Annotated in this window: 44 protein-coding genes (2 of these 44 only partly in view); 14 read left to right on the plus strand and 30 right to left on the minus strand. The window is 70.2% G+C overall.

Going from position 1 to position 57,671, the window contains the following annotated elements:
- A protein-coding gene (locus tag ACFY3D_RS07260) for an AAA family ATPase (RefSeq protein ID WP_389976039.1) crosses the window boundary here: on the minus strand, nt 1-74 show its start. It extends 1,090 nt beyond the left edge of the window; the window shows 74 of its 1,164 coding nt (coding positions 1-74); its start codon is at nt 72-74; its stop codon lies off the left edge, out of view.
- Nucleotides 74-286 carry a hypothetical protein gene (locus ACFY3D_RS07265; RefSeq protein ID WP_389976042.1) on the minus strand — a complete coding sequence of 71 codons (213 nt, stop codon included), beginning with the start codon at nt 284-286 and terminating at the stop codon, nt 74-76. The genes ACFY3D_RS07260 and ACFY3D_RS07265 overlap by 1 nt, the downstream gene beginning before the upstream one ends.
- A 325-nt stretch (nt 287-611) precedes the next feature.
- Here ACFY3D_RS07265 and ACFY3D_RS07270 point away from each other — a divergent pair, with 325 nt between their 5' ends.
- A complete protein-coding gene (locus ACFY3D_RS07270) occupies nt 612-3,407 on the plus strand; it encodes a CDP-glycerol glycerophosphotransferase family protein (protein WP_389976045.1) in 2,796 nt (931 codons plus the stop codon).
- Nucleotides 3,404-4,579 (plus strand): glycosyltransferase, encoded by a 1,176-nt coding sequence (locus ACFY3D_RS07275; RefSeq protein WP_389976048.1) that lies wholly within the window; start codon nt 3,404-3,406, stop codon nt 4,577-4,579. The genes ACFY3D_RS07270 and ACFY3D_RS07275 overlap by 4 nt, the downstream gene beginning before the upstream one ends.
- 113 nt (nt 4,580-4,692) lie before the next feature.
- Here the strand turns inward: ACFY3D_RS07275 and ACFY3D_RS07280 are convergent, their stop codons facing one another.
- From ACFY3D_RS07280 to ACFY3D_RS07295, 4 genes are all read right to left on the minus strand, one after another.
- Nucleotides 4,693-5,736: a sulfotransferase family protein gene (locus ACFY3D_RS07280; RefSeq protein ID WP_389976051.1), complete on the minus strand. Its 1,044-nt coding sequence runs from the start codon at nt 5,734-5,736 to the stop codon at nt 4,693-4,695.
- Between the two features lies 1 nt (nt 5,737).
- Nucleotides 5,738-6,748, minus strand: coding sequence for a sulfotransferase family protein (locus ACFY3D_RS07285; RefSeq protein ID WP_389976054.1), 1,011 nt, complete (start codon nt 6,746-6,748; stop codon nt 5,738-5,740).
- Nucleotides 6,749-6,773: 25 nt separating this feature from the next.
- The gene (locus ACFY3D_RS07290; protein WP_389976058.1) at nt 6,774-7,760 is read right to left on the minus strand and encodes a CDP-alcohol phosphatidyltransferase family protein; all 987 of its coding nucleotides are present in this window, start codon (nt 7,758-7,760) and stop codon (nt 6,774-6,776) included.
- A 164-nt stretch (nt 7,761-7,924) separates the two neighbouring features.
- Nucleotides 7,925-11,404, minus strand: a complete 3,480-nt coding sequence (locus ACFY3D_RS07295; protein WP_389976061.1) for a CDP-glycerol glycerophosphotransferase family protein — start codon at nt 11,402-11,404, stop codon at nt 7,925-7,927.
- A 490-nt stretch (nt 11,405-11,894) separates the two neighbouring features.
- Between ACFY3D_RS07295 and ACFY3D_RS07300 the strand changes: the two genes are divergently transcribed.
- The 3 genes from ACFY3D_RS07300 (at nt 11,895) to ACFY3D_RS07310 (ending at nt 17,544) form a co-directional block, all read left to right on the plus strand.
- Nucleotides 11,895-13,412 carry an NAD(P)/FAD-dependent oxidoreductase gene (locus tag ACFY3D_RS07300; protein ID WP_389976064.1) on the plus strand — a complete coding sequence of 506 codons (1,518 nt, stop codon included), beginning with the start codon at nt 11,895-11,897 and terminating at the stop codon, nt 13,410-13,412.
- A 116-nt stretch (nt 13,413-13,528) separates the two neighbouring features.
- Nucleotides 13,529-16,411, plus strand: coding sequence for a CDP-glycerol:glycerophosphate glycerophosphotransferase (locus tag ACFY3D_RS07305; RefSeq protein WP_389976067.1), 2,883 nt, complete (start codon nt 13,529-13,531; stop codon nt 16,409-16,411).
- Complete coding sequence (locus tag ACFY3D_RS07310) at nt 16,408-17,544, plus strand: glycosyltransferase (RefSeq protein ID WP_389976070.1); 1,137 nt, start codon at nt 16,408-16,410, stop codon at nt 17,542-17,544. The genes ACFY3D_RS07305 and ACFY3D_RS07310 overlap by 4 nt, the downstream gene beginning before the upstream one ends.
- 201 nt (nt 17,545-17,745) lie before the next feature.
- Here ACFY3D_RS07310 and ACFY3D_RS07315 read toward each other — a convergent pair whose 3' ends face one another.
- Nucleotides 17,746-19,305: a hypothetical protein gene (locus tag ACFY3D_RS07315; RefSeq protein WP_389976073.1), complete on the minus strand. Its 1,560-nt coding sequence runs from the start codon at nt 19,303-19,305 to the stop codon at nt 17,746-17,748.
- Between the two features lie 274 nt (nt 19,306-19,579).
- On the opposite strand from ACFY3D_RS07315, the gene ACFY3D_RS07320 reads away from it, so the two are divergent.
- Nucleotides 19,580-20,410 (plus strand): polysaccharide deacetylase family protein, encoded by an 831-nt coding sequence (locus ACFY3D_RS07320; RefSeq protein WP_389976076.1) that lies wholly within the window; start codon nt 19,580-19,582, stop codon nt 20,408-20,410.
- A 9-nt stretch (nt 20,411-20,419) separates the two neighbouring features.
- Here ACFY3D_RS07320 and ACFY3D_RS07325 read toward each other — a convergent pair whose 3' ends face one another.
- From ACFY3D_RS07325 to ACFY3D_RS07360, 8 genes are all read right to left on the minus strand, one after another.
- Entirely contained in the window at nt 20,420-21,625 is a 1,206-nt protein-coding gene (locus ACFY3D_RS07325) for an acyltransferase family protein (RefSeq protein ID WP_389976079.1), read from the minus strand.
- An 80-nt stretch (nt 21,626-21,705) separates the two neighbouring features.
- Nucleotides 21,706-23,277 (minus strand): glutamine-hydrolyzing GMP synthase, encoded by a 1,572-nt coding sequence (gene guaA / locus ACFY3D_RS07330; RefSeq protein ID WP_389976599.1) that lies wholly within the window; start codon nt 23,275-23,277, stop codon nt 21,706-21,708.
- 41 nt (nt 23,278-23,318) lie between these two features.
- Nucleotides 23,319-24,212, minus strand: a complete 894-nt coding sequence (locus tag ACFY3D_RS07335) for an SDR family NAD(P)-dependent oxidoreductase (RefSeq protein WP_389976082.1) — start codon at nt 24,210-24,212, stop codon at nt 23,319-23,321.
- Between the two features lie 54 nt (nt 24,213-24,266).
- Nucleotides 24,267-25,808, minus strand: coding sequence for a DUF885 family protein (locus tag ACFY3D_RS07340; RefSeq protein WP_389976085.1), 1,542 nt, complete (start codon nt 25,806-25,808; stop codon nt 24,267-24,269).
- 319 nt (nt 25,809-26,127) lie between these two features.
- Nucleotides 26,128-26,688: an RloB family protein gene (locus tag ACFY3D_RS07345; RefSeq protein WP_389976088.1), complete on the minus strand. Its 561-nt coding sequence runs from the start codon at nt 26,686-26,688 to the stop codon at nt 26,128-26,130.
- Entirely contained in the window at nt 26,685-27,941 is a 1,257-nt protein-coding gene (locus tag ACFY3D_RS07350) for an ATP/GTP-binding protein (RefSeq protein WP_389976091.1), read from the minus strand. Before ACFY3D_RS07350 ends, ACFY3D_RS07345 begins: the two co-directional genes overlap by 4 nt.
- A gap of 209 nt (nt 27,942-28,150) precedes the next feature.
- Nucleotides 28,151-29,842 (minus strand): GMC family oxidoreductase N-terminal domain-containing protein, encoded by a 1,692-nt coding sequence (locus tag ACFY3D_RS07355; protein WP_389976094.1) that lies wholly within the window; start codon nt 29,840-29,842, stop codon nt 28,151-28,153.
- A gap of 160 nt (nt 29,843-30,002) precedes the next feature.
- Nucleotides 30,003-31,550, minus strand: coding sequence for a succinic semialdehyde dehydrogenase (locus ACFY3D_RS07360; protein ID WP_389976097.1), 1,548 nt, complete (start codon nt 31,548-31,550; stop codon nt 30,003-30,005).
- 122 nt (nt 31,551-31,672) lie between these two features.
- Here ACFY3D_RS07360 and ACFY3D_RS07365 point away from each other — a divergent pair, with 122 nt between their 5' ends.
- Nucleotides 31,673-33,883, plus strand: a complete 2,211-nt coding sequence (locus ACFY3D_RS07365; protein WP_389976100.1) for a beta-propeller domain-containing protein — start codon at nt 31,673-31,675, stop codon at nt 33,881-33,883.
- A 204-nt stretch (nt 33,884-34,087) separates the two neighbouring features.
- Nucleotides 34,088-37,000, plus strand: coding sequence for a M36 family metallopeptidase (locus ACFY3D_RS07370; protein ID WP_389976104.1), 2,913 nt, complete (start codon nt 34,088-34,090; stop codon nt 36,998-37,000).
- A 174-nt stretch (nt 37,001-37,174) separates the two neighbouring features.
- Here ACFY3D_RS07370 and ACFY3D_RS07375 read toward each other — a convergent pair whose 3' ends face one another.
- Entirely contained in the window at nt 37,175-38,905 is a 1,731-nt protein-coding gene (locus ACFY3D_RS07375) for a glycerol-3-phosphate dehydrogenase/oxidase (protein ID WP_389976107.1), read from the minus strand.
- A gap of 342 nt (nt 38,906-39,247) precedes the next feature.
- Here ACFY3D_RS07375 and nagA point away from each other — a divergent pair, with 342 nt between their 5' ends.
- Nucleotides 39,248-40,384, plus strand: a complete 1,137-nt coding sequence (gene nagA / locus ACFY3D_RS07380; RefSeq protein ID WP_389976110.1) for an N-acetylglucosamine-6-phosphate deacetylase — start codon at nt 39,248-39,250, stop codon at nt 40,382-40,384.
- On the opposite strand, the gene ACFY3D_RS07385 is transcribed toward nagA, so the two are convergent.
- The 3 genes from ACFY3D_RS07385 to guaB all read right to left on the minus strand — a co-directional run bounded on the left by ACFY3D_RS07385 (nt 40,368) and on the right by guaB (nt 43,451).
- A complete protein-coding gene (locus ACFY3D_RS07385) occupies nt 40,368-40,559 on the minus strand; it encodes a hypothetical protein (protein ID WP_389976113.1) in 192 nt (63 codons plus the stop codon). The two genes, nagA and ACFY3D_RS07385, sit on opposite strands and share 17 nt — an antisense overlap.
- 89 nt (nt 40,560-40,648) lie before the next feature.
- Entirely contained in the window at nt 40,649-41,764 is a 1,116-nt protein-coding gene (locus ACFY3D_RS07390; protein ID WP_389976115.1) for a GuaB3 family IMP dehydrogenase-related protein, read from the minus strand.
- A gap of 205 nt (nt 41,765-41,969) precedes the next feature.
- A complete protein-coding gene (guaB, locus tag ACFY3D_RS07395) occupies nt 41,970-43,451 on the minus strand; it encodes an IMP dehydrogenase (protein ID WP_350943344.1) in 1,482 nt (493 codons plus the stop codon).
- Between the two features lie 482 nt (nt 43,452-43,933).
- Between guaB and ACFY3D_RS07400 the strand changes: the two genes are divergently transcribed.
- Both ACFY3D_RS07400 and ACFY3D_RS07405 read left to right on the plus strand, forming a co-directional pair.
- Nucleotides 43,934-44,944, plus strand: coding sequence for a LuxR C-terminal-related transcriptional regulator (locus ACFY3D_RS07400; protein WP_389976119.1), 1,011 nt, complete (start codon nt 43,934-43,936; stop codon nt 44,942-44,944).
- 226 nt (nt 44,945-45,170) lie between these two features.
- A complete protein-coding gene (locus ACFY3D_RS07405) occupies nt 45,171-45,548 on the plus strand; it encodes a DUF5319 family protein (protein ID WP_350943341.1) in 378 nt (125 codons plus the stop codon).
- Here the strand turns inward: ACFY3D_RS07405 and ACFY3D_RS07410 are convergent.
- From ACFY3D_RS07410 to groES, 4 genes are all read right to left on the minus strand, one after another.
- Nucleotides 45,509-45,712, minus strand: coding sequence for a hypothetical protein (locus ACFY3D_RS07410; RefSeq protein WP_350943339.1), 204 nt, complete (start codon nt 45,710-45,712; stop codon nt 45,509-45,511). The genes ACFY3D_RS07405 and ACFY3D_RS07410 overlap by 40 nt on opposite strands.
- Nucleotides 45,713-45,794: 82 nt before the next feature.
- Entirely contained in the window at nt 45,795-46,433 is a 639-nt protein-coding gene (locus ACFY3D_RS07415; RefSeq protein WP_329090055.1) for a sigma-70 family RNA polymerase sigma factor, read from the minus strand.
- A 279-nt stretch (nt 46,434-46,712) separates the two neighbouring features.
- Nucleotides 46,713-48,332, minus strand: a complete 1,620-nt coding sequence (groL, locus tag ACFY3D_RS07420; RefSeq protein WP_350943337.1) for a chaperonin GroEL — start codon at nt 48,330-48,332, stop codon at nt 46,713-46,715.
- Nucleotides 48,333-48,422: 90 nt separating this feature from the next.
- Nucleotides 48,423-48,734 carry a co-chaperone GroES gene (gene groES / locus ACFY3D_RS07425; protein WP_030912806.1) on the minus strand — a complete coding sequence of 104 codons (312 nt, stop codon included), beginning with the start codon at nt 48,732-48,734 and terminating at the stop codon, nt 48,423-48,425.
- A gap of 244 nt (nt 48,735-48,978) precedes the next feature.
- Between groES and ACFY3D_RS07430 the strand changes: the two genes are divergently transcribed.
- The gene (locus ACFY3D_RS07430; protein WP_389976123.1) at nt 48,979-50,145 is read left to right on the plus strand and encodes a methyltransferase domain-containing protein; all 1,167 of its coding nucleotides are present in this window, start codon (nt 48,979-48,981) and stop codon (nt 50,143-50,145) included.
- 214 nt (nt 50,146-50,359) lie between these two features.
- Nucleotides 50,360-51,637, plus strand: a complete 1,278-nt coding sequence (locus ACFY3D_RS07435) for a hypothetical protein (protein WP_389976126.1) — start codon at nt 50,360-50,362, stop codon at nt 51,635-51,637.
- A gap of 182 nt (nt 51,638-51,819) precedes the next feature.
- On the opposite strand, the gene ACFY3D_RS07440 is transcribed toward ACFY3D_RS07435, so the two are convergent.
- Nucleotides 51,820-52,422 (minus strand): MarR family winged helix-turn-helix transcriptional regulator, encoded by a 603-nt coding sequence (locus ACFY3D_RS07440; protein WP_389976129.1) that lies wholly within the window; start codon nt 52,420-52,422, stop codon nt 51,820-51,822.
- A gap of 110 nt (nt 52,423-52,532) precedes the next feature.
- Here ACFY3D_RS07440 and ACFY3D_RS07445 point away from each other — a divergent pair, with 110 nt between their 5' ends.
- A complete protein-coding gene (locus ACFY3D_RS07445) occupies nt 52,533-53,591 on the plus strand; it encodes an alkene reductase (RefSeq protein ID WP_389976132.1) in 1,059 nt (352 codons plus the stop codon).
- A gap of 284 nt (nt 53,592-53,875) precedes the next feature.
- Here ACFY3D_RS07445 and tsaD read toward each other — a convergent pair whose 3' ends face one another.
- The 6 genes from tsaD to tsaE all read right to left on the minus strand — a co-directional run.
- Complete coding sequence (gene tsaD, locus ACFY3D_RS07450; RefSeq protein ID WP_350943328.1) at nt 53,876-54,907, minus strand: tRNA (adenosine(37)-N6)-threonylcarbamoyltransferase complex transferase subunit TsaD; 1,032 nt, start codon at nt 54,905-54,907, stop codon at nt 53,876-53,878.
- Nucleotides 54,900-55,352, minus strand: a complete 453-nt coding sequence (gene rimI, locus ACFY3D_RS07455; protein WP_389773874.1) for a ribosomal protein S18-alanine N-acetyltransferase — start codon at nt 55,350-55,352, stop codon at nt 54,900-54,902. The genes tsaD and rimI overlap by 8 nt, the downstream gene beginning before the upstream one ends.
- A complete protein-coding gene (tsaB, locus tag ACFY3D_RS07460) occupies nt 55,349-56,032 on the minus strand; it encodes a tRNA (adenosine(37)-N6)-threonylcarbamoyltransferase complex dimerization subunit type 1 TsaB (RefSeq protein ID WP_389976602.1) in 684 nt (227 codons plus the stop codon). The genes rimI and tsaB overlap by 4 nt, the downstream gene beginning before the upstream one ends.
- A gap of 31 nt (nt 56,033-56,063) precedes the next feature.
- Entirely contained in the window at nt 56,064-56,624 is a 561-nt protein-coding gene (locus tag ACFY3D_RS07465; protein ID WP_389976135.1) for a class F sortase, read from the minus strand.
- A gap of 6 nt (nt 56,625-56,630) precedes the next feature.
- The gene (locus ACFY3D_RS07470) at nt 56,631-57,287 is read right to left on the minus strand and encodes a hypothetical protein (protein WP_350943324.1); all 657 of its coding nucleotides are present in this window, start codon (nt 57,285-57,287) and stop codon (nt 56,631-56,633) included.
- Between the two features lie 169 nt (nt 57,288-57,456).
- Nucleotides 57,457-57,671, minus strand: partial view of a tRNA (adenosine(37)-N6)-threonylcarbamoyltransferase complex ATPase subunit type 1 TsaE gene (tsaE, locus tag ACFY3D_RS07475; protein WP_389976138.1) — the end only. Its footprint extends 238 nt past the window's final position; 215 of the gene's 453 nt are visible here — the last part of the coding sequence; the start codon falls outside the window, past its right edge; its stop codon occupies nt 57,457-57,459.

Consider the following 57,671-nt stretch of genomic DNA (forward strand, 5'->3'; position numbering starts at 1 on the left):
ACGACCTCGCAGGAAGCAATGCTCTTATAGCCGGTCACCCGTACCCGCCTCAGGAACGGCACCGCCTGCTCCATCACACCCTCCGCGCCGTCGCCACACAGATCTGCTCGAATACCTTGGGTGCCCTGGTGCGCTCCTCGGTCACGCCGAGTATGCCATCGGCGCCGCAGGCGGAGTCCAGAACATCGATGGCGGCACCTGGATTGTGCCTGCCCAGTTCGGGAGCGAGCAGCAGACCGATCGCCTTCCGGTTGAGGCCCGTCGACTGTCCACGGATGGTTCTCATGTCACTCGCCTTCCGAAAAAAGGGTCGAATGCCCAGGTTGTCAGACCCTCGTGTGCAAGCCTTACAACATCGTCGAGCTGGGCCGTGCTCGGGGTGCCCGGCGTCGAATCGGGGGACATCAGGAGACATCAGGAGACAAGGTCAGGTCGGGTGGCGAGCACGGTGTCCTCGTCGCCTTGCGACCCGTCACAACCCTGACGCCGTGGCTCCGCCCCGGCGACCAGAGAGCCAGAACGGAGTTGCCCGTTCCACACAACGCCAAAAACAGTGTCATCAGTGGACAAGTAGGACAACTGCCTACTTTTTCCCGGGAATATCTCGGGGCGTGATCAATATCCCGGAATGCAGCGTTGTGGTCATCACCTACAACGATGCCCCACGGCTGGCCAGGGCCGTGCGGTCCGTACTCCGGCAGTCCCTGCGCGACATCGAGGTGATCATCGCGGACGACGCGAGCACCGACGACACCGAGAGGGTGGCCCGGCAGTTGCAGCGTAAGGACCCGAGGGTCCGTTACCTGCGCGGGGAGGTCAACAGCGGGGGGTGCGGGGTCCCGCGCAACAGGGGCGTGGCGGCGGCGCGGGCGCCGTACGTGATGTTCCTGGACAGCGACGACGAGCTGACGAGACACGCCTGCAAGAGCATGCTGCTGGAGATCGAGAGGACCGGCGCGGACTTCGTCACCGGGCAGATCACCCGGCTGTACGAGCGGAGCGGGAAGAGCGCGCGCTACTACCCCGCGCTGTTCGCCAGGCGCAGGACGGTCGAGGGGATCGCCCAGGAGCCGGAGATGTTCCTCGACTCCTTCAGCACCAACAAGCTGTACCGGGCCGAGCTGCTGCGGCAGGTGCCGTTCCGCGAGGACATGCACTACGAGGACCACGTCTTCACCACCGCCCTGTACTGCGCGGCGCGGCGGTTCGCCGTGGTTCCCTGGGTGGTCTACATCTGGCACCGGGCCTCGGCGGAGAGCGAGGCGCGGTTGTCGATCTCGCTGTGCCTGACGGAGATGACGAACGTCCGCTCCAGGATCAGGGCGGCCCGCCTCAGCGACGACATCCTGCGGGCCAACGGCCTCGGCCACCTGGTGCACGAGCGGCAGCGCCGCTTCATCCGCCAGGACCTGCGGGTCTATCTCAACCCGCTGCCCTCGCGCGACCCGGCGTGGATCGAGGAGTTCGTCTCGGTGGTCCGGCCCTACCTGGCGGAGCTCGACCCGGTGGTGTTCGAGACGATCGACCCGCTGATGCGGGTCTGCTGCAGTTTCATCCTCGACGGCAGGCCCGACGAGCTGCTGGTGGCCGCCCGGTCGCTGAACGGCCCGAAGGCCCCGCCGCGCGTGGCCGTACGGGAGGGGGGCCGCACCTACTGGGGCGCGGTCCCCGACGAGAGGCGGGAGATCACCTCGCTCCGGATGGCCGAGCTTCCCTACAGCGCCTCCCGGCTGCGTCACGAGGCGGTCCTCACCGGCAAGGGCTCGCTGATCAGGCTCGCGATCACGACGTACGACCCGTTCGGCGTGCTCGCCGCCACGCCCGGCTGGACCGCGTACCTGCGGTTCAGGAACCATCGGCTGCGGCTGGAACCGCGCGAGCAGCCGGACGGCGGTTACCTGAGCGAGGCGACGATCGACCTCACCACGATCCACCACGGCCGGCTGGGCTTCGAGGGCCGCTACGACCCGGTGATCGAGATCCTCAACCCCGACGGACGGGTCACCGCCGACCGGTTGCTCGTCGCCCCGTCCACCGCGCCGTTCGGCACGACCGTCCTGTGCCACGAGGTCGTCGTCAAGGCGGAGGGGAACGCCGCGTTCCTGCGGGTGCTCTGGCGCCGCCAGGGGCTGCTGCGGCAGCTGCCCCGGCTCAAGCGGGCCGCCGCCCGCCTGCTGCGGAAGGTGAGCGGGCCGGAGGTGAAGCTCCGCGTCTACAGAAGCCTGATCTCCGTGCTGCCCGCGCGCAGGGACCTCGCCCTGTTCGAGTCCGATGTCGGCACCGGATACACCGGGAACCCGCGCTACATCTACGAGGAGCTCAGGCGACGCGGCGCGCCGCTGAAGATGGTGTGGTCGGCCGCCACTGCGCGGGGGCACTTTCCCTCCGGCGTCCGGCTGGTACGGCGGATGAGCTGGCGCCACATCTGGACCATGGCGAGGGCGGGCTACTGGGTCGACAGCCACGGCATGCCGCTCGCCTATCCGAAACCGCCGGGCACCCGCTACCTGCAGACCTGGCACGGCCAGGGCATCAAGTCGGTCGGCTTCGACGCGCCCGACCTGCGCGCCGACTTCGACGGACCGAGGGCGACCTGGCGGGCCGCGGTGGATCGCTGGGACGCGCTGGTCTCGCCCAGCGCCGAGTTCGAGCGGGTCTTCGTGCCCTCCAACGGCTACCGGGGGCGGTTGCTGCGGCACGGTTCTCCCCGCTGTGACGTGCTCGTGCGCGGCGACCGGGAGGCGGCGGGGCGGGCGAGGAGGCGGCTGGAGATCCCGCACTGGTCCAGGGTGCTGCTGTACGCCCCCACCTACCGCGACCGGGCCAAGGGGTCCGGGCAGTCGGTCAGGGCCGACCTGGACGCGATGGCCGAGGCCCTCTCCGGCGACTGGACGGTGATCCTGCGGACCCACCCGGTCGAGCGGTTCGAGGTGCCCGAGCATTTGCGCCACTTCGTCCGGCACGCGGGCTCCTATCCGGAGGTGAACGACCTGATCCTGCTCTCGGACGCGCTGCTCACCGACTACTCGTCGCTGATGTGCGACTACGCGGTCACCGGGCGGCCGATGCTGTTCCTGATCGACGACTGGGACGAATACCGCAGGGTGGAACGCGGCGTCTACCACGACCTGCCCGCGATCGCCCCCGGCCCCTGCCTCACCACGACCGAGGAGCTGATCGAGGTGCTACGCGATCTCGACGGAACGACGGCGGCGTTCGCCTCCAGGTACATCGCGTTCCGCAGGACGTGGTGCGCCGACGAGAAGGGGAACGCCTCGGCGAACGTGGTGGACGCCTTTTTCGACCCCCGGCACGCCCAGGCCCCTCTCCCCTCCGACGTGCGGGAACGTCCCCCGATCGTGCCACGGCACCTGGCACGCCTGCCGCTGCTCGGACGGTCGCGGTGACCGGCGGGCGCGGTGGGGCGGTGGTGTTCGCGTGCCTGGACGCCGACACCCTGGGCGGCGTCCAGCGCGTCACCCACACCGTGGCGCAGGGCCTGGCGGAACGGGGCCGCGAGGTGCACGTGATCGGGCTGCATCGGTCGGAGAAGCCGTTCCGCTATGTGGAACGGCCTCGCTACACCAGTCACGTGATCCACCGGGCTCCGGTGGGAAGGCTCTCGCGACTCGGCAGGCGCCGCGAGCGGCAGGCGCTCGACAGGCTGCTGCGGGAGGTGGGGCCGGGGTTCGCGGTGCTCTCCTCTCCCAGCGTGGTCACCCGGATCGGGGACCTGCTGCCCGAGCGCCTGCTGCCGATCGGGCAGTACCACGGGTCGTACGAGCACGCGCGGGGATCGTGGCACCTCGGCTCGGTCCGCGGCCACTACGGCGCCCTGGAGAAGGCGGTGTTCCTCAGCGAGGAGGACGCGTGGCTGTTCTCCGAGCACGCGTTGCTGCCCAACACCTGGTCCATCCCGAACCCGCTGCCCGTCTGGCCCTCACGGACCGCGGACCTCACCGCCCGCCGGGTGCTCGGGGTCGGCAGGCTGGAGGGCGTGAAACGGTTCGACCGGCTGATCTCGGCCTTCGCACGGGCGTGCGGCCGTCCGGGTCCCGGAGGCACAGAGGGCGCAGAGGGCGACGGCGATCACCCGGATCTCGTGAGGGCCCGCCGCGAGGCGAGCGAGGGCTGGGAGCTGCACCTGATCGGCGAGGGGGCCGAGCGGGAACGGCTCCTGTCGCACGCCGCGGAGTGCGAGGTGAGCGACCGGGTGGTGTTCCGCGGCGCGGTGCCCGCCGCCCGGATGGCGGACGAGTACACGGGCGGGTCGCTGCTCGCGCTGTCCAGCGAGCACGAGGGGCTGCCGCTGGTGGTCGGCGAGGCGGCCTCCTACGGGGTGCCGTCGGTGGCGTTCGACGTGTCGAGCGGGCTCAGGTCACTCGTACTGGACGGGCAGACAGGGGTGCTGGTGCCCCCGGCCGACGTGACCGGGCTCGCCGCCGCGCTGACCGGGCTGATCGCCTCGGCCGCGGAGCGGCGGCGGCTGGGAGCCGCCGCCCGCGCGCACGTCGAGGCGTTCCGCCCCGACCACGTCCTGGACCGCTGGGAGGCCCTGTTCGACCAGATCACCCGCTGACCGTCCCCGGACCGGCGGGAAGCCCTGCCCGGATCACCCTCTGACCGCGTACCACCGGCGGGAAGTCCCGTTCGGCCGGATGCCCATCACGTACCGGATCGGCGGGAAGCCCCTCACCTGCCGGCCGCGACGGGCTCGGTGCGCGGCATGGGCACCCCGGCCAGCACGATCTGGGCGGAGGTGAGCCGGGCCCCCAGCGGGTTCGGCTCGCGGAGCCGGATCAGCCGATCGAACGTCACCCTTTTCACCCGGGTCAGCTTCCGCCTGGCCGCCGTCCGCTCGTAGGACATCAATCGCGAGGTCTCGGCCTTCGGCGCCCCGGTGAGCTCGTACCCGTACGTCTGCAGCCGGTCCCCGAGCACGCTCTCGCACAGCGAGACCTCGCCGGGGTCGAGCCGGTCACGCCACGAACCGGCCCGCGCGGTGGTCACCTCGCCGAAGGTGCGCGCGTGCCAGGTCTTGCGTGCGGGTACGGCGATGCCGGCCAGCGCGCCCGGGTCGCACATGGCGGGGTCGAAGTCCTCACCGAGGAACTCGCACAACCTGCGCAGGTGGGCCTCCGGCTCCGCGGTCAGGTCCTCGTAGCGCAGCTCGTGGTAGCTGCCGCCCGGCAGTTTCGGCGCGCCGTGCCTGGCGAAGTCGATCGCCTCGGCCCAGGCGGAGACCGCGCTGTAGACGGTCCCGTTGTACCAGGGCATCTCCTTCAGCGACGCCACGCAGTCGCGGCCGTCCCTGATCAGGTGCACGAACTGGGCGTCGGGGAACAGCCGCAGCAGCACGTCGGTGTACTGGAAGTACGAGGGCCGCTTGTCACCCCAGCGCGGCTTGCCGTGCCTGGCCGCGTAGGCGCGCAGCACGATGCCCAGCGCGGAGCCGAGCGTCGGCGGCCCGCCGACGATCTGGTCGAGCACCTCGTCGCGGTCCAGTTCCAGCTCGTGGAAGCGTGACTGGCGCCGGTCGACCACCCATTCGCCCAGCTCACGCCGGTGTGCGGCGTCGTTGAGGTCGCCGAACTGGAGCCGCCGCTGGTAGGCGGAGACCATGAACCGGGTCTCCGGCGGGATGGCGACGCGCGGGTGGGCGTGCAGCATCAGCTGCAGCATCGTGGTCCCCGAGCGGGGACAGCCCAGGATGAAGATCGGGCGATCGGGCTTCATCTCAGACCTTCGCAAGCTCGCCGAGTTGCCGGCTGGTGAGCCTCGCGGCCACCGGGCTCGGCTCGCGGAACCGGTTGACGCGGTCGCGCATCTCCTTGCGCCTGCGTGCCCAGCGCCGCTTGGACGCTGCCTTCTCGCACGCCTCGACGTGGGTCTTGCTCGCCTTGGGGGCGCCGCTCAGCTCGTAGCCGTTCGCGATGAGCCGGTCGCCGAGCACCGTCTCGCACACCGAGATCTCCCAGGGCTCCAGCCTGGCCTTCCACGACCCCGCCCTCGCCGTCGTGACGTCGCCGTGGGTGTGGCTGTGCCAGACCTTGTGCTGCGGGATCGCCACCCTGGCGACGTGGTACGGCTCGGTCATCGCCGGGTCGTAGTCCTCGCCGAGGAAGTCGCAGAGCTTGCTCAGCTCGGTCTCCGGGTAGGCCGTCAGGTCCTCGTAGCGCAGCTCGTAGTAGCTGTCGGCGGGGAGCCTCTTGGCGTGGCGGCGGCCGTAGTCGATCGCCTCGCTCCAGTTGACCGCCGCGTGGAAGACGTCCTTGGTGTACCAGGGCATCTCCTTCAGCGACGCCACGCAGTCGCGGCCGTCCCTGATCAGGTGCACGAACTGGGCGTCGGGGAACAGCCGCAGCAGAAGGTCCACGTGGTGGTAGTAGCTGGGCCGCTTGTCACCCCAGCGGCTCTTGCCGTACTGCTCGGCGTAGGAGCGGAAGGTGATTCCCATCGCCGACCCCAGCGTGGGCGGACCGGCGACGATGTCGTCGATCAGCTTGTCCCCGTCGAGCTTGAGCTCCTTGAACTTGGTGTCCTTGTCGCTCACGATCCACCGGCCGACCCTGCGCCGGTTGCGTTCCTCGCGCAGGTCCCCGAAGGAGAACCTGCGGTAGTAGCCGGGCACCACGAACCGTGTCTCCGGAGGCACCGCGATGCGCGGGTGCGAGTGCAGCATGAGCTGCAGCATCGTGGTGCCGGAACGCGGACAACCGATCACGAAGATCGGGCGGTCGGACTGCATGACAACGAACCCCCGTAAAGCTTGGTCAAACAGATATGCGTGGCGCCTTCCCGACGAGCGGTACGACGGGCACCACCCGGGCGAAGAGCCACATTCGGTAGATCAGAACGACCTCGTTCAGCAGAAGCAGGACCCCCGCCGCGACCGCGAGGGGCACCAGGGCGACCGTCCCGACCAGCGGGGCGACCACGAACACGGCGGCGTGGAACTCGATACCGCTGATCAGGTGGGTCCGCACCCGGTGGCGGGCCAGGAGGCGGGTGAACCTGCGGGGCAGCCTCGGGCGCCTGCCTTTCCTGGGCCCCCGCCGTCCGGCCCTGTCCTCTGCCCGGTTCTCGCCGTGAACCTCTTCACGGTCTTCTTCCCGGTCCTCGAATCCGGCGACTCGCAGCGGCTCGCGGGGCGTGATGACCTCGACGGGCCTGAGGCGTCCCGCGTGGGCGGTGTGCCCGGCGGCCATCGGCGCCTCCCCCGCCCTGGGGGATCCCACGGTCACCACGGACTCGACGGGTACCGGCCGTCCGAGCCGGTTCTCCCTGACCACCTCGCGCACGCGCTTCATCTGCGGCGCGTTCACATAGCGGAACAGGTCGAGGACGGCCACCCCGGTGCCCAGCAGGATGTAGGAGACGTCGCCCGTCGCCACGTACTGCCCGGACGCCAGCCCCGCGGCGCAGCAGAGCACCCTGATCCGGTCGCCAACGTAGTCGAGCCAGAGCCCGAACGCCGTCCCCGTCCCCTTGAGCCGGGCGATCTTCCCGTCCATGCAGTCGACCATGAAGCTCACGTAGAACAGCAGTGCCCCCACGGCGAGCCGTCCTGACGCGAAGCAGATCGCCGAGCACATGCCGAGGATCAGGGAGAAACGGGTGAGCCCGTTGGGGGTGATGGACGTGTGGTTGGCGACGAGCAGGGTGAGCCTGCACGCCACCGGGTCGACCAGGAAAACGGTCCACCAGGAGTCTTTTCGTTTCCGGGTCGCGAGAACGTCGTCCAACGAATAGGCCCTCATGCGTTCCAGCATGGCCACGCGGTGTCTCCTGTCATCTACGCTCTGTAACTACTAGAAGATCTCCATGCCACTTCTTGACCGACCCGCGCCATGGGGCTCCGGCGCTTGAAGGACACGAAAGGCCGAGGAGGGTCTCCCCGGCCTTTCGTGAGGACGACGGGCGGCTACCGGAAGATCCGGTCCACGGCCCTGGCCGCCGCGCCGCCGTCCTCCAGCGGGCAGAACCTGGCGGTGAAGGCGTCGTACAGCTTCCGGTACTTACCGCGCACCTCGTCGGCGTCCCGCACGGCCGTCACGACCTCCTCGGTCGTGCGCAGCAGCGGCCCGGGGGCCTCGGCCTCGAAGTCGAAGTAGAAGCCGCGCACCTCGTCGCGGTAGCGCTCCAGGTCGTAGGTGAAGAAGAACATCGGCTTGCCGGTCACCGCGAAGTCGAACATCGCCGACGAGTAGTCCGTGATCAGCATGTCCGCGACCAGGTAAAGCTCCTGGATATCCGGATATATCGAGACATCGAAGAGGAAGTCCGTGCCGACCCTGGGCAGCCTGTCCGTGACGTTCGGGTGCTTACGGATCATGAGCACATGGTCCTCGCCGAGCTTCTCCGCCATGTGCCGAACGTCGAGGCGCAGGTCGAGCCGGTAGCGTCCCCTGCTGTAGAGCTTGTCGTCGCGCCACGTCGGGGCGTACAGGATGACCTTCTTGCCCTCGGGCAGGCCGAGACGCTCCCGGATCTCCCCGATCCGCTCGGCTCCGGCACGACGCAGCAGGTCGTCACGAGGAGAGCCGATCTCCAGGATCTCCCCCTCGAACCGCAGGGCACCGTCCAGGATCGAGGTGCACCAGGGACTCGGCGAGATGAGATGGCTCCACCGGGCGACGGCCCTGGCGAGCCGCTCGTGCTGGTCGGGCCTGGCGAACGGCACCTTCTCGACGTCGAACCCGACGCGCTTCAACGGCGTGCCCCGCCAGGTCTGCAGCACCGTCTGCCCCCCTCTGCGCTCGAACCAGGAGGGCAGGTGGCTGTTGGTCACGATGTACCTGCAGCGGGCGAGGGCCTCGAAGAACTCCCGCCCGTACCGGCGGACCGGCGTCACCCCCTCGGGCAGTTCCACCTGCCCGTCCCGCACGACCCACATGAACTCCAGGTCCGAACCCCGCCGCACGAGCTCCTCGTAGATCGCCTTCGGGCTGTCGGAGAACTGCCTGCCCCCGTAACTGTCGAAGAGGACGGCGGGCCGCAGCGGTTCCTGGCACCTCGCGGGGTAGAAGTCCTCGCGCAGCAACCGCTGCTGCTTCGGCCTGCCCGAGGCGCGCAGGTCGTCGCTCACGGTGAAGACGGCCTCGTTCATCAGGTCGGTGTCGAAGACGAACGTACGGGTGGCGGAGATGTGCTCCAGCGGCGCGGACAGCCGGAACTCCATGCGCATGTCACCGGTGCCGGCGCCGGTACGGATCGCGAAGCCGTGCGTGCCCGCCGGCAGCGGCAGCCACCCACCGAGCGTCTCGCTCCCCTCGGGCGTCACCGTGGCACTGCCGTCGACGAGCGGGAAGAGCCGCTCGGTGAGCCGGTTGCGCGAGGTGACGACCAGCCACGCCGGACCGTCGATCGGGCGCATCGGGGCCCCGGTCACCCTGAGGTGGCCCAGGTCGGTCCACTCCACCCGCTCCACGTAGAACGTCGGCCGCTGCTCGCGCAGCACGAGCCCGCCGGCCTGCGACCGGTTCAGCACCACGTCGCGCCCGCGGAGCCGGTAGAGGCCACGCTCCACGTCGCGGGCGACGAGCAGCGGCCGGGCCTTTCCTTCGGCGGGGACGACCTCGAAGTGCCACTCGGCTCCGGGGTTGAGCGCGCTCATCTCCAGGCCGGCCGGGTCGAGCTCCGGCCAGCGCTCGGACAGCACCTCGTCGAGGTCGACCACCGCCTCGAAGGCGCCGTCCGACACGGTCATCGGGTAGCGCCGGTCACGGCCCCCCTGCGGCCGGATCAGCCGCAGCGTCGGTGCGGCCCCGAGGTCGTCGTCGCACCGGCCGCCGATCCTCAGCTTGCCCTCGGCCACCCGGTGGCCGGTGACCCGGCCCCCCGGCCGCTCCACCCGGAGCCTGAACTCCTCGGCGGGCGTCCACTCCGTCCACGCCACGGTCCTCGGCTCGCGCTCGGTGAACTCCAGCCGCCGTGCGGCCGGGCTCGGCTGCCCCAGCCTTCCCCGGCGCAGGAGTCCCCGGGACAGTACGCACAGGTCGATCCGCCAGGACGAGCCGGCCGGGAGCTTGGCGGGATCGACGGTGAGCCGGAACCCGCACCAGTCCTTGCGCCTGCGCGGGCCGGTGTCGACCAGCGACAGGCCCCGCCTGATCGTGACGGGGAGCCGGATCCTGCGCCGGTGACCTTCGAGTCCTTCGGTGCCCTCAGCGCCCTTAGCGTCCCCGGTACCCTCGGTGCCCTCGGGGACGAGCCAGGCGAGGAGGTGCTGCTGCATCCGCCTGCGGGGACGCAGGTAGCGCAGCGAGATCCGGCCCTCGACGACCAGCTTGTCGTCCTTCCATTCCAGGCTGTCCACTCGCTGGCGCAGGTCCAGTTCCTCGCGCATCCGCGTGGCGGACCGCTCGACCTGCACGGGCACGTTGAGGTGGTACCCGCGCAGGCTGCTCCCGACGACGCGGGCGGTCGGCTTCACCGTCCTGTCCCACTCCAGCAGCTGGAGCAGGTCGCTCATCCTGCGTTCCTCGACGAGGATCCACTTCGCCCTGCGCTGCGCGGGGATGAGCGGGAGAACCTTCGGCCCCGCCCTGTCGAGATAGGCGCACGCCAGGTCGAGGAAGCGGTCGCGGAACTCCTCCCCCGCCTGGTCGAGCACCTGCAGGAAGTTCGGCAGGTCGCTGTCGAGGACCATCCGGTCCCACGCCCTCAGGTGCTGGGTCCGCCCCGTGTCGACGAGGAAACTCCGCACGGAGTCGACGGCGGCGAACCGGTCCTCGATCCCCTTGAGGTGCCCCCGGTTCTGGGTGATCGAGACGTTTTCCCCCTCCCTCTCCCGCCACAGGTAGACCGGAGTGGACAGCACGTCCACCGCCCCGGCGAGGAAGTGGGCGGGCAGGGCGACGGCGATGTCCTCCCACAGGACCCCCTCGGGAAAGCTCAGCCCCCGCTCGTCCCAGAAGGAGCGCCGCCAGAGCTTGTTCGTGACCAGACGGTCCTTGAGCAGGATCTCGTCGGCGGTCACGTGGGTCCGCCTGGCGGAGTTGGCGAAGATCGCCTTGTGCATCGCCGACTGGCGCACCCCCTGCCCGCTGAAGCGCAGGACGTTGCCCGTGACGAGATCGGATCCGCTCTCCGTCAGAGAGCACACCATCGTCTCGACGGCCGTCAACGGGAGCATGTCGTCGCTGTCCAAAAAGGCGAGGAAATCACCGCTGGCGTGCCTTATGCCGGTGTTGCGCGCGGTGCCAAGGCCCCCGTTCTCCTGCCGGATCAGCCGGAACCGGACGTCACGCTCGACGAAGGTCTCGGCGATCTCCGCACTGGAGTCGGGAGAGCCGTCGTCCACCATGACGACCTCGATGTCACTCCAGGTCTGCGCGACCAACGACTCCAGACACGCCTCAAGGTACGGCTCCACGTTGTATATGGGCACGATGATGCTCACTGGGGCCACGATCGGTCCTCCGGTAGTCGAAAGCTCACAGTCCGGTCCATCGGCGTGAACGCCGGACATGGCACGCGGGCGAAGATCCACTCAGCGTGGAAGACGTCACGGGCGCGCGGCGGGAAGCCCAGTGGTCGCCGGAAAGCGGCGGAAGGAGCCCGTGTGCCCGTCGACACAACCTGGCGGCCATGAACGCGACGTAGACGTCACGTCAGCAGCATGGCTCCGCGCCGGGCCGGACGAGCCCAAAATATGACCGCGATGGAGTGAGCTGACCGAGACTTGACCATCTCCGGCACATCTCCCCCGGCCGGCCGATCCGCCCTCGGGTCCGTGACGCGGCAACGCCTCCCCCAAGCCCAGGTCAAGGCTGGGAATGCACACGTCCTAGTAAGACGTGATGACCCTTCGATCCCCCCTGACCGTCCGACACGATCGGGTGACCGAGACGGGCGAGATCGCGGCAAACGGCATTCGCGGGGGGAAACGCATGGACTCAACAGTGGTCGTGGGAGCGGGGCCCGCCGGGCTCACCGCGGCCTACGAGCTGGCCCGGCGAGGACACCCGTGCGAGGTCTTCGAGGCCGACCGCGTGGTCGGCGGCATCAGCCGGACGGAGGAACGCGACGGCTGGCGCTTCGACATCGGCGGGCACCGCTTCTTCACGAAGGTGTCCCGGGTGGAGGACTTCTGGAACGAGATCCTCGGCGAGGAGGACTTCCTGCTCCGCCCGAGAATGAGCCGCATCCACTACGGGGGCCGTTTCTACGACTACCCGCTCAGGGCGTCCAACGCCCTGCGCAACCTCGGTGTCCTGGAATCCCTGCGCTGTGTCGGCTCGTACGCCTGGGCCAGGATCAGGCCGCCCGCCGACCAGTCCACCTTCGAGGGCTGGGTCGCGGCCAGGTTCGGCCGGCGGCTCTACGGAATCTTCTTCAAGACCTACACCGAGAAGGTGTGGGGCGTTCCCGCCGCGAGTATCCAGGCCGACTGGGCCGCGCAGCGGATCAGGGACCTCTCCCTGGGCAAGGCCATCGCCGCCGCGCTGACGCCGGGGAGGAACCGCAAGGAGATCACGAGTCTCATCGAGGAGTTCCGCTACCCCAAACTGGGGCCGGGCATGATGTGGGAGGCCTGCGCCGACCGGGTCCGCGAGCGGGGTTCCACCATCCACCTCGGCACCCGGGTCGAACGGATCCGCCGCCACCACGGCCGCCTCGCCGTCACCGTCCGCCACGACGACGGCGAGAACGGGAGGTCCGGTGTCGGGGGCGCCGTCCGCGAGGTGCACTGTGACAACCTCATCTCCTCGATGCCGCTCAACGCCCTGATCCGCGCGTTCGGGCCGGACGTGCCCGATGTCGTCGCGGAGGCCGCCGCCGGGCTGAAATACCGCGACTTCCTCACCGTCGCGCTGGTCGTCCCCGAGCGGTTCTCCTTCCCCGACAACTGGATCTACATCCACTCCCCCGAGGTCCGGCTCGGCCGGGTGCAGAACTACGGTTCCTGGTCGCCGTACCTGGTGCAGGCGGGACGGACCTGTCTCGGCCTGGAGTACTTCGTCAACGAGGGCGACGACCTGTGGCGCGCTCCGGACGACGACCTCGTCGCGTTCGGCACCCGGGAGCTGGAGCGGCTGGGCCTGGTGACCCCCGGCTCGGTCCGGCAGGGCTACGTGGTGCGAATGCCGAAGGCCTACCCCGTCTACGACGCCGGTTACGCCGGCAACGTCGAGGTGCTCAGGAAGTATCTCGACGTGGAGTGGCCGGAGATCCACCCGGTCGGCCGCAACGGCATGCACCGGTACAACAACCAGGACCACTCCATGCTCACCGCGATGCTGACCGTGGAGAACGTCGTCGAGGGAGCCAGGCACGACGTCTGGCAGGTCAACGTCGACGCGGAGTACCACGAGGAGCACACGGGACGGCCGAGGACCCCGAGGGTCACGAGGGGCACCGGCCGCGACGCCCCCGTCCTCCTCGCCGACACGCCCACCTCGGGCTGAGTGCCCACATCCAACACCAGCGATCCCATGACGCCTTGCCCTGCCGTTGCCGCCCCGTCGAGCGCGGACCACCGCGGGTCAAGGCTCTCCTCCCAGCCGCCTTGGAGTTGCGCGCCATGACAACACAGCCGTACACGGTCCCGGACGTCAGCGTGATCGTCATCACCTACAACGACGCGGCCCGGTTACCCCGGGCCGTGCGCTCCGTTCTCGGCCAGACGCTCAAGAACCTCGAAGTGATCATCGTGGACGACTGTTCCGGTGACGACACCCCGGCGGTGGCCAAGGCGCTCACCGAGGAGGACGGCCGGGTCCGCTACCTGCGGCTGCCCGCCAACAGCGGCGGCTGCGGCGCGCCGCGCAACGCGGGCATGGACGCCTCCCGCTCGCCCTTCCTGATGTTCCTCGACAGCGACGACGAGCTGCCCAGACACGCCTGCAAGAGCCTCCTGCTCGAAGCGGAGGCGACCGGCGCCGACTTCGTCATGGGCACCGTGGAGCGCGTCGACGAGGCGACCGGCGCCGTCACCCTCTGGTACCCCCAGCTGTTCGCGGAACGACGGGTCGTGGACGGCATCCGCGCCGAACCCGAACTCCTCTTCAACTGCCTCGCCACCAACAAGCTGTACCGGCGGACCTTCCTCGACGTCACCGGCATCCGTTTTCCCGAGGACATCCACCACGAGGACATCGTCTGGTCGACGGAGCTGTTCTGCCGCAGCAAGCTGTTCGCCGTCGTGCCGTGGCCCGTCTACCGCTGGCTGCTCGCCGCCACCCCGGCCACCAGGTCGATCTCGTCGCGGCGGCACGAGCTGGAGAACGTTCGCCAGCGCGTCGCCGCCGCCGTCCTGAGCGACCGCGCCCTCGCGAACACCCACTCCCTCGACCTCAAGGAGGACAAGGACTTCCGCTTCCTCTCCCACGACCTCCGCCTCTACCTGGGCGACCTGCCCCAGCGTGACCCGGCGTGGATCTCCGACTTCGCCGACATCGTCATCCCGTACGTGGACACGCTCGAACCCGCCGCGATCGAGCGGCTGACCAGGGCGGAGCGGGTGTGCCTCCAGCTCGTCCGCGAGCGGCGCGGAGCCGAGGCGGCGCTCGCCGCCGTCGAGCTGGGGGGCAGGCACTCCGTCCCGCCCCGGGCGGTCACGGCGGACGGCGATCGGGTGTTCTGGGGGACGGCGCCCCCTCAGGACGAGCGGGCCAGGAGCGAACTGGACGTCACCGAGCTGCGCCTGACCGAGCAACCGCTGTCCGGAGCGCTGCTGCGGCACGAGCTCATCGACCTGCAGGCATCGAGGGACCGGATCCGGTTGCGCCTGCGAACCTACGACCCCGGCCGGGTGCTCGACGGCCGCACGCTGACCGCGTGGCTCCGCGTCGGCGGCAGGAAGAGGACGATCACCTCGATCCCCGTCCAGATGGCCCCCGTCGTGATCGAGTCACTGGAGGAGCGGGAGAAGAAGAGCCCGAGAGGGCTCGAAGGGCAGTGGGAACCGGAGGAGCCGGAGCGGACGAGAATCCCGCGGATGACGGGAGGTCCTCCCGAGGGGACGGGAATCCTGGAGGGGACGGTGACGATCTCCCTGCCGGAGCTGGAGTGGCCGGACAACGCCGTCAGGCCGCAGGCGGTCATGATCTCGCTCCAGGAGGGCGAGCGCGGGAACCTCAGGCCCCTCCTCACGGTCCCGAGATTCTCGTTCACCTCCGTGGGCACGGTGGGCTCCGGCCGCCTCGTCCTCGAGGCGTCCGCCGACCTCCCGTTCCGCCTCATGGCGCGCAGGCTCGGCCCCGCGGCCAAACGGCGTTTCCCGAGCGTGCCGGAACTCTGGCGTGGCCTGCTGGCCGACCTCGCCACCCCCCGCAACCTGGGCCGCTTCTACCGGCTGGTCAGCATGACGGTGCCGGTGAACCGGAACCTGGTGCTGTTCGAGTCGGCCGAGGGCACCGGCTACACCGGCAACCCGCGCTACATCCACGAGGAACTGCAGCGGCGCGCCACCGGCCTGCGGGCGGTCTGGTCCCACGCGGACGTTCCCGAACGTTTCCCCGAGGACGTCGGTCTCGTCCGGCGCGACACCTTCCGCTACGCCTGGACCCTGGCGCGAGCCGGGCACTGGGTGGACAGCCACAACCTGCCCTACTGCTACCGCAAGCGCGGGAGCACCCGCTACCTGCAGACCTGGCACGGTCAGGTGCTCAAGAAGATGGGCCTGGACGAGCCCAGGCACCGGACGCAGCCGGCCCTCGCCAGAAAGTACGCCGAGGCGGTGGCACGCTGGGACGCGCTGCTCACCCCTGGCCCCGACTTCCTGCGCGACTTCGCCGAGGCGAGCGGGTTCAGGGGCGAGCTGATCCACGCCGGATATCCGCGCACCGACGTGCTGGTACGGCACATGGAACCGGCGCAACGCGAGCGGGCGCGGCAGGTGAGGGAGTTCTTCGAGATTCCCGCGGGAAAGCGGGTGATCCTCTACGCGCCCACCTACCGCGACAACAGACGCTTCAGCGGCGACTCGATCCGGCTCGACCTGCCCGCCCTCGCCGGCGCGCTGCCCCCGGACTGGGTGATCCTGGTGCGCGCCCACCGGTACGACCGTTTCACGGTGCCCGACCCGCTCGGCTGGCTCGTCCGGGACGCCTCGGCGTTCCCCGAGGTCAACGACCTGATGCTCGCCTCGGACGTCCTGGTGACGGACTACTCCTCGATCATGTTCGACTACGCCTGTCTCGGCAGGCCGATCCTCTACTACGTCGACGACTACGAGCGCTACGCCTCCGCCCAGCGGGGGGTCTGCTTCGACCTGGCCGAGGTCGCCCCGGGGCCGCTGCTGCGCGAACCGGGCGAGCTGGCCGAGGCGCTGGAGCGGCTCACCGAGATCACCGAGAGGTACCGGCGGCGCTACGCGGAGTTCCGCGATCGCTGGTGCGGCCTCGACGACGGGCAGGCGAGCGGCAGGGTCGTGGACGCGTTCTTCCCGGAGGTCATGCGTTGAGATCGCGAGACGTCTTCTTCCTCAGCACCGACGGCGACTCGATGGGCGGGTCCCAGCGGGTCATCCACACCCTGGCCCAGGGCCTCGGCTCGCGGGGGCACAGGGTGACCCTGATCAGCATCAATCCCTCCCGGCAGCCACAGACCTACGTCGCCGACCCCGTCTACCGGCACGCCACGCTGTACGACACGCCCGCCCCCGAGCCCGCCGCCCGCTCGCTGCCGTGGCGCAGGGGCAGGCGGAGAAGGAGCCCGGAGGAGGTCGCCGCCGCGAGGCGGAAGCTGCTGCGGCTGACGGACCGGATCGACGTCGGACACGGCGGATACATGGTCATCGCCTCGCCCTGGGCCGCCCACTGGATTGCCGACCTGCCCATGCCGCACATCGCCAAGATCGGCCAGTACCACCAGTCGTACACCGAGGCGGTGGACTCACCGAACCTCAAGCTCATCAAGAAGCACTACGCGCACCTCGACAAGGCGCTGTTCCTGTGCGACGACTACGCGGCGTCCTTCACCGCGCACCGGCTCGCCAACTGCGGCACCATGCTGAACCCGGTCAGCGTCTTCCCCGAGGAGGCGGCCCCGCTGCGCAACCCGCGGATCGTCTCGGCCGGACGGCTGGTCAGGGTGAAGCGGATCGACCTGCTGATCGACGCCTTCGCCGCCGCGGCCCCGGCCGTCGCCGAGCCGTGGGAGCTGCACGTCATCGGCGACGGGCCGCTTCGGGCGGCCCTGGAGGCGCAGGCCGCCCAGACCGGCCTCGGCGATCGGATCGTCTTTCGCGGACAGGTCGAGAACGTCGAGGCCGAGTACCTGGACGCCTCCATCGTCACCCTGAGCAGCGACTTCGAGGGATGGGGGCTGGTCCTCGCCGAGGGCGCGGCCTGCGGGCTGCCCGCCGTGGCCTGCGACGCCTCGGCGGGGGTGAGGACCCTGGTCGAGGACGGGGACAACGGCATACTGGCCGAGCCCGGAGACACCGGGAGCTTCGCCGCCGCCCTGGAGCGCCTCATGTCCGACGCCGAACTGCGCCGCAGGATGGGGGCGAGGGGCAGGGAACGGATGAGGAGGTACCGGCTGCAGCGCGTCCTGGAACGCTGGGAGGCGCTCTTCGACGAGCTCGACCGCTGACGGCTGCCCGCAACCCGCGGGTCCGGCCACTGACGGCTGCCCGCACCCTACGGACCGCTGACGGCTGCTCGTGCCCCGCGGATCGGAACGGGCGTGGCGCCCAGGAGACACCTCCGGCATCTCACACCCGGTGACGGGCCGGATCCCGGGCGGCCCACCGGGACCTTCGGCTCTCCTGCGGAGCGGCTCGGGGAGCACCGCTCATCGGCGGGAGAGCAGGATCCCCGCCTCCCGCAGGAGCAGCGGAACGAACAGGACGCCGACGAAGATCGGCGACACCATGAACCGGAAGTCCGGCGCGGTGTTGGTGAGGATCACCCCGATCTGCTGCCCCGCGACCACGGCCGCCCCCGCGAGTGCCGCCCGGCTACCCGTCCGCCACCAGGCGAGCGCGGCCGTGGCGTAGGTGAGGTAGCACCAGAAGGGCGCCCGCCAGAGCAGCCATTCGAACTGCCTCACGGTGCTCGCGTCCAGCGCGAACAGCCCGGCGGCGAGCAGCCCTTCGAAGATCGGCCGCTGCCGCATCGCCGAGGCCGCCGGGGAGCCCTCCCAGCCGTCGGGGAGCCGTGGGTCTTTCGGGGAGAAGCGGTAGAGCTCACCGCCGGGCTCGTCCGAGGTCGATCCGGGCTGCCAGGCGAGCGCGGCGCGGCAGATCCTGGCGCTCAGGATCGTGCCCGGCGCGCGGACCAGCAGTCCTCGCCACAGCTCCAGGATCTCGGACATCCGCTGTTCGGCCCGCGCGTGGCCGAACCCGGGATCGAAGAAGACCCGCGCCATGGTCTGGCAGGTCGCCCCCCGCCGCCAGACGTCGAGCGGAGCGATCTCCGCCAGGAGTTCCCGCTGCTCGCGGTCGAAGAGGTGAGGTCTCTCCCCGTACGCCACGGCGAGGTCGCCGAACACCGTCTGGTAGGCGAACGAGCGGGACGGCGACGCGATGCCCATCGCCGGGTAGCCGACGCTCAGCAGGAGCGGCGGCGCCGCCACCGCTCCGGCCGCGAGCGCCGCGACCCGCCGGCGGGCTCCCGGGCGGCCGGCCAGGAGCGCGACGAGCACGACGGCCGCGACCAGCGCCACGAGGAAGCCGTTGTTGCGGAAGAGCCCCAGGCCGAGCAGTTCGGCCCCGAGGGCGGCGAAGCGCGGGTCCCACGCCCACCGGCCGACCCCGCGTCCGGCCCTCCCCCGCCCGCCGACCCCGGCCGCGTCCCGCATCCGGCCCTCACCTCGCACGACGCCTCCGGCCGCGTCCCCGCCGGGCCGCGCCCCAGGCCGGGTCATGAGCCGTACCGCGGTGCCGGCGGCCAGTACGGCGCACACGGTGAACGGCACGTCCTTCCACATCGACACCGTGAAGGCGCCGAGCGGCGGTGACAGCGCCGCGCACCCCACCGCCACGAGCAGCGGGCGTCCCCGTACCCCCAGCGGCCGGATCGCGCCCGCGAGGTGGGCCAGGGCGGCGGCCATCGCCGCCGTCTGCAGGAGGGTGACCGCGGACAGGTCGCCGGTCACCTTCAGGGAGAGCCCGAGCAGGGCGTCGTAGGCGACCGACTGCCCGGCCACCCAGGGGCCCGTCGTGACGTGCGCGACGTAGGTGACGGAGTCGGGGCTCATCAACCCGGGGTGGAAGCCGAGCCACCAGCCGAGCAGCGCGAGCTGGGCGGTGGCGTAACAGGCGAGCGTGAACCGCCGGTCGCGGGCCGGCGCCCCATCGGTCGCCCCGAGCCCTTTGTCGACCGGTTTCAAGCTCGCCGTACTGATCGTCATTTTTCCCAGCGCGCTCCTCCGGGGGACCGATGGCCATCATCGAATACGCCCGAGGCGCGCCCCGCACGCCCACGGCCCGCTATACGCACTCATGACCTGGGGAAACGTCAAGTTTGCGCTGAGCGAAGACGGCATGCCCCGGCCGCGGGAGAGCGTGCCTTTCACAGGACATCGTGACGCTTCTGCCCCAGGAGGTATCAGGCACCTCGATAGGATGCCCATTCGACCGACGTCGATTTGACCCGGAGCTCCCCTCATGAAGTCTCCTGTCCGAATGTTGCTGGCCACATCCTGTGCGCTGGCCATGATTTCCGTCCCGACCACCGCGTGGAGCGCGGAGAAGCCCGAACCGAAGGCCACCACGGCGAGCAAGGCCAAGCCCGCCCCCAAGGCCAAGCCCGCGCCGAAGCCCGTGGACTGCGCGAAGGTGAAGTGCATCGCGCTCACCTTCGACGACGGCCCCGGCAAGTACGCGGACAAGCTGCTCGACACCTTCAAGAAGTACAAGTCCAAGGCGACGTTCTTCCTTGAGGGCCAGTACGTGAAGTCCCGCCCCGCGTTCGCCAAGCGGATGGTCACCGAAGGCCACGACATCGGTAACCACAGCTACACCCACCCGCACCTGCGGGAGATCTCGGAAGACAAGATCCGCGAGGAACTCACCAAGACCCAAGACATCGTCAAGAAGGTCACCGGCAAGTACCCGACGACGATTCGCCCGCCCTACGGTGAGTTCGACGAGCGGGTCTCGGCGATCGCCACCCAGATGAACATGCCGATCATCCTGTGGAACGGCGGTTCACGAGACTGGGCGACCAAGAACGAGAAGGCCATCTACGACGAGGTGCTCAAGAACGCCAAGCGTGACGGGGTCATCCTCATGCACGACTGGGTGGAGCAGACCGTCAAGGTGATGCCGAAGCTGCTGACCGCGCTCCAGAAGCAGGGCTACCACGTGGTGGCCGTCTCCTCGCTGCGCGGCGCCAAGGCCACCCAGCCAGGAGACGTCTACCCCGTCGGCTCGGAGAAGGACAAGGACCTGCCCTCCGAGTCGCCCACCGGCGACCCCGAGGACTACGCCCAGTCCCCCGAGGACGGCTCCTGAGCCGAAACCTCACCGGGTGGGGGCGACCTCGCTGGAGGACGGCCTCCGGGCCACTCGCCTGCCCAGCCGCTGCATGGGAAGCTCCACGTAGCGGTAGGTGAGCAGGCTCAGGCCGAGCACCACCAGCACGAACGCCACCGACAGTGAGAGCTGCACCACCTGCCCCGCGTTCCGCACGTCATCGAGGACGACGTGCGCGATCCGCAGCAGCGGGTGGTGCAGCAGGTAGACCGAGTAGCTGACCAGACCCAGCCAGACGAGGAACCTGGGCAGCCGGCGCTCGCGCAGGGCCATCGCACCCGCGAACGACGCCCCGGCCAGCGCGATGGTGGTGAACCACGGCCCCGGCTGCACCCACCACCAGCCCGCCTGCTCCGCCCAGACCGGCGCCAGCGCCACGAGCACGGTCGCCGCCGCCACCGGCCAGAGCCCGCCCGAGCCCTGCTCCCAGCGGCGGATCGCGGTCCCGGCGAACATCACCGACAGGATCGCCGCACCGAACCACGGCACGAAACTCGAAAAGATCAGAAGCACCAGCGCCGTCGCACCGAGGACGTACGCGGCGGTCCTCCTGAACCGGCCGCCGATCAGGCACGCCAGCCCCACGAAGAACAGCACCCCGGACACGTACGCGGGCCAGGGTCCCTGGAGCAGCGGTGCCGTCAGCACCAGCCCCACCGCGACCGCGACGACACCGAAGCCCACCGCGAAGGTCCCGCTCGCCCGGTGCAGCCCGCCGACGAACAGCGCGGTGACGACCAGGTAGAAGACCATCTCGTAGGAGAGCGTCCACATGGTGTCGGCGAGGCCGCCCCTGCCCACCACGTCCAGCAGCATCGTGGCGTGCGCGGCGACCGACGACAGGTCCCTGGGCACCTGCTCGCGGACGGGCATCCAGAACGCCGTCAGCAGGACGAACGCCGAGACCAGCAGGTAGATCGGGTAGAGCCGGAACACGCGGCTGATCCAGAACGCCCTGACATCGCCGTGCCGCTCCAGCGAGACCGGGATGATGTAGCCGCTGACCAGGAAGAACACCAGGACGCCGTACATCCCGAGGTTGAACCAGTACGGCCTCAGGGCGGGCATGAACCAGGGCAGCATGTGCTCCAGCAACACGGCGACCGCGCCGATGCCACGCAACGCGTCGAGCCACGCCAGGCGGGCGACGGCGGTCTTGGGGGAGTCTGCGCCGATGGGGGTGGTGGAAGACACCCACCCCAACTTACCTTCCGGCTCCCCGCCAAACGGCGCCAACCGCCGAGGAGATCCCTCCCCGTCGCCCGCCGAGGCGGCTACTCCCACTCGATGGTGCCCGGGGGCTTGCTGGTCACGTCGAGCACCACCCTGTTGACCTCGCGGACCTCGTTCGTGATGCGGGTGGAGACGCGGGCGAGCACGTCGTACGGGACACGCGACCAGTCTGCGGTCATCGCGTCCTCGCTGGAGACCGGGCGCAGGACGACCGGGTGACCGTAGGTGCGGCCGTCGCCCTGGACGCCCACCGAACGGACGTCGGCGAGCAGGACGACCGGGCACTGCCAGATGTCCCGGTCGAGACCGGCGCGCGAGAGCTCCTCGCGGGCGATGGCGTCCGCCTCGCGGAGGATCTCCAGACGCTCGCGGTTCACCGCGCCGATGATGCGGATGCCCAGCCCTGGGCCGGGGAACGGCTGGCGCCAGACCATCGCGGCGGGCAGGCCCAGCTGCTCTCCCGCCCGGCGCACCTCGTCCTTGAACAGAGCCCGGAGCGGCTCCACCAACGAGAACCGGAGATCGTCGGGGAGGCCGCCGACGTTGTGGTGGGACTTGATGTTGGCGGTGCCGGTGCCGCCACCGGACTCGACCACGTCGGGGTAAAGGGTGCCCTGGACGAGGAAGTCGACGGGGCCGTCGGCGAGGATGGCGCGCTGCTCGTCCTCGAAGACCCTGATGAACTCACGGCCGATGATCTTGCGCTTCTCCTCAGGGTCGGTGACCCCGTCGAGCGCCTTCAGGAAGCGCTCCTGTGCGTCGACCACGCGCAGCTTGACGCCGGTGACGGCCACGAAGTCGCGCTCGACCTGCTCGGCCTCGCCCTTGCGCAGCAGCCCATGATCGACGAAGACACAGGTCAGCCGGTCACCGATCGCCCGCTGGACCATGGCGGCGGCCACCGCGGAGTCGACGCCGCCGGACAGGGCGCAGATGGCGCGGCCCTCGGGGCCGATCTGGGCGCGGATCGCCTCGACCGCGTCCTCGACGATGTTGACCATCGTCCAGGAGGGGCGGCAGCCCGCCGCGTCGAGGAAGTGCTTCAACACGGTCTGGCCGTGCTCGGAGTGGAGGACCTCGGGGTGGAACTGGACGCCGTACAGGCCGAGCTCGGGGTGCTCGAAGGCGGCGACGGGCGTCTGGGCCGTCGCGGCGGTGACCGTGAAGCCCTCGGGGGCGGCGGCGACGCTGTCACCGTGGGACATCCAGACCGACTGCGCGGCGGGCAGCCCCGCGAAGAGCACGCCCTCCTCCTCGACGTCGAGGGGGGTCCCGCCGTACTCGGCGGTGCCGGTCCTGGCCACCTTTCCACCCAGTTCCTGGGCCATGACCTGGAAGCCGTAGCAGATGCCGAAGGTCGGCACGCCGGTCTCGAACAGGCCCGCGGGGGCGGCGGGGGCACCCTCGGCGTACACCGAGGAGGGGCCGCCGGACAGGATGATCGCCTTGGGCTTCTTCGCCATCATCTCCTCGACCGGCATCGTCGAAGGGACGATCTCGGAGTAGACGTGGCATTCACGCACCCTTCGCGCGATCAGCTGCGCGTACTGCGCGCCGAAGTCGACGACCAGGACCGTGTCGAACTCAGACACCAAGACCCCCAAAAGGAACAGAGCGGTGTCCCCAGTCTATCGGCGCCCGTCAGCCCGCCCGCTCACAGCCGAAAAGATCTCCCGCCGTCGCGCCCACCCGCACGGTCCCCCCGGCCGGAGAACGAGGGCAGCGCCCCGGCGATCAGTGCCTCGGTCTGCTCACGCAGGATCTCCGCGTAGCCCGGGTGGGTGAGGACCAGGAAACGCTCCTCGCGGATGGCGGCCACCGCGGCGCGGGCCACCTCGGCCGGGTCGATGCCCTCCTCCACCAGGCCGCCGATGATCGCGGCGGAGACCTCCTCGTCCTCGTCCTCGGCGCGTCCGGCGGCCACCAGGTTCTCCGGCCGGTGGCGGCCGGAGTGGTTGAGGCCGGTACGCACCCCGCCGGGGCACAGCGCGGTCACCCGGAGCCTGGAGCCGGCCGTCGCGAGATCCTGGGCGAGGGACTGCGAGGCGGCGAACGCGGCGTACTTCGAGACCGAATAAGGCCCCAGGTAGGGGATGGCGAACAGTCCCGCGGCGGAGACGGTGTTGAGGACGTGCCCCTCGGTGTCCTGGTCGATCATGCGGGGCACGAAGGCCCGGACGCCGTGGAGGATGCCCCACAGGTTCACCCCGAGCGGCCAGGCGAAGTCCTCCGGCTCCCTCGTCCACATCCGGCCGCCCTGGAAGACCCCCGCGTTGTTGCACAGCACGTGGACCGCGCCCAGCTCGCCGAACGTACGGTCGGCGAGGTGCTCCACGGCCACCGGGTCGGAGACGTCGGTGATCTCGGTGAGGACCTTGCCCCCGTCGGCGCCCGCCTCCACCAGCGAGGCGGTGTCCGCGAGATCTCCCGGCTCGACGTCGGCGAGCATGAGGGACATCCCCTCCGCGGCCAGGCCCAGCGCGAGCGCCCTCCCGATCCCGCCGCCCGCCCCCGTGACGACCGCGACCTTGCCCGACAACTCCCGCATGGTGCTTCCTCCCAGCCCGATGGTTACGGATCGTCGTACCTCCAGGCCGCTGGTTCACACCTCGCGCTCCTCCGGTTCGTGCCGGAGGGCGTGGCCGAGGAGGCCGAGGGGCGGGGAGCCGAGGTCGAGCATCGCGGTGTGGAAGCGGTTGAGACCGAAGCCGGGACCCCACTCGGCCCTGGCGCGGTCACGCAGGTCGAGGATCTCCAGCTTGCCCCAGGTGTAGCGGCCGTAGGTGGGGTCGAAGGTGGCCCGCGCCGCCTCCGACAGGGCCGCGGGACCGGCGAGGTGGGTGTCGGCGGCGAACCGGCGGGCCCCCTCCTCGACGGTCATCGCGCCGGAGTGCACGCCGATCGCGCAGGCCAGCCGGGTCACCCTGATGAGCGCCTCCAGCCACACCCCGATCTCGAAGCGCGGGTCGCCGGGGGCGAAGTCCTCCTCGACGCAGAGCTCCTCCGCGTAGTGCGCCCAGCCCTCCGCGAAGGAGAGCGACATCAGCGTCCGCCGCACGTCGGAACGGGCGTGGCGCAGGGCGCGGCCGTGGGAGAAGTGCCCGGGGGCGACCTCGTGCACGTTGATCGCGGGAAGCGTGGTGTCGCTGAAGACCTCCAGCCACTCCTCGATGTCGCGCTCGGGCCACGAGGGGTCGGGCGGGGTGACGTGATACCACGAGGGACCGTCCGGCTCGCCCGGCGCCGACCAGCTCATCATCGCCATGCCCCACCGGCGCGACTCGGGCGCGATGCCGACCAGGCACTCCCCGTCGTGATAGGGCACCAGGTCCTTCTCCCTGGTGAAGGCGATCGCCCTCTCGGTGCCGACCCTGGCCGCCTCGATCACACCGTCGGGATCGGGGTGCCGCCTGACGAGCTCGCGTGCGACCTCAAGCGGCGGCCGTCCCGCGAGTCCCAGCGCGGCGCACGACTCCGCCAGCCGGGCCATCAGGCGGTCGCGCTCGGCGTCGGCGCGCTCGGCGAGCCGTCCCAGGTCGACCGGGAGCCCTTCACCGCCACCCATGAGCCTGGCGAGACCCTCGGCGCCGAGGGAGGCGTCCGGGTCGCCGTCGTGCGCGGCCTTCTCCACGTGCTGCACCAACCTGGCATGTGCCCTGAACGCCGCCTCACGCACACTCTCCTCTGCGTCCCCGGGCACCCCGGAGGCCAGACCGCGCACCACTCCGAGCAGGGCGGTCGCGACGGGGGCGCTGAGCAGGTCGAGCGAGGCGATCGCGCCGTCCACCGCCTCCGGCCAGCGGGCCAGGTGGGCAAGCTTGGCGGCGTTCCGCTCGGCCTCCGGGGCGTACTCGCGGTCGTAGGTGGCCAGGTCGAGGTTGCCCACATGCTCCAGAGGGTTGCGGCGGTGCAGTTCCAGCTCGCCGAACTGCACCCGCACGGCCTCCTCGAAGATCTGCAGGTGCGCCGCGTCGTACGGATCGGCGGGCAAAGGCCCCCGGCCCAGCGCGGCCAGCCCGGTGCGCACCCCCTCGGGCGAGAGGTCCTGGATGAGTCCGTCGTACTCGTGCCGCCCGGCCATTTCCCTGACGCCGGAGACGGTGAGGTCGCACACCGCGCGAAGGCGGCCGTCGAGTTCGCTCATGACCGCGACGCTATATCAGCGAACCCTCCCGAACCCGAGAGTAAGCATCATCCGGACGCCGCTCCCGGCGATGCCTCCCGAGGCTTCCGTCCGTCGATACTCAGCGTGGCCAGTAAGCGCCACATGTCAGTGGATGGATCACGTTGGAGAACCTGGCACTCCAGAGCATGTCCGGAACGAGCCGCCCACTCTTGAGGAGACTCCGGTTCGGCCTTGAGGTCAACCGGCCCGATCTTCGCACGGTCGGGCGCGCAGAACCCCTGTGCGCAGGAGGCCACCAAACTTCGGGCATGCGCCACCGCCCTGCCCTCCCGTCCTTTCAGAGCATCGCGCCGAGCACCCTTGATGCTCTTCTCTCCCTTCTTGCCATAGTCCTTGAAGGCGTCCGCGCCCCTGGCCTGCCGCAGCTTCTCGACCACGATCTTGCATTGCCGCTCTGTGCCCCTCCGAACATCTGGAAGTGCAGCAGTAACCACAGGTCGAATGACGGGTGCGAGAAGGCGAGCTCGACCTTGGAGGCGGCGGCGGCCTTGACCGCCTGCGGGATGTCATTCCACCGATCACGGTCGAAGAGCGCCCATGCCTCATCCTCACCCGCGACTTTCCTTACGGCTTCGACGATCCCCGAAGGCGTCCTTCCATCCCTGCGAGGGACGAGCTGGATTCGGAAGGATTGCCGCCCCTGACCACCGTCCCCGAACTGGTCGTTCAGGTAATCCAGGTAATCCGGTTCGGTGGATTCGCCCTCGCAGGCCACGTACAGCACCCGTACCTCACGCGAGTGCGAGCCGAGTCTCGGAGTCAGCGGACGCTCGTCTTCCAGCCGTCCGCGTCTTCTCCGCCTTCCCGGCTCGTGCTCTTTCCCCGCCCGCTTGCTCACGCCGTCGCCTTCGCCTCTTGCCTGGACAGTTCACGGACGATTTTTCCGGCGGTTACCCGAGGCACTCCGCCATAGCGGCCACGCAGGTAACCGCGCTCCAGGTTCTCTTCCTTACGTGGCTTGGCCTCTGTCAGCGGGTACAGCTCGGTCTCTCCTGAGCGCTGTTTCACCGTGATCCACACCTGATCACGATTGAGCGGCCTGTCGAGCACCTCGCTGCCCAGCAAGGTCGCGTCGTGCGTCGTGAAGATGAGTTGTGCACCGTGTGGGTTGGACCCGGGGTCCTGGAAGACCCGTACGACCTCGGCCGCGAGCGTGGGGTGCAGGCTCGAATCCAGCTCGTCCACCAGCAGGACCGACCCCTGGTCCAGCACGGTGAGCATGGGTCCGAGAAAGGCGAACCAGGCATGGGTGCCCAAGGACTCCTCTGTGTGAAAGTCCAACGCGGTCTCTCCGCCATCCGGTGTGCGATGCCACAACCTGATCTCCCCGGTCTCGGGATCCGTGTCGAGGCGGGTGACTCCCAGGTCGGCCGATTGCAGCAACCGCGTGATCCGCTGGTGGTAATTCGTCTCCTGATCCGAGCGGGTGAGGAGCCGCTTGGTCCAGTCCACCCGGGCGTTGAGATCTCTTCCCGGTGTCACCAACCACAGGTTGTCGAGGAACCATCTGTGTATCGCGGACAGCTGCGGGTCGTTGAGAGTCGCGCCGACGGACAGGAACAGGGCGTTGGGGCGGGTCAACCTGACCAGGGATTCCCGTTCTCCTCTGAATCCCTCTCCCCTGAAGATGAACTCCCCTCCTTCCGACTCGGGGCGGCCCGCCTCCCGGTCGAACCAGACGTTGCGGCGACCATGTGGATATGAGTGAAGCCACTCCGCCTCCACCCGCTCGTCCGACAGCTCGAAGCCATAGGTGCAGCGGACAGGATCCTTGCCCAGGGCGAGATCCACCTCGAACAGGGTTGTCTCTTCGCGGCATGCGGGATCGAGCTTGAAGGACTGCCGGGGAACCACCTCCGGCGTCTTGGCCCAGTCGGCGAACGAGTCTCGCACCGCATCGCGCATGAGCCGGAAACCACTGAGCAGGTTCGACTTCCCCGACGCGTTGGCTCCGAACACGCCCGCCACGGGTTGCGCAGAAACATCTCGCCCACGGTGTTTGAGGCCGGTCCTGCGTCCCGCGCTCTCATCGAACTCAGTCGCGATCAGGGACAGCTCATGCTCATTGCGGATGGACCGGTGGTTGGCCATCCGGAAACGGATAAGCACCGTAGACCTCCTACCGGGACAGGGCTTTTCGCACTGTCATCTGCGTTCTGGTGCACAAAGTCTGCACGTAACAGCCTATGACGCTCCCCTGATGGATGCCAGCACAGAATTACCATGTTCTCTGGAGTCCGGCCCGATGGTTGTCGAATCCGCGGTAGATCACCCGGCGTGTCGAATCGCGCGGCGACCTGTCAGGTGATGTCGACGATGGGGAGGCGGAGGGCGCCGGGGGCGGCGGTGGGGACGGCGGGGTTCGCCGGGGCGACGGGGGCGAGGCGGGCGTACGGGGAGCCCTGGGCGGGGCGGGTGTCGGGCTCTCCCCGGTTGGGCCACAGCGCCATCGCACGTTCGGCCTGTGCGGTGATGGTGAGGGAGGGGTTGACGCCCGGGTTGGCGGAGACCGCGGAGCCGTCGACGACGTGCAGGCCCGCGTAGCCGTGGACGCGGTGGTAGGGGTCGATCACCCCGGTGTCCGGCCCGGCGCCGATGGCGCAGCCGCCCAGGAAGTGGGCGGTGGCCGGGATGTCGAACAGGTCGAGCCAGGAGCCCGCGGGCACGCCGCCGACCTCCTCGGCCGCGTGCCGGACGAACTCGTGACCGGCCGGCAGCCAGGTGGGGTTGGGGTCGCCGTGGCCCCGCTGCGAGCGCAGCCCGCGGCCGAACACGCCTCTGCGCGAGGACAGGGTGATCGAGTTGTCCTTGGCCTGCATGACCAGCGCGATGATGCCGCGCTCCGACCACCGGCGGTGGTTGAACATCCTCGCGGCCCGACGCGGCGCGCGCAGGGCCTCGCCGAGGAACCTGAGCCAGCGCGGGGCGCCGCCCCCGTCGACGAGCAGGGTGCGGAGCATGCCCATCGCGTTGGAACCGTCGCCGTAGCGGACCGGTTCGATGTGCGTGTGGGCGTCGGGGTGGATCGAGGAGGTGATCGCCACCCCCCGGTTGAGCTTCTCCCCCGTGACCGAGAGGCGCTCGAATCCGAGCAGCGCCTCGGAGTTGGTCCTGGTGAGGGCGCCCAGGCGGTCGGAGAGGCCGGGCAGCGCACCCGAGGATTTGAGCCGGTGCAGCAGGCTCTGGGTGCCGTACGTCCCCGCGGCGAAGATCACGTGCTCGGCGGTGAGGACGCGGCGGCGCCAGGGCGCTCCCGTCCTGCGCACCTCGACCCGGTAGCCGCCCTCGATCGGGGCGACCGAGGTGACCGTGGTCTCGGCGAAGACCTTCGCCCCGGCCCGCTCCGCGAGGTGGAGATAGTTCTTGACCAGCGTGTTCTTGGCGTTGTGGCGGCAGCCCGTCATGCACTCGCCGCACTCGGTGCACCCCCTGCGGCGCGGCCCCGCGCCGCCGAAGTAGGGGTCGTCCACCTCGACGCCGGGGGTGCCGAAGAAGACTCCGACCGGCGCGAGGTGGAAGGTGTCGCCCACGCCCATCCGTTCGGCGACCGCGCGCACCACCTCGTCGGCCGGGGTGACGGTCGGGTTGAGCGTCACGCCCAGCATGCGCGAGGCCTGGTCGTAGTACGGGGCGAGCTCGGCCTTCCAGTCGGTGATGGACGACCACTGCGCGTCCTGGAAGAACGCGTCCGGCGGCTCGTAGAGGGTGTTGGCGTAGACCAGGGAGCCCCCGCCGACCCCGGCGCCCGCCAGGACCATCACACCGGTGCCCTTCTCGCCCCGCAGCACGTGGATGCGCTGGATGCCCTTCAGACCCAGCGCCGGAGCCCACAGGAAGTCGCGGATCCGCCAGGAGGTCCTGGGGAGCGTGGTCTCGTCGAAGCGGCGGCCCGCCTCGAGCACGGCGACCCGGTAGCCCTTCTCCGTCAGGCGCAGCGCCGAGACGCTCCCGCCGAACCCCGATCCGATCACCAGCACGTCGTGGTCGAACACGGCGGCTCCCTTCGAACGACGACCTCCGACGGCCCCGGCCGGCCCGGCGACCTTGACGGCCCTCGGCGGCCCAGGCTCCGCGTCTTCGGTGCGGCCGCCCGGGAAACCTCGTGCCCCGGACGGCCCAGGCGACTCCGCGTCCCGGGCGGCCCCGTGACGCTCACTTCAGGCGGAGCGTCTTCATCAGTTTGAAGGCGGTCGCGAGGGTGTCGGCGTACTTCTCGTACGCCATGCCGAGGACCGGTTCGAAGCCCAGCCAGGGCGCCTGGCTGGAGACGGTCTGTCCCTCGGTGTATCTCAGCAGCCCCTCGGTCCCGTGGCGGCGGCCGAGGCCCGAGGACTTCATGCCGCCCATGGGCGCGTCGTAGGAGGCGTAGGCCGAGGCGTACCCCTCGTTGATGTTGACCGTGCCCGCCCTGATCCGGGAGGCGAGCGCCCGCCCGCGCGGCACGTCGCGGGTCCAGACGGAGGCGTTGAGCCCGTACGCCGTGTCGTTGGCCCGCTCGACCGCCTCGTCGTCGTCGCCGAAGCGGTAGATCGCGACGACGGGGCCGAAGGTCTCGGCGCGGCACAGCTCCATGCTCTCGTCGACGCCGGACAGGACGGTGGGCTCGTAGAACAGCGGGCCGAGGTCGGGGCGGGCCTTGCCGCCCGCGAGGAGCGTGGCGCCCTTCGCGACGGCGTCGTCCACGTGGGCGCCGACCGCCTCCAGCTGCCGCGCGGAGGAGAGCGAGCCCATCTGCACGTTCCAGTCGAGCCCGGCGCCGAGCCGCATGTTGCCGACCTGCCGGACGAACCGTTCCACGAACGCGTCGTACGCGGAGTCGTGGACGTAGAGCCGCTCGACCGAGAGGCACAGCTGTCCGGCGTTGGTGAAGCAGGCGCGCAGCGCGCCCTGGGTGGCGGCGTCGAGGTCGGCGTCGTCGAGCACGAGCATCGGGTTCTTGCCGCCGAGTTCCAGCGAGCAGCCGATCAGCCGCTTCGCCGCCTCCTCGGCGATCTTCCTTCCGGCCCGGGTCGAGCCGGTGAACGCCAGGTAGTCGGCGTCGTCGAGCAGTGCCTCGCCCACCTCCGCGGGGTCGCCGAGGACGACCTGCCAGATGTCGCGGGGCATGCCGAGGGAGACGAGCAGGTCGATCGTCCACAGCGTGGACAGCGCGGTCTGGGTGTCGGGCTTGTGGACCACGGCGTTGCCCGCGAGCAGCGCGGGGACGGCGTCGGTGACGCCGAGCGAGAGCGGGTAGTTCCACGGCGAGACCAGGGCCACCGTCCCCCGGGGCCGGCGCGCCTCGACCGTCCTGGTGGCGACGGGCAGGATCCCCGCCCGTCTCTTCGGCTCCAGCAGGCCGGGGGCCCGCCGCGCGTAGTACAGGGTGCAGCCCGCGACGTCGAGGACCTCCTCGAAGGCGTGCCTGCGGGCCTTGCCGGTCTCCCACTGGACCACGTCGAGGATCTCCTCGCGGCGGTCGAGGATGGCGTCGTGCAGGCGCAGGAACGGCTCGGCACGCTCCCGCGCGGACCTGGCCGCCCACTCCCGCTGTGCCTGTCGCGCCGAGGCGTGGGCGGCGCGGACGTCGTCGGCGGTGGAGACGGGCATCTCGGCGAGGACCTCGCCGGTGAACGGCGCCGTGATCTCCCGCGTCCTGCCGCCGGAGGTCACGTGCCGTAGGACGCGCTCGATCATGCGGGGGTCGAGGACCCGTGTCATCTCTGCCCGTGTCATTTCAGGGGGAACGGCCATGTTCGCAGCGTAATCGCGGGAGGCATGCCATGACTACCGGTGAGTAGCCCGGTGTTGAACCGCGTGCTCCCCCCATCCGTCGTAGGGGCATGAGGACATCGATTCGTACGGCCGGCGCGGTCACCCTCGCCGCGGCCCTGCTCGCCACGGCGTGCAGCTCGACGGAACCGAAGACCGCCGCGGGTCGTACGGCACCGGTCGAGCTGGGAGACGTCAAGCTGGTCTCCTACCGCGGCTGCGACGACATGCTGGCCGGTCTGCGCGCGGCGACGGCCAAAGCCGTCGGCCCCTGGGGGATCGGCGGCCCCGCGGTCATGTACGCGGAGGCGCGGTCGCTCGCCTCCGACGCCGCGGCCAAGAGCGGGTCCGGCGCGCCCGAGCACTCCACCACGAACACACACGAGGCCGGGGTCGACGAGCCCGACCTGGTGAAGACCGACGGCGAGCGGGTCATTGTCGTGAACCGCGGCGTGCTGCGGGTGGTGGACGCCGCGACCAGGAAGGTCACCGGCACGCTCAGGCTCGTCGACGCCGAGCAGGCGTGGGCGCCGGCCGACCTGCTGGTCAGCGGCGACCGGGCGCTGGTGCTGTTCTCCGGCGGCGGGATCATCCCGTACGGCGCGACGGCCAAGCGCGCGGCGAGCCCCGGACCGCGTTACGTCCTCGTGGACCTGTCGGAGAAGCCGAAGGTGATCGGCTCGCTCACCCCCGACGGCGCCCACGTGGACGCGAGGATGGTCGGCTCGACGGTGCGCGTCGTGGTCCGCAGCCAGCCGCGGATCGAGTTCCCCGACCCCGGCCCCGACCTGTCGGAGAACGAGCGCACCCGGCGCAACGCGGAGATCGTCGCGAAGGCGCCGATCGAGGCGTGGCTGCCGAAGTACGAGCTGACGACCGCCGACGGCGTGACCTCGGACCGTACGGTCGACTGCGGCCAGGTCAGCCACCCCGCGGAGTACACGGGGACGTCGATGCTGACCGTGCACAGCCTCGACCTGTCGCAGGCACTCGCCGAGACGTCCCCGATCAGCGTCGCGGCCGACGGCGACACCGTCTACGGGACGGGCTCCAGCCTGTACGTGGCGAGCAACCCGCGCTGGTGGTGGCCACGGCCGGTCGACCTGCCGATCGTCGAGGACGCTCCCGCGACCTCCGAGCCGTCCGACTCCGCGACCGTCACCGCCGTCCCGGGGACGTCGACCGCCGCGCCCTCCCTGACGCCGAACGCCGCGTCGACCTTGACACCCGCCCCCGCCGTCACCCCGGCGTCCGTCTCGAACGCCGAGCCGGCCCCGAGCCTGCTCCCCGAGCCGCCCGCCTCACCGGTCCCCGACCCCTCGGTGACCGGCACGGTCCCACCGAGCGACCCCGCCGCACCGACCGTCGCCTCGCCCACCCCGGCGCCCGCGACGCCCACACCGGCCGAGCCGACCCCGCGGCAGCCTCCCGAGGAGACCGAGGTCCACCGGTTCGACATCACCGCGGCCGGGGCACCCCGCTACGTCGCCTCGGGCAAGGTCTCCGGCAGGCTGCTCAACCAGTACTCCCTGTCGGAGCACGAGGGACACCTGCGGGTCGCCACCACCTCGACGAACGGGCAGGACAGCTCAAGCGCCGTCTACGTGCTCGACGCCGACACCCTGGCCAAGACCGGCGAGGTCGGCGGGCTCGGGCGGGGCGAGCGGATCTACTCGGTCCGCTTCATCGGCCCGGTGGGCTACGTGGTGACGTTCAAGCAGGTGGATCCGCTCTACACGCTCGACCTGCGCGACCCCGCCGCACCGAGGAAGACGGGCGAACTGAAGATCACCGGCTACTCGGCGTACCTGCACCCGGCGGGCGACGGGCGGCTGATCGGTGTGGGCCAGGAGGCGAGCGAGCAGGGCCGTACGCTCGGCACCCAGGTCTCCCTGTTCGACGTGAGCGATCCGGCGAACCCGCGCCGTCTGTCGCAGATGTTCCAGAAGGACTCGGGCTCGGAGGCCGAGTGGGATCCGCACGCCTTCCTGTACTGGGCCAGGACGGGCATGGCGGTTCTCCCGCTGAGCTCGTGGGGAGGCCCCGAGCCGACCAACGGGACCGCCCTGGTCCTCAGGATCGACGACTCCGCGGTCACCAGGACCGGCACGATCAGCCACCCCAGGCCCAAGCCGGTGGAGAACACCCGCTTCGCCGCGTACGATCCCGGCATCCGCCGCTCGGTCGTGATCGGCGAGAGCCTGTGGACGGTCTCCGACCTGGGCCTCAAGGTCAGCGACATGAAGGACCTCGCCGACCAGGCGTGGATCCCCTTCTCCTGAGCCCGGCTCCCGAAGCCTCGGATCCGCGCCCCCGGCCCACCGCCGGGGGCGCGTCCTGTTATGTGCCTTGCGAGCCCCTATAACACCGATATACACACCTTTACAAGATCTTGTCAGGACGCTTGAATCGGTGTTACCTCTTGCCCACCACACGTGATCCGCGTGTGCCATGGCCGACGACGGCCAGCTTTCGCAGGAGGATCGGTGTCGACCAAACCCTGGTCACGCGTTACCGTCATCGCCGCCGCCACAGCGGCGCTCTTCATTCCCCTGCCGGGGGTCGCCCAGGGCGAACCCGGTGGCCAGCCTCCCAAGCCCCACGACTTCCAGTCGGAACACAGCGCCAAGCCCGACCTGGACAACCGGCGCGGCAGCGTCGCACCCCCTGCCTCGCTCTCCAGATCCGCGACCGCGAGCACCGCGACGATCCGGTGGAACGCCCTCGGCACCCCGGCCGTCATCACCGACTCCGCCCCCCTCGCCGAGGGCCTGGACGCCGACCCCGAGCGGGCCGCACGGGCCTACCTCAAGGCGAACGAGAACCTCTTCGGACTCTCCGGCGAGGCCGTGGACGCACTGGAGAAGATCGCCGCCAACCCCATCGGTGACGGGTACGCCGTACTGCTGCGGCAGAGGTTCGGCGACCTGCCCGCGGGCGTGGACGGGCAGGTCGTGATCGGGGTGAAGGGCGGCAAGGTCCTCCACGTCACCTCGACGCTCTCGCGCTCCTCCGAGGCGCCTCCCGCCGCCAGGCTCACCGAGCAGCAGGCGCTGGAGATCGCGGCCAGGGACGGCGGGATCGACCTGGCCACGGCCACCGTGAAGAAGGTCACCGCCACGGCGGTGCCCGCGCCCGACGGGACGCACAACGCGTTCCAGGTCGTCCTGATCGGCGGCGGCGAGGGCGAGCCCGCCGCGTACACGACGCACGTGGACGCGGTCAGCGGCGAGATCCTCACCCGCGAGAACCTGGTGGACCACCACAGCGCGCCGGACGACCCCAGGTGGAAGGCGTTCACCGCCAATCCCCCCGCCGACTACTCCTCCACCGACACCCGCGCGACGTGGTGCGCCAAGGCGGGCCCCGGCTGTGACGTGATCGGCGCCGACCCGGCCACCGGCAAGGCGTGGGACGTCGACCACGCCACGAACACCCCGACGAACACGAGCGTCGGCAACGCCGCCAAGACCGTGGAGAACCGGGCCAGCGGCGACGCGTTCTCCGTGGGCACCCGCAGCAACGTGGCCACCCCGAGCCGCGACTACGTCTACCCGTGGACCAACAGGTGGTTCACCGCCAAGTGCGACCCGGCCGTCCTCGACCAGCCGGGCGAGGCCGACCTCGAAGCCGCGATGTCCAACCTGCACGTCATGCACAACCGCATGCACGACTGGTCCTACCGGCTCGGCTTCACCGAGACCGCCTGGAACATGCAGAACGACAACGGCGAGCGCGGCGGCCTCGGCGGCGACCCCGAGCAGGGCAACGCCCAGGCGGGCGCCCGGGTGCTCAGCGTGCGCGACAACGCCAACCAGATCACCGGCCCCGACGGTGTCGCCCCCATCACCAACATGTACATGTGGCAGCCGATCGCGGGCTCGTTCTACTCGCCCTGCGTGGACGGCGACTACGACATGTCGGTGATCGGGCACGAGTACACCCACGCGATCTCCGGTCGCATGATCGCCGGCCCGAACGCCGGGTGGAGCGGCGCCCAGGCCGGGGCGATGAACGAGAGCACCTCCGACCTGTTCGCGATGGAGTACCTCTCCGAGTACGGCTACCGTCCCGCGGGCGACACCCCCTACGTCACCGGCGGCTACGTCACCGGCGACAAGAAGGCGGGCATCCGCAACTACGACATGTCCAGGTCCCCGCTGAACTACAGCGACATCGCGTACGACATCGTCGGCCAGCAGGTGCACGCCGACGGTGAGATCTGGTCGGCGACCCAGTACGGCGTGCGCAAGGCCTTCGTCCAGAAGTACGGCGAAGGCACCCCCGCCAAGCAGAAGGCGTGCGCCGAGGGCAAGACCCCGCTCGGGCAGTGCCCGGGCAACCGCCGCTGGGCGCAGGTCTCCTTCGACGCGCTGCTGCTGATGGCCTCCGGCTCGGTCAGCTACGTCGACCACCGCGACGCGATGCTCGCGGCCGACGTGATCCGCTTCGGCGGCGCGAACCAGGCCATCATGTGGCGCGCGTTCGCCGAGCACGGCCTCGGCCAGGGCGCGGCGAGCGCGGGGAGCAACGACCCGGACCCGACGCCGAGCTTCGTCGACCCGGTCGGCAAGAACGGCAGGATCCAGCTCAAGCCGCTGCTTGAGGCGAAGGACGCGGCGCTCCGGCTGTACGTCGGCGACTACGAGGGCCGCGTGGTGCCGGTGGCCGACACCGACCCGGCGACCGAACTCGGCGACACCGTCGAGATGACCCCGGGGATCTACGACTTCGTGGTCGTGGGCAACGGGTTCGGGCACACCCGGGTGAAGTTCGCGGTGCTGCCCGGCGTGAAGCTGCCGCTGCCGCTCGCACTGCCGAAGAACCTCGCCTCGGCGGCGCTGGGCGCGACCGCCACCGGTGACGGCGTCAACCAGGCCAAGCTGATCGACGAGACGGAGGCGACGAACTGGGCCTCGCTCACCGCTCCGGTCAAGGGCAGGTCCGTCACCGTGGACCTGGCCGGCACCAAGCCGGAGAAGATCCGCCGCGTGCAGGTCAGCGCCATGCTCAGGCCGCCCGCGCCGAGCGACCCGGCCGACCCCGGCAGCCAGAACCGCTTCAGCGCCCTGCGCGCCTTCGAGGTCCTGGCCTGCGACGCCACCAAGAAGGACTGCTCGTCACCCGCGTCCTTCTCGGTCGTCTACACCAGCCCGTCCAACGCCTTCGAGACGCGCAGGCCGCGTCCTCGCGGCGCCGACCTGCTCATCGAGTCCTTCAAGATCCCCACGACCACCGCGACCCACCTCACCCTGCGGGCCGTCTCCACCCAGTGCACCGGCAACCCCGTCTACGCCGGTGAACAGGACGCCGACCCCAACTCCGCCACCGACTGCGCCACGGCGAGCCCCGCCAGGGACCACCTGCGCGCGGCCGAGTTCCAGGCCTTCACCCGCTAGTCCCGCTCCCGGAGTCCCCGGGTCCCGAGCTTCTCGGGACCCGGGGACCTCCCGGTTTCCGGGTGCCGGTTCCGCGATCTCCCGGTTCGAGGTCCTCCGTCGCGAGGGCCGGTTGCGGAGCCCTCCGGTTTGAGAACCTCCGTCGAGGAGGTCCGCTTCCCGGTCTCCCCGAGGCTAGACGGGGTCCGTCTCGGGAACGGCGACCGGCACGATCTCCGGGGCGCCGAGGCGGATGGCGTCGGCCTCGTGGTCGGTGTCCTGCTCCTGGGACAGCCGTTCCGACTCGACGCGCTTGGTGTAGTACTCCACCTCGCGCTTGATCTGCTCGGCGTCCCAGCCCAGTGGCCCGGCGAGCAGCTGGGCCGCCTCCTGGACCACGCCCACTCCTCGGTGGAAGGTCTCGATCGAGATGTGCGTACGCCGGGTCAGCACGTCGTTCACGTGCCGGGCACCCTCGTGGGTCGCCGCGTAGACCACCTCCGCCCGCAGGTAGTCGTCGGCCCCGGTGAGCGGCTTGCCCAGCGACGGGTCCTGCTCGACCAGCGCCAGGACCTCGTCGATCATCGACCCGTACCGCTGGAGCAGGTGCTCGATCCTGGCCACGTGCAGCCCGGAGGACTGGGCGAGCCGCTGCCGGGAGTTCCACAGAGCCTGGTAGCCCTCTGCCCCGGCCAGCGGGACGCGATCGGTGCAGGAGGGCGGGACCCGCTGGTCCAGGCCGTGTGCCACGGCGTCGACCGCATCCTTCGCCATAACACGATATGTCGTGTATTTTCCGCCGGCCACCATCACCAGCCCCGGCACGGGATGGGCCACCACGTGCTCGCGGGAGAGCTGGGACGTCTCCTCCGACTCCCCCGACAGCAGCGGGCGCAGCCCCGCGTAGACACCCTCGACGTCCTCGCGGGTGAGCGGGACCGAGAGCATCTCGTTCACGTGGTCGAGGACGTAGTCGATGTCGGAGCGCGACGCCGCCGGGTGGGCCCGGTCCAGCTCCCACCGGGTGTCGGTGGTGCCGATGATCCAGTGCCGGCCCCAGGGAATGACGAACAGCACCGACTTCTCGGTGCGCAGGATGATCCCGGTGAGGGAGTGGATCCGGTCGCGCGGCACCACCAGGTGAATGCCCTTGGAGGCCCTCACGTGGATCTGCCCGCGCCCGCCGACCATCTCCTGGATGTCGTCGGTCCACACCCCGGTGGCGTTCACCACCTGCCGGGCCCGCACCTCGAACTCCTTGCCGCCCTCCAGGTCACGCACCCGGACCCCGGTGACCCGCTCCCCCTCGCGCAGGAAACCCACCACCTGCGCCCGCGAGGCGACGTTCGCCCCGTACATCGCCGCCGTCCGCAGCGTGGTCATCACATGGCGGGCGTCGTCGACCTGGGCGTCCCAGTACTGCACCGCACCCGAGAACGCCGTCTTGCGCAGCGCGGGCGCGAGCCGCAACGCCCTCGTACGCGACAGGTGCCTGTGGCCCGGTACGCCCCTCGCGAGCCCGGTGGAGAAGCCCATCGTGTCGTACAGCACCAGACCCGCGCCGACATAGGGCCGCTCCCAGCCGTAATGCGTCAGCGGGAACAAGAACGGCACCGGCCTGACCAGGTGAGGGGCGATCCGCTGCAGCAGCAGGGCCCGTTCCTGGAGCGCCTCCCTCACCAACTCGAAATTGAGCTGTTCCAGATAGCGCAGACCGCCGTGGATCAGCTTGGACGACCTGGAGGAGGTGCCGGAGGCGAAGTCGCGCGCCTCCAGCAGCCCGACGGACAACCCCCTGGTCACCGCGTCCAGGGCGACCCCCGCTCCGACGACCCCGCCTCCGATCACCACCACGTCGAGTTCTTCGGCGCCCATCTGCGCCAGTGCGGCGGACCGCTCGGCAGGACCAAGTCGTCCAGTGCCCATTCGCGCCGTCATTGTGCGACCCCCTGGGGTGCGTCTTGTCGCCTTACGTGAGGTATCTACCCATCTACCCTAGGCATTACTACTGACCGGTAGGGAAGGCGGGCAGCACCCAGGCCGTACCCCATGAACATCAAGAAACCAAGTTCTCGGCAGTATTTCACCAACAACTCACCGGAAAGCGGACGCGCCCGGTATACCACCGGTCACCTGAGGACGGCGCGCCGGCCATCCGACGTCGAGCGCGAGCACCACGTCGCTTCAAAGGGAGAAGATCCCTGCCCCCGTGGTCCCGACGGTCGTGCCGGGAGCCGGTTTTCCCGGGGACCCGCAAGGATGGGCAGCATGAGCATCACACTCGCCGACGCCCGCGTCGTGACCCCCGAAGGTGTCCACGAAGGCTGGCTCACCATCGAAGACGGCCGCATCACCCACGTGGGCCAGGGCTCGGCCCCCGGCGCCGGGCTCGGTCTCGGCGGCCGGTACGTCGTGCCCGGTTTCGTCGACATCCACAACCACGGCGGGGCGGGCGCTTCCTTCCCCACCGGGGACCCCGACCAGGCGAGCCTCGCCGTCGACCTGCACGCCCGTCACGGCACCACCACGCTCATGGCCAGCCTGGTCACCGCCTCCACGGACGATCTGGCCAGGGCCGCCGCCTCCCTCGCCGACCTGTGCGAGGACGGCTTGCTCGCCGGTATCCACTTCGAGGGCCCCTACATCTCCACCGCCCGCTGCGGTGCGCACAACCCGGCCCTGCTGCGGGACCCCTCACCGGCGGAGCTCGCCGGGTTGCTCAAGGCCGGACGCGGCCACGTACGGATGATCACCATCGCCGCCGAACTGCCCGGCGCGCTGGAGACCGTACGGGAGGCGACGGCCAACGGGGTGATCGCTGCCCTCGGCCACAGCGACGCCACCTACGAGCAGACGATCTCGGGCATCGAGGCGGGCGGCAGCGTCGCGACCCACCTCTACAACGCGATGCCGCCGCTGCACCACCGCGATCCCGGGCCGATCGCCGCGCTGCTCCAGGACGAGCGCGTCACGGTGGAGCTGATCAACGACGGCGTGCACCTGCACCCGGCCATGACGCGCCTCGCCTTCGAGGTCGCGGGGCCCGGCAGGACCGCGCTGATCACCGACGCCATGGCGGCGGCGGGCATGGGCGACGGCGTCTACGAGCTCGGCCCGATGACGGTGAACGTGGTGAACGGTGAGGCCAGGCTCGCCGGGAGCGGCACCATCGCGGGCAGCACCCTCACCATGGACGTCGCGTTCCGCCGCGCCGTGCGCGAGGTGGGCCTGTCCCTGGCCCAGGCGTCCGAGATCGCCTCCCTCACCCCCGCGAGGGTTCTGGGACTCGCCGACCACCTGGGATCCGTCTCGGTCGGCAAGCGGGCCGACCTGGTGGTGCTCACCGACGACCTGGAGGTCTCCGGCGTCATGCGCGGGGGCACCTGGATCACCGAGCCCCGCTGACCCAGCGGATCGAAGCCGCGTCAGGACCGGATCGGGGCCGGTCCCGGCGGATGCCGACCAGGCCGGGTTCCAGCGACCCGGCCATCAGGTGCACGGCGTGGTGGGCGTTGAGGGAGAGCTCACCGAGATCACGCTCCCCGGCCCCGGCGCCGTGCCGGGCGAACCGCCGGACCACACCGGGAGGGCCTGCCGCGCGAAACCCACCCTGCCTCGATCGACCTCACGGGGGCCGGCGTGAGGTCCGGCCCCGCCCTCGCGAGAAGGTCAGCCCTGCGGAGCGACGACGACCTCGACCCGCTGGAACTCCTTGAGGTCGGAGTATCCGGCGGTGGCCATCGTGCGCCTGAGCGCGCCCATCAGGTTCATCGAGCCGTCGGCGACCGAGGAGGGGCCGTGCAGGATCTGCTCCAGCGTGCCGACCGTGCCGAACTCGACCCGCTTGCCCCTGGGCAGCTCGGGGTGCTGCGCCTCGGACCCCCAGTGGAAGCCCCGGCCGGGAGCCTCGACGGCCCTCGCCAGCGGCGAGCCGACCATGACCGCGTCCGCGCCCACGGCGATCGCCTTGGCGATGTCGCCGGAGGTGCCCATGCCGCCGTCGGCGATGACGTGGACGTAACGGCCACCGGACTCGTCCATGTAGTCGCGGCGGGCGGCGGCGACGTCGGAGATCGCGGTGGCCATCGGCACCACCACGCCCAGCACCGTACGAGTGGTGTGCGAGGCGCCGCCGCCGAAGCCGACGAGCACCCCGGCCGCGCCGGTCCGCATCAGGTGCAGCGCCGCGGTGTAGGTGGCACACCCCCCGACGACGACGGGCACGTCGAGCTCGTAGATGAACTGCTTGAGGTTGAGCGGCTCGGCCCTGCCGGAGACGTGCTCGGCCGAGACCGTGGTGCCGCGGATCACGAAGATGTCCACGCCCGCGTCGATGACGGCCTTGTGGTACTGGACCGTGCGCTGCGGGGACAGCCGGACGGCCGTCGCCACCCCGGCGGCGCGGATCTCCTCGATGCGGCGGCCGATCAGCTCCTCCTTGATCGGCGCGTCGTAGATCTCCTGCAGCCGCTTCGTGGCGGGCGCGCCCTTGAGCTCGGCCACCTCTTCCAGCAGGGGCGTCGGGTCGTCGTACCTGGTCCACAGCCCTTCGAGGTCGAGCACGGCGAGACCGCCGAGCCTGCCGACCTCGATGGCGGTCTTCGGTGAGACCACGCTGTCCATCGGGCTCACCACGACGGGCAGCTCGAAGCGGTAGGCGTCGATCTGCCAGGCGATCGAGACCTCCTCCGGGTCGCGGGTGCGACGGGAGGGAACGATGCCGATCTCGTCGAGCGCGTAGGCACGACGGCCGTTCTTGCCGCGGCCGATCTCTACCTGAGTCATATGCCTGTCTTTCCCGTTCCGTGCGCGCACAGCGCACGCCGTTTTCCATGCGTGCGCCCGGCACGCCGTGTTCCGTGCGCACAGCGCACGCTGTGTTCCCTGCGTGCGCCCGACACGCCGGTTCCCTGCGGTACGGCCGTACGCGCGGCGTCTCGTGCGTGCGGAGCGCACGCCACGTTCTCCCGCGTGAGCGGCGCGCGCCGCCCTAGCGACCGTGGTAGTTGGGAGCCTCGACCGTCATCTGGATATCGTGCGGGTGGCTCTCCTTGAGGCCCGCCGCCGTGATCGGCATCAGCTCGCACCGCTCGTGCATCTCGGCGACCGTACGGCACCCGGAGTACCACATGCCCTGGCGCAGGCCCCCGATGAGCTGGTGGGCCACCGCGGCGACCGGGCCGCGGTAGGGGACCTGCCCCTCGATGCCCTCGGGGATGAACTTGTCCTCGTGGCCGACGTCGCCCTGCGCGTAGCGGTCCTTGCTGAAGGAGGCGCCGCCGCGCTCGCGGTTGCGGACCGCGCCGAGCGAGCCCATCCCCCGGTACGACTTGAACTGCTTGCCGTTGATGAAGATCAGCTCACCCGGGGACTCCTCGCAACCCGCCAGGAGCGAGCCGAGCATGACCGTGTCGGCTCCGGCCGCGATGGCCTTGACGATGTCACCCGAGTACTGCAGGCCGCCGTCGCCGATCACCGGAACCCCGGCGGGACCCGCGGCCAGCGAGGCCTCGTGGATCGCCGTCACCTGCGGGGCACCGACACCGGCGACCACGCGGGTGGTGCAGATGGAGCCCGGCCCGACGCCGACCTTGACCGCGTCGACCCCGGCGTCGACGAGCATCTGGGCGCCCGCGCGGGTGGCGATGTTGCCACCGATCACGTCGACCCGGCTGTTGGACTTGATCTTGGCGATCATGTCGGCGAGGCCCTTGGAGTGACCGTGCGCGACGTCCACCACGATCACGTCGACCCCGGCCTCGATCAACGCCATCGCCCGCTTCTCCGCGTCGCCCCCGACGCCGACGGCCGCCCCCACGACGAGCCGGCCGTCGGCGTCCTTGGTGGCGAGGGGATACTGCTCGCTCTTGGTGAAGTCCTTGACGGTGATGAGCCCGCGCAGCCGCCCTCCGGCGTCGACCAGCGGGAGCTTCTCGATCTTGTTCTGCTTGAGCAGGTCGAACGCGTCGTCGGTGGAGACCCCGACCGGCGCGGTGACCAGCGGCATCGGGGTCATGACCTCGCGTACCGGACGGTTCTCGTCGGTCTCGAAGCGCATGTCGCGGTTGGTGACGATGCCGACGAGCACACCGGTCTCGTCGGTCACCGGGACGCCGGAGATCCGGTACGTCGCGCACAGGCGCTCGACGTCGGCCAGCGTGTCGTCCGGGGAGCAGGTGACCGGGTTGGTGACCATCCCGGCCTCTGAGCGCTTGACGAGGTCGGCCTGCTGGGCCTGGTCCTCGATCGACAGGTTGCGGTGCAGGACGCCGATGCCGCCCTGGCGTGCCATCGCCACCGCCATGCGGGCCTCGGTCACCGTGTCCATCGCCGCCGAGACCAGCGGGATCCGCAGGGTGATGCCCCGAGACAGCCGCGTGGTGGTGTCGGCCTGCCCCGGCTGCAGGTCCGAATACGCGGGAACGAGGAGCACGTCGTCGAACGTGAACCCCGGCTCGGTGAACTTGGCCATCTGCAATCCTCCTGCCGCGGCGCTCTCATGACGGGGAAAGGCGCCGACCCCCGGATCACAGTTTAGAGTCTGGCGCCAAACCCGGTGGACCCGGGGGAAAAAGGCGAGACAGGTGGACCGCGGAGAGAAGAGGGGTCCGGGGGGCCCGGGGGAAAGACGGGCCCCCCAGGTAAAACGGGGAGGAAAGGGAAAGCGAGGGACCGAGCGGTCGGTGATCCGCTCGGTCCCCCGGATCACCGGCGACGGCGCGGAGACGCCTTGACACCACCCGGACCCCCCTCCACATCCGGATGGCGGTGTGATCCGCGCCTTTGCCGACGCTGCGTCAAGGGTGCGTCACGATGCGTTCGCCACGCAATGTCCGAACGTGCAATTGCACGAAGCTGCACACGAGGGCATGCGAGTAGAAGCAACGCCCGGACAGGGATGATTCGCCGGGTTATCCTCGCCAGACCTCGTGTACCTGCAGGAGTCCCTCACCGATGCGCACAGACACCCCCGCACTGCCCGATCCGCTGGAAACCCTGGGGCTCACCCCGGCCCAGACGGCCCTCTACAACGCGGTCCTGCGCCTGCACCGCGCCACCTGCGCCGAACTCGCCCAGGCCACCAACGGCTCGCCCGAGCCGATCGGCCGCGAACTGGCCACCCTGGTACGGCTGGGAGTCGTCGACGAGCAGGGGGGTGAGTACCTCGCCCGTCACCCGGCCGCGGCCCTCGGCCACCTGGTCGCGGAGAGGCTGGACCGGCTCGCCGCCGAGAGTCGCAGGATCGACACCGTGCTCGGCTCGATCCGCGGCTTCATCCACCAGTACGACGCCGGGCGCGACTACCAGACCGGCCAGTTCTCCGTGGACCTGGTCGGAGGGGCGGACGAGCTCTACGAGAGCGTGATCGGCATGGCGGTCCAGGCCCCGCCGCTGAAGCTGATGTCGGGCATCCCCGACAGGCGGACGATGAGCGACTTCGCGCACCGCTACGCCGACCAGTGGATCGCGGCCCAGCGCGACGGCCTGCTCTCCTGCCGGGTCACCATCCCGGTGCACACCCTGGAGATCCCCGGCCTGCGCGACAAACTGGACCAGTTCGAGCGGGCGGGAGCCGAGGTCCGCACCCTCGACACGGTGCCGAGCTGGTTCCTCATCGCGGGGGACGACGCCGCGGGCATGCCCGCCCAGTGGGGCGGCACACTGCCCGAGAACGCCTACAACTTCCACCTGGTGAGGGCTCCCGTCGTGGTGGCCGCGCTGCGCTCGCTCTTCGAGGAGCTGTGGGCCCGCGCCGCCCGCCTGCCCTGGACCCACCGCGACGACGGGGTGGTCCGAGTGCTGCGACTGGCCGGCCAGGGCGTCACCGACGAGATGATCGCCCGGCAGCTGGGCGTCTCGGTCCGCACGGTGCGTGCCAGGTTCGCCGACGCCATGGCCGAACTGGGGGCGCAGTCGCGGTTCCAGGCGGGGGTGGAGGCCGCCCGGCGCGGCTGGCTCACCTAGGCTCCCCCGGGCCACCCGGGCCACCCGGGCCACCCGGGCTCCCGAGGCTCATCAGGGCTCCCCGGGGCCTCCCGGCACGGCCACCGCCCTCGGGCTCCCCTGCCACCTGGATCTTCCCCTCATCGCCGGGGACCTTCGGCATCTCCGAGTTGCCCGCACTGTCCTAAAGCGTCCCACTCATACAGTTCGGAACTCGTCTGTCACATCCAGGCCATAAGGTGGGATCGTGCTCGACGATGTCCCTCGCGACCCATTCGCGGATGACCCCGACGACCCGGCGGCGGCGCTGGGCGATGCCGACGATCCCGAGCCCTTGACGACGGACGAGCGCGACGAGGCCATGACCGACCTCGCCGACGTGGAGGTCTTCCGCTCGCTGCTGGAGCCTCAGGGCGTGCTCGGCCTGGTGCTCGACTGTCCGGAATGTGGAGAGCAGCACTACTTCGACTGGGAGCTGCTGCGCGGCAACCTGCGCCAGATGATCGAGAACGGCCAGCCCCAGGTGCACGAGCCCGCCTACCAGCCCAACCCCACCGACTACGTGAGCTGGGAATACGCCCGTGGTTACGTGGACGGCGTGATCGACACCGAAGAGCACCGCTGATCCACGTCGTCGACCAGGGCCGCCAGCAGCGCGACCGCGACGTCCGAGGTGGAGACGGGCGTCCTGCCCGAGAGGGCCTCCACGAGCTCGTCGGTCTCGGCTACCGCCGGGTCCTCGTCCGGCCCGTATCTACGAACCGGACGGCGCGGGTGAACCGTTGTCATGATCGTTCTCGCTCCGGGTCGTCGCGATCCCCGTCCCGCGGCTCGGGCTTGCGCTCGCGCCCCCTCTTCGACGGCTCCGCGGTCAAGCTATCGACTCCAGCTCCGCCATCGCTCGCAACCGGGCGAGCGCCCTGTGCTGGGCCACACGAACCGCACCTGGTGACATGCCGAGTACATTACCGGTCTCCTCGGCGGAAAGACCCGACACCACTCGGAGCATGAGCAGCTCGCGTTGGTTGTCGGGCAGCCTGGACAGCAGTCGGCGGGCGTGTTCGGCCTCGATGTAACGCACCACCGTCTCCTCGGGCCCCGGCCCCTCGTCGGGCCCGTCAGGAAGATCCTGGGTGGGCACGGCGGATCGCACGGAGCTGCGCAGCGCGTCGGCCACCTTGTGAGACGCGATACCGAAGACGAAGGAAGCGAACGGGCGTCCCATGTCACGGTATCGGGGCAGCGCGGACAGCACCGCTATGCATACTTCCTGGGCCACGTCGTCCGCGATGTGATACTGGCCGGAAACCCGGCCCAGACGACCACGGCAATATCGGACGACCATCGGCCGCAGTTGCGCGATCAGAGATTCGATCGCGGTGCGATCCCCCTGAACGGCGAGGCTTGTCAGATCCTTGAGATCATCCCTGTGGGCGACCCCATCAGACCTCGTCGCAAGCCTCACCCCATTTTTGGCGTCGGCGACGCATCCCTCGGTCACGTTAGGCATGATGCCCGCCCCGATAGTGACTGTCGTCATCGCAAACGGCTACGGATTGGTCACATTGAGGCGGAGTAACGGGGCGTAATCAAACAGCGACGACAACGACTACAGAATGTGCAAATATTTCATTCGATTGCCAAATACATCGTCTATTCGCTAGAACCGCGTTTGGTCTTCCGTCCGACATGACGCTTGAGATCGTTTTCGGTTTACCGCGAAACGCGAACGGCTCGCGCCTCCTGCGAGACGCGAGCCGTTCGGAACCGCTTCGGAACCGCTGAGGAATCAGTGGCCGTGACCGTGGCCGTGCCCCTGGCCGGCGGCCGGGGCCTCCTCCTCGGGCTTGTCCACCACGAGGGCCTCGGTCGTCAGCAGCATGCCGGCGATGGAGGCGGCGTTCTGGACGGCCGAGCGGGTGACCTTGACCGGGTCGATGACGCCCTGGGCGATCAGGTCGCCGTACTCGCCGGTGGCGGCGTTGAAGCCCTGGCCGACGGACAGCTCGGTGACCTTCGCCGTCACGACGTAGCCCTCAAGGCCGGCGTTCTCCGCGATCCAGCGGGCCGGCTCGACGAGAGCCTTGCGGACGATGGAGACACCGGTCGCCTCGTCACCGGTCAGGCCCAGGTCGTCGAGGACCTTGGAGACGTGGATGAGCGCGGAGCCACCGCCGGAGACGATGCCCTCCTCGATCGCCGCACGCGTCGCCGAGATGGCGTCCTCCAGGCGGTGCTTCTTCTCCTTCAGCTCCACCTCGGTGGCCGCGCCGACCTTGAGCACGCAGACGCCGCCGGAGAGCTTGGCGAGACGCTCCTGGAGCTTCTCGCGGTCCCAGTCGGAGTCGGACTGCTCGATGGCGAGCTTGATCTCCTTGACGCGGTCGGCGATCGCCGCGGCCTCACCGGCACCGTCGACGACGGTGGTGGAGTCCTTGGTGATGACGACGCGCCGGGCGGTGCCCAGCACCTCCAGGCCGACGTGCTCCAGCTTGAGGCCGATCTCCTCGCTCACGACCTGGCCACCGGTGAGGATGGCGATGTCCTGCAGCATGGCCTTGCGGCGGTCACCGAAGCCCGGTGCCTTGACGGCGACGGAGGTGAAGGTGCCACGGATCTTGTTCGTGACGAGGACCGCGAGGGCCTCGCCCTCGACGTCCTCGGCGATGACCAGCAGGGCCTTCTTCGTCTGCGCGATCTTCTCGAGCAGCGGCAGGAAGTCCGCGACAGAGGCGATCTTGCCCTGGGTGATCAGGATGTAGGGGTCCTCCAGGATCGCCTCCATGCGCTCCTGGTCGGTCACCATATAGGGCGACAGGTAACCCTTGTCGAACTGGAGACCCTCGGTGAACTCGAGCTCCAGGCCCATGCTGTTGGACTCTTCGACGGTGATGACACCGTCCTTGCCCACCTTGTCGAACGCCTCGGCGATCAGCTCGCCGATCTTGGCGTCCTGCGCGGAGATCGTCGCCACATTCGCGATCTCCTTCTTGTCCTCGACCGGACGGGCCGACTCGATCAGCCGGTCGCTCACGGTCCTGGCCGCGATGTCGATGCCGCGCTTGAGGGAGAGCGGCTGCGCTCCGGCGGCCACGTTGCGCAGACCCTCGCGGACCATGGCCTGGGCCAGGACCGTCGCGGTGGTGGTGCCGTCACCGGCGACGTCGTTGGTCTTGGTCGCCACTTCCTTGGCCAGCTGGGCGCCCAGGTTCTCGTACGGCGTCTCCAGCTCGACCTCGCGGGCGATGGTGACACCGTCGTTGGTGATGGTGGGCGCACCGAACTTCTTGTCGATGACGACGTTGCGGCCGCGCGGGCCCAGCGTCACCTTGACCGCGTCCGCGAGAGCGTTCACGCCGCGCTCGAGAGCTCGGCGCGCGTCCTCCTCGAACGACAGGGTCTTCGGCATGACAATCCTCTCTATAAGTACGTCGGCGCATCAAAGCCCCGGGCGCTGACGCGACCCGGGGCTCGATACGTCATCTTTGTGAAGCGAGAACTACTTCTCGATGATGGCGAGCACGTCACGGGCGGAGAGCACGAGATACTCCTCGCCGTTGTACTTCACCTCGGTGCCGCCGTACTTGCTGTAGAGGACCACGTCGCCCTCCTTGACGTCGAGCGGAATCCGCTTCTCGCCCTCGTCGTCCCAGTTGCCGGGACCCACCGCGAGGACCTTGCCCTCCTGCGGCTTCTCCTTGGCGGTGTCCGGGATGACCAGACCGGAAGCGGTGGTCTGCTCGGCCTCAAGCGGCTGGACCACAATGCGGTCGCCGAGCGGCTTAACGGGAACCTTGGTGGCGGTCGTCACGTCGGACCTCCCCTTCAGATATGAATGATCTAGAAGAGGCGACCAGCGGTCTGCCGTCGCGGGTGTCAGACCTGCCTCGTCGCATGTATTTGGCACTCTCACCGGGAGAGTGCCAATACGGAACAGTATGCAAGGTGGCCTTGACAGTCAACACGAAGCACCCCTTCTCCGCTTCACGCGAACGTCAAACCAGGTGGAAGCCCTACGGCGAAGCCCTACGGCCGAGGCGGTAGCGTCGGCCGATGTGAATCTCGACGCATTCCGGGAGCTCCTCACCCAGCGCGGCCAGGAGGCTCTGGGCGCCGCGGCCGAGACCGCCGCCGACGACCCGGTGACGGCGGTGACGAGGTTAAGGAAGATCTACGACGCGGACCTGACCTCCGCGGCGCTCACCCAGGCGACGCTCAGGCTGCGCGCGAGGGAGAAGTTCGGCGCCGACGCCGATCTCATGTACTTCACCCGGACCGGCCTGGAGCAGGCCACCCGTCGCGAGGTCGCCGACCACAGGGCGCGGCGCCTCCCCGCGGGCTCGCGGGTCGCCGACGTCTGCTGCGGCATCGGCGGCGACCTCCTCGCCCTGGCCAGGGCCGGGTGCTCCGTCGAGGCCGTCGACGCCGACCCGCTCACCGCCGCGATCGCCCAGGCCAACGCCGACGCCCTGGGCTTCGGCGACCGGGTCTCGGTCCGCGCCGCCGACGCCTCCACCCTGGACCCGGCCGCCTTCGACGTCCTGTTCGCCGACCCCGCGCGCCGCGGCGCGCGGGGCCGGACCTTCGACCCGATGGGATACTCACCGCCCTGGCCCGCCGTGCTGGAGATGGTGGCCCGAGCCGGGGCCGCCTGCCTGAAGGTCGCCCCCGGGATCCCGTACGAGTTCGTCCCCGAGGGCGCGGAGGCCGAGTGGGTCTCGTACAGAGGCGACGTCAAGGAGGCCGTGATCTGGTGCGGTGCGCTGGCGGGCGAGACGGCGCGCAGGGCCACGATCCTGCCGTCGGGGGCCACGATGACCCCCGACCCCGCCCTCGGCGATCCCGCCACCGGCCCCGCGGGACGCTACATCTACGAGCCGGACGGCGCGGCGATCCGCGCCCACCTGGTCGCGGAGATCGCCGCGTCGGTCGGCGGGCACCTGCTCGACCCGCAGATCGCCTACATCACCGGTGACACCGCGACGCCGACGCCGTGGGCGTCGCGGTACGAGGTCCACGAGACGCTGCCGTTCTCGCTCAAGCGGCTGCGGGCGGCGCTCCGCGAGCGCGGCGCCGGCAATGTGACGATCAAGAAGCGTGGCTCCGCGGTGGACGTCGACCGCCTCAGGAAAGACCTCCGACTTTCCGGCGGTGAATCCGCGGTGGTCATTCTCACCCGAATCGGTGACCGGCCGTTCGCCTTCGTGTGCACCTCCGACTGACCGGCGGATCATCACCATCTGACCAGCCAAAATAGTCAATTCTTCCAGCCAACCGGCAATTCCTTTCTTTTATTCTCGCTGCCAGAAAACCCTGATCCAGGGGCTAAGGTTGCCGGGCGGGAGTTCTCTCTCGCCTGCGTTTCCCTCTCGTTCATCAGCAAATCCCATCAAACCCAACCGCGCGGCTGAGCGTCGGCGAGCGAAGGAGCTCTCGGTGGATCACTCCGACCACACCCTGCTCCAGGCAGGCGGCCAGGCCGCCATCTCCGACCGGATGCGTGAGCTCCTCGCCCGCGCGGCACAGGACCACGTCTACGAGCAGCGCACCCAGGGGGCCGTGCTCGACGAGATCCGGCGACGCCTGGAGGGCATGGAGTGGGTGCTTCGCGAGGTCAGGGAGCGCGAGATCGGCGGGCTGAACGGCACGCTGGAGTCCGTCCACGGCCGGCTGGACGACATCGCCGCCCGCCCGCCCTCCTGGGCCGAGGGCCTGGCCCAGCACGTCGAGGCGATACGCGACCACGTCGACGCCGTCGGCGAGCGGGTCGACTCCCTCGGCCGCCGTGTCGACACCGTCCGCGACCGGGTCGTCCCCCTGGGCGAGCTGCCGAGCCTGTGGACCGACCTCGGTTCCGTGGGCGAGAGCATGGACGAGGCGCTCACCCGCCTACGGGCGATCTCCGACGGCACCCAGGGCCTCGACGAGCAGGTGGGGCAACTGGCCGAGCACCTGGGCAGGCTCCAGGCCGACATGGGCGTCGCGGCGCACCGGTTCAGCCGCCTCGACCGGGCCGTGTCCGACCTCTCCCAGCGCACCGGGCGCGTCGAGGCGGGGATGCTCGACCTGGTGGCGAGCGTCCAGCAGGCCGTCGGCACGGCCACGGACCGGATGCTCGCCGCCGTCGAGCAGGTGAACGGCAAGGTCGACCTGGTGAGCGGAAGGGTCGAGCAGGTGGGCGCCAGGGTCGACCTGGTCGCGCCGAGGATCGACGAGCGCACCGCCGCCGTCGAGAGCCGCATCGACAGGCTGGACGGCCATCGCATGACGGCCGGTGGCCGCTTCGACACCCTCGACGAGCGCCTCGACGACATCGAGGGGCGCCTCACCTGCCGGATGGACGTCATCGACTCCCGGCTGTCCACGCTGGACGGGCGCGCGGAGAAGTCCGCAGAGCGTCTGGAGAGCCTGGACGAGCGCCTGGAGGACCTGCCGGCCGTGCTCGGCGTCGGCGCGCTCATCGGCGTTCAGACCGCCGAGCAGCGCGAGCGCTTCGACTCCCTGGACGAGCGCGTCATCAGGGCGGAGGCGGCGCTCTCCCCTCTCGCCGAGACGCTCCGCGCCCTGCCCGACCGCGACGAGCTCTCCGAGGCCCTGAGCGAGACCGTGGAGCCCGCGCACGCCGACCTCACCCGTCGTCTGAGCGCCCTGGAGGAGACCATGCTCGCCCTGGCCGAGGCGTTGCTCCGTCCCACCAGGGGCGACAAGGACTGACCTCGGTTCTCCGCCGAGGGCCGCTCCGGACCCTCCCCGGCCCCGCTCGGTCTTCGCGAAGATCCCGCCCGGCCTCACCGGTCCCGCTCGCCCCTCGCGGAAGATCCCGCCCGGCCCTCACCGTGTGGGGAGACCCGGGCCTCGCGGGGAGAGGACGAACCGCGCGAGAAGCACGGACGCCGTCAGCCGGAGCGGGTGGCATCGGCCGCCGGGCGCCTCCCCGCGCCTTCGACGACCTTCGCCTCGCGGCACAGGTTGTTCCTGACCACCGAGAGCAGGGACGACAGCTCGTCGGTCTGCTCGGCCGTCAGTCCGTTGGTCATCCGCCGGTGCACCTCGGCGAGGACCCGGTCCACCTCCGGGCGGAGCGCGTGCCCCTTGGGCGTGATGTCGACGATGCTGATCCGCCGGTTGGCGAGGTCGGGCCTGCGACTGACGAAACCGCTGCGCTCCAGGCGCTGCAGGGTCTTGGTCATGGTGGACACGTCGACGCCGACGATTCTCGCCAGGGCGTTCTGCGACTGGGGGCCGTTGTCCCACAGCGCGCCCATCACACGCTCCTGACCCGGGTAGAGGTCGATCTCGCCGAGGAGGCCGGCGAGCAGCACGCGGTGGCCGCGAGTGGCGTAGGCCATCAGGCAGTTGAGGTCGTTGTCGTAGTCGCCGCACTCACCGGCGGACGAGGGGCACGTCCCGGCCTCGTCACCTCCTCCGGAGAGGGCCTCGGGTGTGGTGCCGCGCTCTTCGGTCACGTCGCGCTCTTCGTCGATCGACAACTCCGCCATGGTCGGGTCCTTCCGCTCTCCCCGAGACTACCCGCTTGCATGTTGGCCGACCAAGTTGTAGAACTACTTATTGGCTAGCCAAGTTGGCCAGCCAATAAAAGGAGTTCACCATGCCGTTCTCACCGTTCACGCTCGCCGGCCTCCAGCTGCCCAACCGCCTGGTGATGGCGCCCATGACACGCTCTCGGGCCTACGTCGACGGAATCCCCTCGTCGCTCACCGCCCTGTACTACGCCCAGCGGGCCTCGGCGGGCCTGATCATCACCGAGGGGGTCCAACCCAGCCAGGTCGGCAAGGGCTACATGAACACCCCGGGGCTGCACACCGACGAACAGGTGGCCGGGTGGCGTGAGGTCACCGACGCCGTCCACGCGGCGGGCGGCAGGATCTTCGCCCAGATCATGCACGCCGGCCGGATCGGCCACCCCGACAACACCGGCGCGCTCCCCCTCGGGCCGTCCGCCGTACGACCGGCGGGGCAGATCTTCACGCCCACCGGCCTGCAGGACTACCAGACCCCGCTCGAACTGACGACCGCCCAGGTCGAGTCCACCGTCCAGGACTTCGCCGACGCCGCCGCACGCGCCGTGGAGGCGGGCTTCGACGGGGTCGAGTTGCACGGCGCCAACGGCTACCTCATCCAGCAGTTCCTGTCGCAGAACGCCAACCTGCGCGACGACCACTTCGGCGGCTCGCCGGAGAACAGGATCCGCTTCGCCGTGGAGACCGCGCGGGCGGTCGTGGACCGGATCGGCGCCTCCAAGGTCGGCATCCGCCTCTCGCCGGGCAACGGCGTGGGAGACCTGGTCGAGGACGACATGCACGAGATCTACCCGGCGCTCGTCTCCGAGCTCGCCGCGCTCGACCTCGGCTACCTCCACCTGGTGGCGAGTTCCTCCGAGGAACTCAACCAGGAGATCCAGACGCTGTGGCCGAACGCCCTCATCGTCAACGACCCCTCGATCGACGCCCCGGCCGAAAGGGTCACGCGGTGGCTGGAGCGTGGCGCCGACCTGGTCTCGCTGGGCCAGTCGTTCCTGGCCAACCCCGACCTGCCGCTCCGCCTCCGCCTCGGCGCCGAGCTCAACCAGGCCGACTTCAGCTCGGCCTTCGGCGGCGACCACCGCGGCTACACCGACTACCCGGTACTCACCCTGCACTCCGTCTAAGGCACCCGTGGTGAAGTGCCTCCGGGAGGAGAAAGCCCTCGAAGGAGAAATCCTCAGGGCGGCCCCCCGGAGGAAGAACCCGCGACAAAGGGGAGAGCCCCGTGCGGCCGCCGCCCAACGGGGGCGCGACGGCCGACGGGCGCACACGGACACGCCGGCGGGGGTCCAACGCACGAACACCCCCGGCGGGGTCGGCGGGCGCGCGCGGACGCCCTCGGCGGGGGTTCGACGGAGCGCGCGGACGCCCTCGGCCGGGCGTCATCCCCTGACGAGGACGGGGCCCGTCAGACGTGGACGGTGGTGATGGGCATCGAGGAGTCGGCCGGGATGTCCAGCCGCGACGGCGTGATGCCGGCCGCGACCAGGTCCGAGCCCAGGGCCGCCACCATGGCGCCGTTGTCCGTGCACAGCCCGGGGCTGGGGACCCGCAACCGGACACCGGCCGCGTCACAACGCTCCTGGGCCATCGCCCTCAGCCGGGAGTTGGCCGCCACCCCGCCGCCGATCAGCAGGTCGTGAACGTCGTACTTGGCGCACGCCTGCAACGCCTTGCGGGTCAGCACGTCGACGACGGCCTCCTGGAACGACGCCGCCACGTCGGGCACGTGAACCGGCTCACCCGCCTTCTCCCTCGCCTCCACCCATCGGGCCACCGCGGTCTTCAGGCCGGAGAAGGAGAAGTCGAGCGTCCCGTCGTCGTACTTGCCGCGCGGGAACGCGATCGCCGCGCCGGAGCCGTCACGGGCCACCCTGTCGATGTGCGGCCCGCCGGGGAACGGCAGGCCGAGCACTCTCGCCACCTTGTCGAACGCCTCGCCCGCGGCGTCGTCCACCGTGGAACCCAGCGAGATGACGTCCCTGGCGACGTCGGGCACCAGCAGCAGCGACGAGTGCCCGCCGGAGACCAGCATCGCGATGCAGGGCTTGGGCAGCGCCCCGTGCTCCAGCTGGTCCACCGCGACGTGGGCGGCGAGGTGGTTGACGCCGTACAGCGGAACGCCCAGGCCCAGCGAGTACGCCTTGGCCGCGGCGACGCCGACGAGCAGCGCGCCGGACAGGCCGGGCCCGGCGGTGACCGCGATCGCGTCGACGTCGGCGAACCGCAGGCCCGCCCGCTCCAGTGCCCGCTCCACGGTCGGGGTCATCGCCTCCAGGTGCGCCCGGGAGGCGACCTCGGGCACCACCCCGCCGAAGCGGGCGTGCTGCTCGACACTGGAGGCGATGGCGTTGGCCAGCATCGTGTGCCCCCTGACGAGGCCGATTCCCGTCTCGTCGCAGGAGGTCTCGATGCCCAGGACCACCGGTTCGTCACGCATGGAGATCCTTCCTCATCATGATCGCGTCAGTGCCGTCCTCGTAGTAGCGGCGGCGCAGGCCGATCCGCTCGAACCCGAACCTGTCGTAGACGGCCTGCGCGCCCAGGTTGTCGGCGCGCACCTCCAGGAAGACCGACACGGCGCCCCGGCGGGCGGCCTCGGCCAGAAGATCGGTCAGCATCGCGCCGCCGACGCCGTTCCCGCGCCACTCGGCCAGGACGGCGATGGTCTGCACGTCGGCCTGGTCCCCCGCCGCGGCGAGGCCCGCGTAGCCGACGATCACGCCGTCGACCAGGGCCACCACGTAGTGCCTGGTCCTCGGCTGGTCATCGAGCTCCCCCCGGAGCATGCCCTCGCTCCAGGCGTCGGCGGGGAAGGTCTTCCGCTCGACCTCCATCACCGCGGGCAGGTCGTCCGCGGTCATCCGGCGCAGGACGGCCGTCACGTGGAGACCTTCTTGGGCGCCGAGGGCACCTTGGCGTCGGGCCGGCGCAGGTAGATCGGCCTGGGCGGGCCGAGCACGGGGTGGGTGCCGCTCTCCGCGGCCTCGCGGACGCCCGGCTCGCCGAGTCGCCCGGCGGCGAGCGCCGCCATCGCGCCCGCGCCGGGATACTCCGGCACGTCCAGGATCCGGGAGACGCCGACGATCTCGGCGTACATCCGCGCGCCCGCGCCGACCAGCGGGAGCTCCCCCGGCAGGTCCTGGGGCCGGTCCACCGCGGGGCCCGACAGCCGGGTGCGCGGGTCCCGGTAGCGGGCCCAGAACACCTCCTTGCGCCGGGCGTCGGTGGCCACCAGGAACGGCTCGTCCGGTCCGCTGCCGTACGCGAGCGCGTCGAGGGTGCACACGCCGTACGCCGGGACGCCCAGCGACGTCGCGAGGGCCTGGGCGGTCACCAGGCCGACCCGCAGCCCGGTGTAGGGGCCGGGTCCCGAGCCCGCGACGATGGCGGTGACGTCGCGGAGCGAGGCCCCGGCCTCGCTCAGGACCGTCTCGATCGTGGGGACGAGCAGCTCACCGTGGCGGCGCGCGTCGATCGTCGTCGACTCGGCGAGGACCCTCGCACCGTCGTGCAGAGCTGCGGTGACGGCGGGGGTCGCGGTGTCAAAGGCCAGGACCAGCACGAACACTTAGCCTAGCCCGTCCCGCGAGGGCTCAGGTCTTGACCAGGGTGGCGTAGACGATGAGGTTGTCGCGATACTCGTGGCTGTCCCAGTCGAAGGACCCGCCGCAGGTGATCAGTCGCAGGCCGTCCTCAAGATAGACCTTGTCGGCGGGGAACCGGTTCTTGCTGATCTGCTCGACCGTGTCCACCCGGTACTGGGCGACCTTGCCGTCGCTGCGTACGACCTTGATCACCTGCCCCTCCCGCATCTCCTTGAGCTTGTAGAAGACCGCGGGCGCGGTCTTGGTGTCCACGTGCCCGAGGATCACCGCGGACCCCTCGTCGCCGGGGACCGCGCTGTCCTTCACCCAGCCCGCGACGTTCGGCTTCTCGTACGGCGGCAGGTCGACCCGGCCGTCGGTCACGCCGAGCTTCATCAGCGGCGCCTTGATCCCCAGTGAGGGGATGTCGATGCGGCTGGGCGAGACCGACGCGCGGGCGGGCGCCTTCTCCTTCTCGACCTCGCCGCCCCGGTTGCCGAACGCGACCAGGACGACGCCGGTGATGACCCCGGCCAGGACGATCCTGGACCAGCGGGTTGAATCGGCCATGGAGGACTACGAACGGCGGCGACGCACGACCGCGATGCCGATGCCGCCGGCCAGGGCGAGGGCGAGCAGGACGCCGGTCGTGCCGATCGGGGCGCCCGAGTCGTTCGGGCCTCCGGCGGCGGTGCCGCCGCCACCCGTCTCCGGCGCCTCGGTGCTGATGATCGTCCTGGTCGGCTTGGAGGTAGGGGTGGAGCTCGGCTCGGTGTCGGCCACGATCCTGAGGTTGGCCTTGCCGGTGTCGTTGGTCCCCTCGCACCTCGCGTTGACCTCGTGGATCCCGGGTTCGGTGCCCTCGGCGACGGTGGCCTGGCCACGGACCCACGGACGCGGTGCCGGGGTCGCGGTCGAGGCGGGGTCCGGCGTGGGCGTCGCGAGGATCGGGTCGAGGGTCACCGGGGTGCGGAAGATCTTGGAGGACGCGGTACCGCGATGCTCGGGGCCGCCCTGCGGGATCGGGCAGTTGGCCAGGATCCATACCTTCTGACCGGCCTTGGCGCGGGCCGGCTGGAGCTGGACCTCGATGTCCTGCCGGCTGATGCCGGAATCAGGTGGGGCCGTGGTGGGTGTGCCCGACGGGTCGGCCGTTTCGGCACCCGCAGAGCACCCGACCAGTCCGAAAAGGAGGATGGCTCCCACAACCGCGACACGCTTGACGCTTGGCACCGTCGAACTCCACTTCGCCCTCCGGCCGACGACCCTCGCCCGGCACGATTTCCCACCTGTTCCCCATTAAACATGGGCAAACCCGCAAGAGTCGATCATCACGCCTGACGATCTAGACCAATGGTGCGTAGTCCGAGCGTGCCAGGATTTCTCTGTCTTTGTAGGCAGATCAGATGACGCCGTGCCAGCGCGGCCCGATTCCCCTGAGGGTGACGGTCCGCTCCTCCCCCGGCTCTTCGGAGGCGCCCCTGCCGATGAGGATCTCCAGCCGGTCGTCGGCGAGCCCCTCCACCAGGCCCTCGCCCCACTCCACGACCGTCACCGACTCCTCGATCGAGGCGTCCAGGTCCAGGTCGTCGACCTCCAGATCACCCCCGAGGCGGT

The sequence above is a fragment of the Streptosporangium sp. NPDC000509 genome, from assembly GCF_042898365.1.
Taxonomy (GTDB): Bacteria; Actinomycetota; Actinomycetes; order Streptosporangiales; family Streptosporangiaceae; genus Streptosporangium.

What these genes read in the sequence shown, in the direction of transcription:
- ACFY3D_RS07265 (WP_389976042.1), bottom strand. Translation starts at nt 286, where the DNA reads ATGAGAACCATCCGTGGACAGTCGACGGGCCTCAACCGGAAGGCGATC.
- ACFY3D_RS07285 (WP_389976054.1), bottom strand. Translation starts at nt 6,748, where the DNA reads ATGCAGTCCGACCGCCCGATCTTCGTGATCGGTTGTCCGCGTTCCGGC.
- ACFY3D_RS07445 (WP_389976132.1), top strand. Translation starts at nt 52,533, where the DNA reads ATGCCGTTCTCACCGTTCACGCTCGCCGGCCTCCAGCTGCCCAACCGC.
- tsaD (WP_350943328.1), bottom strand. Translation starts at nt 54,907, where the DNA reads ATGCGTGACGAACCGGTGGTCCTGGGCATCGAGACCTCCTGCGACGAG.
- ACFY3D_RS07320 (WP_389976076.1), top strand. Translation starts at nt 19,580, where the DNA reads ATGTTGCTGGCCACATCCTGTGCGCTGGCCATGATTTCCGTCCCGACC.
- ACFY3D_RS07335 (WP_389976082.1), bottom strand. Translation starts at nt 24,212, where the DNA reads ATGCGGGAGTTGTCGGGCAAGGTCGCGGTCGTCACGGGGGCGGGCGGC.
- ACFY3D_RS07465 (WP_389976135.1), bottom strand. Translation starts at nt 56,624, where the DNA reads ATGGCCGATTCAACCCGCTGGTCCAGGATCGTCCTGGCCGGGGTCATC.
- ACFY3D_RS07415 (WP_329090055.1), bottom strand. Translation starts at nt 46,433, where the DNA reads ATGCCTAACGTGACCGAGGGATGCGTCGCCGACGCCAAAAATGGGGTG.
- ACFY3D_RS07300 (WP_389976064.1), top strand. Translation starts at nt 11,895, where the DNA reads ATGGACTCAACAGTGGTCGTGGGAGCGGGGCCCGCCGGGCTCACCGCG.
- ACFY3D_RS07280 (WP_389976051.1), bottom strand. Translation starts at nt 5,736, where the DNA reads ATGAAGCCCGATCGCCCGATCTTCATCCTGGGCTGTCCCCGCTCGGGG.
- ACFY3D_RS07305 (WP_389976067.1), top strand. Translation starts at nt 13,529, where the DNA reads ATGACAACACAGCCGTACACGGTCCCGGACGTCAGCGTGATCGTCATC.
- ACFY3D_RS07315 (WP_389976073.1), bottom strand. Translation starts at nt 19,305, where the DNA reads ATGACGATCAGTACGGCGAGCTTGAAACCGGTCGACAAAGGGCTCGGG.
- groL (WP_350943337.1), bottom strand. Translation starts at nt 48,332, where the DNA reads ATGCCGAAGACCCTGTCGTTCGAGGAGGACGCGCGCCGAGCTCTCGAG.
- guaB (WP_350943344.1), bottom strand. Translation starts at nt 43,451, where the DNA reads ATGGCCAAGTTCACCGAGCCGGGGTTCACGTTCGACGACGTGCTCCTC.
- ACFY3D_RS07360 (WP_389976097.1), bottom strand. Translation starts at nt 31,550, where the DNA reads ATGACACGGGTCCTCGACCCCCGCATGATCGAGCGCGTCCTACGGCAC.
- nagA (WP_389976110.1), top strand. Translation starts at nt 39,248, where the DNA reads ATGAGCATCACACTCGCCGACGCCCGCGTCGTGACCCCCGAAGGTGTC.
- ACFY3D_RS07440 (WP_389976129.1), bottom strand. Translation starts at nt 52,422, where the DNA reads ATGGCGGAGTTGTCGATCGACGAAGAGCGCGACGTGACCGAAGAGCGC.
- ACFY3D_RS07350 (WP_389976091.1), bottom strand. Translation starts at nt 27,941, where the DNA reads ATGGCCAACCACCGGTCCATCCGCAATGAGCATGAGCTGTCCCTGATC.
- ACFY3D_RS07410 (WP_350943339.1), bottom strand. Translation starts at nt 45,712, where the DNA reads ATGACAACGGTTCACCCGCGCCGTCCGGTTCGTAGATACGGGCCGGAC.
- ACFY3D_RS07375 (WP_389976107.1), bottom strand. Translation starts at nt 38,905, where the DNA reads ATGGGCACTGGACGACTTGGTCCTGCCGAGCGGTCCGCCGCACTGGCG.
- ACFY3D_RS07400 (WP_389976119.1), top strand. Translation starts at nt 43,934, where the DNA reads ATGCGCACAGACACCCCCGCACTGCCCGATCCGCTGGAAACCCTGGGG.
- ACFY3D_RS07390 (WP_389976115.1), bottom strand. Translation starts at nt 41,764, where the DNA reads ATGACTCAGGTAGAGATCGGCCGCGGCAAGAACGGCCGTCGTGCCTAC.
- ACFY3D_RS07290 (WP_389976058.1), bottom strand. Translation starts at nt 7,760, where the DNA reads ATGAGGGCCTATTCGTTGGACGACGTTCTCGCGACCCGGAAACGAAAA.
- ACFY3D_RS07340 (WP_389976085.1), bottom strand. Translation starts at nt 25,808, where the DNA reads ATGAGCGAACTCGACGGCCGCCTTCGCGCGGTGTGCGACCTCACCGTC.
- ACFY3D_RS07365 (WP_389976100.1), top strand. Translation starts at nt 31,673, where the DNA reads ATGAGGACATCGATTCGTACGGCCGGCGCGGTCACCCTCGCCGCGGCC.